At 59.4% G+C, this 56,770-nt stretch carries 54 protein-coding genes (1 of these 54 cut by a window edge); 27 read left to right on the forward strand and 27 right to left on the reverse strand.

Annotated elements, in window-relative coordinates; translation table 11 throughout:
• Positions 1 to 184: 184 nt before the first annotated feature.
• From ACR0MV_RS14595 to ACR0MV_RS14605, 3 genes are all read left to right on the forward strand, one after another.
• Positions 185 to 1,426 (forward strand): dipeptidase, encoded by a 1,242-nt coding sequence (locus ACR0MV_RS14595; RefSeq protein WP_480702567.1) that lies wholly within the window; start codon positions 185 to 187, stop codon positions 1,424 to 1,426.
• An 83-nt stretch (positions 1,427 to 1,509) separates the two neighbouring features.
• Positions 1,510 to 3,351, forward strand: coding sequence for an amidohydrolase (locus ACR0MV_RS14600; RefSeq protein ID WP_480702568.1), 1,842 nt, complete (start codon positions 1,510 to 1,512; stop codon positions 3,349 to 3,351).
• A 128-nt stretch (positions 3,352 to 3,479) separates the two neighbouring features.
• Positions 3,480 to 4,817 carry a tetratricopeptide repeat protein gene (locus ACR0MV_RS14605; RefSeq protein WP_480702569.1) on the forward strand — a complete coding sequence of 446 codons (1,338 nt, stop codon included), beginning with the start codon at positions 3,480 to 3,482 and terminating at the stop codon, positions 4,815 to 4,817.
• A gap of 25 nt (positions 4,818 to 4,842) precedes the next feature.
• Here ACR0MV_RS14605 and rpe read toward each other — a convergent pair whose 3' ends face one another.
• Positions 4,843 to 5,532: a ribulose-phosphate 3-epimerase gene (rpe, locus tag ACR0MV_RS14610; RefSeq protein ID WP_480702570.1), complete on the reverse strand. Its 690-nt coding sequence runs from the start codon at positions 5,530 to 5,532 to the stop codon at positions 4,843 to 4,845.
• Between the two features lie 165 nt (positions 5,533 to 5,697).
• On the opposite strand from rpe, the gene phnC reads away from it, so the two are divergent.
• From phnC to ACR0MV_RS14635, 5 genes are all read left to right on the forward strand, one after another.
• Positions 5,698 to 6,519 carry a phosphonate ABC transporter ATP-binding protein gene (gene phnC / locus ACR0MV_RS14615; protein WP_475201719.1) on the forward strand — a complete coding sequence of 274 codons (822 nt, stop codon included), beginning with the start codon at positions 5,698 to 5,700 and terminating at the stop codon, positions 6,517 to 6,519.
• A gap of 65 nt (positions 6,520 to 6,584) precedes the next feature.
• Positions 6,585 to 7,487, forward strand: a complete 903-nt coding sequence (gene phnD / locus ACR0MV_RS14620) for a phosphonate ABC transporter substrate-binding protein (protein ID WP_480702571.1) — start codon at positions 6,585 to 6,587, stop codon at positions 7,485 to 7,487.
• 67 nt (positions 7,488 to 7,554) lie between these two features.
• A complete protein-coding gene (gene phnE / locus ACR0MV_RS14625; protein WP_170426840.1) occupies positions 7,555 to 8,436 on the forward strand; it encodes a phosphonate ABC transporter, permease protein PhnE in 882 nt (293 codons plus the stop codon).
• A complete protein-coding gene (gene phnE / locus ACR0MV_RS14630) occupies positions 8,433 to 9,800 on the forward strand; it encodes a phosphonate ABC transporter, permease protein PhnE (protein ID WP_170426839.1) in 1,368 nt (455 codons plus the stop codon). Before phnE (ACR0MV_RS14625) ends, phnE (ACR0MV_RS14630) begins: the two co-directional genes overlap by 4 nt.
• 17 nt (positions 9,801 to 9,817) lie before the next feature.
• Positions 9,818 to 10,438 carry an LbetaH domain-containing protein gene (locus ACR0MV_RS14635; protein ID WP_480702572.1) on the forward strand — a complete coding sequence of 207 codons (621 nt, stop codon included), beginning with the start codon at positions 9,818 to 9,820 and terminating at the stop codon, positions 10,436 to 10,438.
• A gap of 113 nt (positions 10,439 to 10,551) precedes the next feature.
• Here the strand turns inward: ACR0MV_RS14635 and phnF are convergent, their stop codons facing one another.
• Positions 10,552 to 11,262, reverse strand: a complete 711-nt coding sequence (phnF, locus tag ACR0MV_RS14640; protein WP_170426837.1) for a phosphonate metabolism transcriptional regulator PhnF — start codon at positions 11,260 to 11,262, stop codon at positions 10,552 to 10,554.
• 103 nt (positions 11,263 to 11,365) lie between these two features.
• Here phnF and phnG point away from each other — a divergent pair, with 103 nt between their 5' ends.
• From phnG to phnN, 8 genes are all read left to right on the forward strand, one after another.
• Positions 11,366 to 11,824: a phosphonate C-P lyase system protein PhnG gene (gene phnG / locus ACR0MV_RS14645; protein WP_170426836.1), complete on the forward strand. Its 459-nt coding sequence runs from the start codon at positions 11,366 to 11,368 to the stop codon at positions 11,822 to 11,824.
• Entirely contained in the window at positions 11,824 to 12,399 is a 576-nt protein-coding gene (gene phnH / locus ACR0MV_RS14650) for a phosphonate C-P lyase system protein PhnH (protein ID WP_170426835.1), read from the forward strand. Before phnG ends, phnH begins: the two co-directional genes overlap by 1 nt.
• Positions 12,400 to 12,402: 3 nt before the next feature.
• Positions 12,403 to 13,494, forward strand: coding sequence for a carbon-phosphorus lyase complex subunit (locus tag ACR0MV_RS14655; protein ID WP_480702573.1), 1,092 nt, complete (start codon positions 12,403 to 12,405; stop codon positions 13,492 to 13,494).
• A complete protein-coding gene (locus tag ACR0MV_RS14660; protein WP_170426833.1) occupies positions 13,491 to 14,087 on the forward strand; it encodes an HAD family hydrolase in 597 nt (198 codons plus the stop codon). Before ACR0MV_RS14655 ends, ACR0MV_RS14660 begins: the two co-directional genes overlap by 4 nt.
• A 248-nt stretch (positions 14,088 to 14,335) precedes the next feature.
• Positions 14,336 to 15,196: an alpha-D-ribose 1-methylphosphonate 5-phosphate C-P-lyase PhnJ gene (locus tag ACR0MV_RS14665; RefSeq protein ID WP_170426832.1), complete on the forward strand. Its 861-nt coding sequence runs from the start codon at positions 14,336 to 14,338 to the stop codon at positions 15,194 to 15,196.
• Positions 15,193 to 15,963, forward strand: a complete 771-nt coding sequence (phnK, locus tag ACR0MV_RS14670; protein ID WP_170465824.1) for a phosphonate C-P lyase system protein PhnK — start codon at positions 15,193 to 15,195, stop codon at positions 15,961 to 15,963. The genes ACR0MV_RS14665 and phnK overlap by 4 nt, the downstream gene beginning before the upstream one ends.
• An 11-nt stretch (positions 15,964 to 15,974) precedes the next feature.
• A complete protein-coding gene (gene phnL, locus ACR0MV_RS14675) occupies positions 15,975 to 16,658 on the forward strand; it encodes a phosphonate C-P lyase system protein PhnL (protein ID WP_480702574.1) in 684 nt (227 codons plus the stop codon).
• Complete coding sequence (phnN, locus tag ACR0MV_RS14680) at positions 16,655 to 17,203, forward strand: phosphonate metabolism protein/1,5-bisphosphokinase (PRPP-forming) PhnN (protein ID WP_170426829.1); 549 nt, start codon at positions 16,655 to 16,657, stop codon at positions 17,201 to 17,203. Before phnL ends, phnN begins: the two co-directional genes overlap by 4 nt.
• Here phnN and ACR0MV_RS14685 read toward each other — a convergent pair.
• Positions 17,185 to 17,868 (reverse strand): DUF1045 domain-containing protein, encoded by a 684-nt coding sequence (locus ACR0MV_RS14685; RefSeq protein ID WP_170426828.1) that lies wholly within the window; start codon positions 17,866 to 17,868, stop codon positions 17,185 to 17,187. The two genes, phnN and ACR0MV_RS14685, sit on opposite strands and share 19 nt — an antisense overlap.
• Before the next feature lie 52 nt (positions 17,869 to 17,920).
• On the opposite strand from ACR0MV_RS14685, the gene ACR0MV_RS14690 reads away from it, so the two are divergent.
• On the forward strand, positions 17,921 to 19,060 hold the full coding sequence (locus ACR0MV_RS14690) for an alpha-D-ribose 1-methylphosphonate 5-triphosphate diphosphatase (protein WP_480702575.1): 1,140 nt from the start codon (positions 17,921 to 17,923) through the stop codon (positions 19,058 to 19,060).
• On the opposite strand, the gene ACR0MV_RS14695 is transcribed toward ACR0MV_RS14690, so the two are convergent.
• Genes ACR0MV_RS14695 through ACR0MV_RS14725 form a run of 7 tightly spaced genes read right to left on the reverse strand, consistent with a single transcriptional unit; the run spans position 19,061 to position 25,558 of the window.
• Positions 19,061 to 19,537: a class I SAM-dependent methyltransferase gene (locus ACR0MV_RS14695; RefSeq protein WP_480702576.1), complete on the reverse strand. Its 477-nt coding sequence runs from the start codon at positions 19,535 to 19,537 to the stop codon at positions 19,061 to 19,063.
• 14 nt (positions 19,538 to 19,551) lie between these two features.
• Positions 19,552 to 20,307 carry a polysaccharide deacetylase family protein gene (locus tag ACR0MV_RS14700; protein WP_480702577.1) on the reverse strand — a complete coding sequence of 252 codons (756 nt, stop codon included), beginning with the start codon at positions 20,305 to 20,307 and terminating at the stop codon, positions 19,552 to 19,554.
• The gene (locus tag ACR0MV_RS14705; protein ID WP_480702578.1) at positions 20,304 to 21,446 is read right to left on the reverse strand and encodes a glycosyltransferase family protein; all 1,143 of its coding nucleotides are present in this window, start codon (positions 21,444 to 21,446) and stop codon (positions 20,304 to 20,306) included. The genes ACR0MV_RS14700 and ACR0MV_RS14705 overlap by 4 nt, the downstream gene beginning before the upstream one ends.
• The gene (locus tag ACR0MV_RS14710; RefSeq protein ID WP_480702579.1) at positions 21,443 to 22,027 is read right to left on the reverse strand and encodes a histidine phosphatase family protein; all 585 of its coding nucleotides are present in this window, start codon (positions 22,025 to 22,027) and stop codon (positions 21,443 to 21,445) included. The genes ACR0MV_RS14705 and ACR0MV_RS14710 overlap by 4 nt, the downstream gene beginning before the upstream one ends.
• Complete coding sequence (locus ACR0MV_RS14715; protein WP_480702580.1) at positions 22,024 to 23,100, reverse strand: glycosyltransferase family 4 protein; 1,077 nt, start codon at positions 23,098 to 23,100, stop codon at positions 22,024 to 22,026. The genes ACR0MV_RS14710 and ACR0MV_RS14715 overlap by 4 nt, the downstream gene beginning before the upstream one ends.
• Positions 23,100 to 24,347, reverse strand: coding sequence for a glycosyltransferase family 4 protein (locus ACR0MV_RS14720; protein ID WP_480702581.1), 1,248 nt, complete (start codon positions 24,345 to 24,347; stop codon positions 23,100 to 23,102). Before ACR0MV_RS14720 ends, ACR0MV_RS14715 begins: the two co-directional genes overlap by 1 nt.
• Entirely contained in the window at positions 24,344 to 25,558 is a 1,215-nt protein-coding gene (locus tag ACR0MV_RS14725; protein ID WP_480702582.1) for a glycosyltransferase family protein, read from the reverse strand. Before ACR0MV_RS14725 ends, ACR0MV_RS14720 begins: the two co-directional genes overlap by 4 nt.
• Before the next feature lie 358 nt (positions 25,559 to 25,916).
• On the opposite strand from ACR0MV_RS14725, the gene ACR0MV_RS14730 reads away from it, so the two are divergent.
• Complete coding sequence (locus ACR0MV_RS14730) at positions 25,917 to 28,298, forward strand: mechanosensitive ion channel domain-containing protein (RefSeq protein WP_480702583.1); 2,382 nt, start codon at positions 25,917 to 25,919, stop codon at positions 28,296 to 28,298.
• 88 nt (positions 28,299 to 28,386) lie between these two features.
• Here the strand turns inward: ACR0MV_RS14730 and ACR0MV_RS14735 are convergent, their stop codons facing one another.
• The 5 genes from ACR0MV_RS14735 to ACR0MV_RS14755 are packed head-to-tail and all read right to left on the reverse strand — an operon-like array spanning position 28,387 to position 35,608.
• A complete protein-coding gene (locus ACR0MV_RS14735) occupies positions 28,387 to 29,742 on the reverse strand; it encodes a CoA transferase (RefSeq protein WP_480702584.1) in 1,356 nt (451 codons plus the stop codon).
• Complete coding sequence (locus ACR0MV_RS14740) at positions 29,739 to 30,893, reverse strand: ABC transporter permease (protein ID WP_480702585.1); 1,155 nt, start codon at positions 30,891 to 30,893, stop codon at positions 29,739 to 29,741. The genes ACR0MV_RS14735 and ACR0MV_RS14740 overlap by 4 nt, the downstream gene beginning before the upstream one ends.
• Positions 30,890 to 31,918, reverse strand: coding sequence for an ABC transporter permease (locus ACR0MV_RS14745; RefSeq protein WP_170426816.1), 1,029 nt, complete (start codon positions 31,916 to 31,918; stop codon positions 30,890 to 30,892). The genes ACR0MV_RS14740 and ACR0MV_RS14745 overlap by 4 nt, the downstream gene beginning before the upstream one ends.
• A gap of 14 nt (positions 31,919 to 31,932) precedes the next feature.
• Positions 31,933 to 33,843, reverse strand: coding sequence for an ABC transporter substrate-binding protein (locus ACR0MV_RS14750; RefSeq protein ID WP_480702586.1), 1,911 nt, complete (start codon positions 33,841 to 33,843; stop codon positions 31,933 to 31,935).
• A complete protein-coding gene (locus ACR0MV_RS14755; protein ID WP_480702587.1) occupies positions 33,836 to 35,608 on the reverse strand; it encodes an ABC transporter ATP-binding protein in 1,773 nt (590 codons plus the stop codon). Before ACR0MV_RS14755 ends, ACR0MV_RS14750 begins: the two co-directional genes overlap by 8 nt.
• A 233-nt stretch (positions 35,609 to 35,841) precedes the next feature.
• Here ACR0MV_RS14755 and ACR0MV_RS14760 point away from each other — a divergent pair, with 233 nt between their 5' ends.
• From ACR0MV_RS14760 to ACR0MV_RS14790, 7 genes are all read left to right on the forward strand, one after another.
• On the forward strand, positions 35,842 to 36,339 hold the full coding sequence (locus ACR0MV_RS14760; RefSeq protein ID WP_170426813.1) for a class I SAM-dependent methyltransferase: 498 nt from the start codon (positions 35,842 to 35,844) through the stop codon (positions 36,337 to 36,339).
• A gap of 17 nt (positions 36,340 to 36,356) precedes the next feature.
• A complete protein-coding gene (locus tag ACR0MV_RS14765; protein WP_170426812.1) occupies positions 36,357 to 36,986 on the forward strand; it encodes a glutathione S-transferase family protein in 630 nt (209 codons plus the stop codon).
• 113 nt (positions 36,987 to 37,099) lie between these two features.
• Positions 37,100 to 39,502, forward strand: a complete 2,403-nt coding sequence (locus ACR0MV_RS14770) for a GcvT family protein (RefSeq protein ID WP_480702588.1) — start codon at positions 37,100 to 37,102, stop codon at positions 39,500 to 39,502.
• A gap of 2 nt (positions 39,503 to 39,504) precedes the next feature.
• On the forward strand, positions 39,505 to 41,055 hold the full coding sequence (locus ACR0MV_RS14775; protein WP_480702589.1) for a trimethylamine methyltransferase family protein: 1,551 nt from the start codon (positions 39,505 to 39,507) through the stop codon (positions 41,053 to 41,055).
• On the forward strand, positions 41,056 to 41,730 hold the full coding sequence (locus tag ACR0MV_RS14780; protein WP_480702590.1) for a TetR/AcrR family transcriptional regulator: 675 nt from the start codon (positions 41,056 to 41,058) through the stop codon (positions 41,728 to 41,730).
• Entirely contained in the window at positions 41,727 to 43,031 is a 1,305-nt protein-coding gene (locus ACR0MV_RS14785) for an NAD(P)/FAD-dependent oxidoreductase (protein WP_480702591.1), read from the forward strand. The genes ACR0MV_RS14780 and ACR0MV_RS14785 overlap by 4 nt, the downstream gene beginning before the upstream one ends.
• Before the next feature lie 56 nt (positions 43,032 to 43,087).
• Complete coding sequence (locus ACR0MV_RS14790; protein WP_480702592.1) at positions 43,088 to 43,819, forward strand: hypothetical protein; 732 nt, start codon at positions 43,088 to 43,090, stop codon at positions 43,817 to 43,819.
• 1 nt (position 43,820) lies between these two features.
• Here ACR0MV_RS14790 and ACR0MV_RS14795 read toward each other — a convergent pair whose 3' ends face one another.
• Complete coding sequence (locus ACR0MV_RS14795; RefSeq protein WP_437440835.1) at positions 43,821 to 44,192, reverse strand: DUF3307 domain-containing protein; 372 nt, start codon at positions 44,190 to 44,192, stop codon at positions 43,821 to 43,823.
• A 244-nt stretch (positions 44,193 to 44,436) separates the two neighbouring features.
• Between ACR0MV_RS14795 and ACR0MV_RS14800 the strand changes: the two genes are divergently transcribed.
• Entirely contained in the window at positions 44,437 to 47,433 is a 2,997-nt protein-coding gene (locus ACR0MV_RS14800; protein WP_480702770.1) for a cyclic nucleotide-binding domain-containing protein, read from the forward strand.
• Here the strand turns inward: ACR0MV_RS14800 and ACR0MV_RS14805 are convergent.
• The 9 genes from ACR0MV_RS14805 to ACR0MV_RS14845 all read right to left on the reverse strand — a co-directional run bounded on the left by ACR0MV_RS14805 (position 47,430) and on the right by ACR0MV_RS14845 (position 55,608).
• Complete coding sequence (locus tag ACR0MV_RS14805; protein ID WP_480702771.1) at positions 47,430 to 47,726, reverse strand: ArsR/SmtB family transcription factor; 297 nt, start codon at positions 47,724 to 47,726, stop codon at positions 47,430 to 47,432. The genes ACR0MV_RS14800 and ACR0MV_RS14805 overlap by 4 nt on opposite strands.
• A gap of 109 nt (positions 47,727 to 47,835) precedes the next feature.
• Positions 47,836 to 49,068 carry a mandelate racemase/muconate lactonizing enzyme family protein gene (locus ACR0MV_RS14810; protein ID WP_480702593.1) on the reverse strand — a complete coding sequence of 411 codons (1,233 nt, stop codon included), beginning with the start codon at positions 49,066 to 49,068 and terminating at the stop codon, positions 47,836 to 47,838.
• A gap of 24 nt (positions 49,069 to 49,092) precedes the next feature.
• Positions 49,093 to 50,187, reverse strand: coding sequence for a Zn-dependent alcohol dehydrogenase (locus tag ACR0MV_RS14815; RefSeq protein ID WP_480702594.1), 1,095 nt, complete (start codon positions 50,185 to 50,187; stop codon positions 49,093 to 49,095).
• An 81-nt stretch (positions 50,188 to 50,268) separates the two neighbouring features.
• Positions 50,269 to 51,468 (reverse strand): TCR/Tet family MFS transporter, encoded by a 1,200-nt coding sequence (locus ACR0MV_RS14820; protein ID WP_480702595.1) that lies wholly within the window; start codon positions 51,466 to 51,468, stop codon positions 50,269 to 50,271.
• A gap of 67 nt (positions 51,469 to 51,535) precedes the next feature.
• The gene (locus ACR0MV_RS14825; protein WP_170426803.1) at positions 51,536 to 52,264 is read right to left on the reverse strand and encodes an alpha/beta fold hydrolase; all 729 of its coding nucleotides are present in this window, start codon (positions 52,262 to 52,264) and stop codon (positions 51,536 to 51,538) included.
• Positions 52,265 to 52,276: 12 nt separating this feature from the next.
• Positions 52,277 to 53,065, reverse strand: coding sequence for a 3-oxoadipate enol-lactonase (gene pcaD / locus ACR0MV_RS14830; RefSeq protein ID WP_480702596.1), 789 nt, complete (start codon positions 53,063 to 53,065; stop codon positions 52,277 to 52,279).
• Positions 53,066 to 53,123: 58 nt separating this feature from the next.
• Complete coding sequence (locus ACR0MV_RS14835) at positions 53,124 to 54,098, reverse strand: threonine ammonia-lyase (RefSeq protein ID WP_170426801.1); 975 nt, start codon at positions 54,096 to 54,098, stop codon at positions 53,124 to 53,126.
• Entirely contained in the window at positions 54,095 to 54,922 is an 828-nt protein-coding gene (locus ACR0MV_RS14840; protein WP_480702597.1) for an alpha/beta fold hydrolase, read from the reverse strand. Before ACR0MV_RS14840 ends, ACR0MV_RS14835 begins: the two co-directional genes overlap by 4 nt.
• Complete coding sequence (locus ACR0MV_RS14845) at positions 54,922 to 55,608, reverse strand: haloacid dehalogenase type II (RefSeq protein ID WP_480702598.1); 687 nt, start codon at positions 55,606 to 55,608, stop codon at positions 54,922 to 54,924. The genes ACR0MV_RS14840 and ACR0MV_RS14845 overlap by 1 nt, the downstream gene beginning before the upstream one ends.
• A gap of 129 nt (positions 55,609 to 55,737) precedes the next feature.
• Here ACR0MV_RS14845 and ACR0MV_RS14850 point away from each other — a divergent pair, with 129 nt between their 5' ends.
• On the forward strand, positions 55,738 to 56,166 hold the full coding sequence (locus tag ACR0MV_RS14850) for an FKBP-type peptidyl-prolyl cis-trans isomerase (RefSeq protein WP_480702600.1): 429 nt from the start codon (positions 55,738 to 55,740) through the stop codon (positions 56,164 to 56,166).
• Between the two features lie 30 nt (positions 56,167 to 56,196).
• Here the strand turns inward: ACR0MV_RS14850 and ACR0MV_RS14855 are convergent, their stop codons facing one another.
• Together ACR0MV_RS14855 and ACR0MV_RS14860 are read right to left on the reverse strand one after the other, a co-directional pair.
• Positions 56,197 to 56,370: a hypothetical protein gene (locus ACR0MV_RS14855; protein WP_170426797.1), complete on the reverse strand. Its 174-nt coding sequence runs from the start codon at positions 56,368 to 56,370 to the stop codon at positions 56,197 to 56,199.
• A 59-nt stretch (positions 56,371 to 56,429) separates the two neighbouring features.
• On the reverse strand, positions 56,430 to 56,770 hold the final stretch of the coding sequence (locus tag ACR0MV_RS14860; protein ID WP_480702601.1) for an enoyl-ACP reductase FabI. The gene runs 451 nt beyond the window's last position; 341 of the gene's 792 nt are visible here — the last part of the coding sequence; the start codon falls outside the window, past its right edge — the gene reads right to left on this strand; its stop codon occupies positions 56,430 to 56,432.

Below are 56,770 nucleotides of genomic sequence, written 5' to 3' on the forward strand. Positions count from 1 at the left end.
CGTCGGCGCCGGCGTTGTGTCGAAAATCATCGAGTAATTCGCACCCGCGAATACCGACAGAAAGGGCGCCCAAATGGGCGCCCTTTTTTGTCGCTCATTAATTCACGAATTCCATTTCGTACTATCCTCATGGCCGAGGCCCGGGCATTATCCTTGAAACAACATGTTGTTGAGGAATTACGCCATGAAGGTAGCCACGATCGCCCTGAGCCTGATTTTGGCCGGTACAGCACCAGCTTGGGCCAGCGAAGAAAGCAAGACATGGGATGCCTCTGACGAGGCCAAGCAGTTCGTTCAGGACACGATTGTTCTGGGGATGCTCGCCAGCCCTTATGGTACTGGGTGGACGGAATATGAGCAGTTACACACCTATTTTGACCGCGCCCGAGAAAACGGGATCACCGGTCACGAAATGACCCTCGCCGCTGCGGACATGTCTTTTGATAGGTTCCTGGAACAGCATTACCATTTTCGGGCCGCCATGGCCGAGCAGCCGGAAAATTTTCTGATCGTAAACGAGACACGAGATATCGAGGCCGCTCATGCTCAGGGGAAAACAGCCGTTATCTGGAACAGGCAGACGGCCACCATTCTGGACGGTGATCTCAGGAAGATGGCAGTGCTCAAGGATATGGGCATCAAAAGCATGATCCTTGCCTACAACGACATTTTTCGGACCGGGTCGGGCCAGTTGGCGGCCTATAATGGCAATGACATTGGCCTCACACCTTGGGGGAAATCGGTCATAGACGAAATGGTGCGGTTCGGAATTCTACTGGACCTCAGCCACACCGGCTCTCGGACGGCGAACGACGCGATGGAGTATATGGAAAGTAACTATCCGGGTGTTCCATTCGTCTACACCCATTCCGTGCCGGCGGGTTTGTACAAGAGCGAACCGAACGCGACACCTCGGGGCTGCTATAGGGCCATTCCCGACGATGAAGCGATCCGGGCGGCCAAGTCGGGCGGATATGTGTCACCGACGTTTACCGAATGGATGATGGACGGCGTTTGGCCAGAAGACATTTCGCCCAAACAAGCTGCCGACATGATTGACTACTATGTGCAGCTGGTCGGCATGGATCATGTTGGCATAGCAACGGATGACATGTTCTCGACCGAACTTGTCATCCAATTCGCGACGGCAAATGCCAGCATGTATGATGACGGTGGCTATATGATTGATGCGTTCAACAAAGGGGCCACAGGTAATGGCGAGTTGGCCAAGATATTGGCGGCCATTACGGACGACTTGTGGGCGCGTGGATATTCCAACGAGGACCTCGCCAAGATCTATGGTGGGAACAAAATGCGTGTTTACGCTCAGGTCTGGGAAGGGAAACCTCCGCAGCAGTTTCTCGAGGAGTATCCAGAACGTTTGCGCATGCGTGAGGAGTTCAGAGAGCTTTTCCCAACCCGCTGACTCGCGGGCCGCGCATTTTCCGCCAGCCAAGAAAACGGGGACTAAGTGAGTTCAACGCATTTTCAGTAGGAAAGAGGTCATAAATGAACATTTCATCATTCTCAGTCCTGATAACAACCTGGGCGGCCATTTCGGCCGGTTCCGCCCTCGCTCAACAAACTGCGGACACGATCTATTCCGGCGGGCCGATCCTGACAATCAACGATGGCCAGCCCACGGCTGAGGCCGTTGCCGTTAGGGATGGCCGCATTCTGGCCGTAGGTACTCTTGAAGAGATGGCAGACCTTCGCGGTGATGATACGCGTGCCTTTGATTTGGCCGGGCGTGCCATGCTTCCGGGTTTCGTGGACAGTCACGGTCATGTGGTGATGGGCGGTCTACAGGCCTTGTCCGCGAATCTGCTGGCACCGCCGGATGGCGAAGTCACCGACATTGCCAGCTTGCAAGCCACGCTGTCCTCGTGGGTGGAAGACAACGCTGAGACAGTCGATCAGGTGCAAATGATCATCGGGTTCGGCTATGACAATGCGCAACTGAAAGAGCTGCGCCATCCCACCCGCGATGAATTGGACGCGGTTTCCGCCGACTTGCCCATCGTGATCGTCCATCAGTCCGGTCACATCGGTGTGGCAAACTCGAAAGCGTTGGAAATCGCGGGAATCACGGAAAGCTCTGAGGCCCCTCCGGGTGGGGTCATTCAGCGCGATGAAAGCGGACTGCCCAATGGTGTGCTTGAAGAATATGCCTTTTTCGCCGTCCTAGTGCCGATGCTGAGCAATCTGGGCGAAGAAGGCATGATCGCCTTCGCGCGTGCAGGTAGCGACCTGTGGGCCAAATACGGGTACACAACCGGACAAGAGGGGCGCTCATCCGGTCAGATTGTCGAAGCCTTGAAGAAGGTGGGAGCCGAAGATGGCCTGCCCATTGATATCGTCGCCTTCCCTGATGTTCTGGAATCGCGTGAATACATTGGTGCCAATGTGTCGCGTGATTATCAGGACCGGGTAAGGGTCGGCGGCTGCAAGCTGACCATCGATGGATCCCCGCAGGGCTTCACGGCGCTGAGGGATCGCCCATATTATGATCCGGTCGGCGCTTATCCGGCAGGGTACGCTGGCTATTCCGCGATTACGATGGATCAGCTGCAGGAAGCTGTGAACTGGTGTTACGAGAACGGCATCCAGATTATTGTCCACTCGAACGGCGAGGGCGCGTCGGACATGCTAATCGCCGCGCTCGAGGTCGCTCAGATGAAATATGGCGACCCCGGAAATCGACCCGTGCTTGTCCATGGCCAGTTCCTGCGCGAGGATCAGGTGGCGAGTTTCAAACGTCTGGGCGTGTTCCCTTCGATTTTCCCAATGCACACGTTCTATTGGGGTGATTGGCACCGCGACCATACGGTCGGTCCGGTAAACGCCGAAAACATTTCACCTTCGGGCTGGATTCGCGAAAGAGACATGATGTTTGGCACCCACCATGACGCGCCAGTCGCGCTGCCGGACAGTATGCGTGTGCTTGCCGCGACTGTAACGCGCAGAACCAGGTCCGGAGATATTCTGGGACCGCATCAGCGCGTCGATGTAATGACAGCGCTCAAGGCGATGACGCTCTGGCCTGCTTGGCAGCATTTTGAGGAAGATGACAAAGGGTCGATCGAGGTTGGCAAGGTTGCCGATTTTGTCATCCTGTCCGATGATCCGACGGCGATAAACCCTGAGGCTCTTGCGCAGTTGAAGGTCCTGTCGACGATCAAGGATGATGCTGTCGTGTATCAGGCAGAAGAAGGTGTCCGCGAGGGCAGGCTCAACCACGCGCCATTTTCGAATGATCCGGTTTTGGCGCATGTGTTTCTTCACGCGATCTATCAGGGAATGCAGGTGGAACAGCCTTGGTTAGCGATTGATCAAGGCAACGTGCAATGACGCCCGACCAAATCGCCGCTTTCTGAGTGCCGAGCTTGACTAGTGTTTTAGGCCGCTTCGCGCCAAGCGGCCTTTTTCTGATCACATTTCTCGGTATGTTCTTTGTGGGAACAAAGAAGCGCAGCAGCATGATCAGATCGTTACCTATATTCGCCCTTTCAGCAGCGTTTGGCATGGTCGCCGTCGCGGGGACCGCGAAGCCGCTGCTGACGGATTCTCAGGACACTTATGTATCGGCCTGTCTGGAACAAAGCGACACGCCAGAGCGCATGATAGAGATTTGCCAGCACGGTCTTGGTGGCATCGGTGCCTCGGATCGGCAGCGCATTGAAATGTTGGATAAGTTAGGTTGGGCTTACTACGATCTTGATGCTCTGGATGAAGCTGATGAAGCATTCACTGAAATCCTGACCTTGGATCCGAATGCCGAGGTCGGGCTGCAAGGCCGGGCCTGGGTAATGTACAACCGGGATGCCTTCCCCGAGGCGGCCGAGTTGTTCCGGCAGGCAGTGTCGCGCAAGCCAAGTGCCGGCAATATGGCCGGGCTTGCAGCCAGTGCGCGGCGGGCCGGGCAAGTGGATTACGCGGAATTCGAACAGATGATGCAGACCGCGCTGGCGATGAATCCCGAATACACTTGGGCGATGCGTGAACTGGCCTGGAGGCTTGTGGATCAACATCGGTTGGACGAGGCGTTTGGGCTATTCCAAAAGGCCAGCGCGCTTGATCCGTATGATCCATACTCTGCCTATGGCATGGCCTTTGTGCTGACCGAACTGGATGAGTGGGAAGCCGCGTTTGATCCGATCAGCCGGGCGTTGGACCTGAAGCCGGATTTCGTTTCTGCGCTGTCACGCCGATCCCTCATTCTGCTGATGCTGGATCGGCCCAAACAGGCACTCAAGGACGCCGAGGCAGTGGTCGCGGCCAAACCCAACGACGCGGATGGTTATGTGCGCAAAGCGCGGGCGCTGTCCGATTTGGGGCAACGTGCGCAGGCGCACTTGGTTCTGGAAGAGGCTGAGAGCCGTGCGGGGCCGGGGTCTTATCTGCTGTACTGGCGGGCCAGGTTGTTTGCGGATGACCTCGATTATGAGGCCGCACTGTATCACATCCGGCGCAGCGTGGCGCTTGAAGGCGCTGACCGCTTTGACCACCGCCTGCACGCAGACATTGCCTTGTGGCTGGAGCACACCGATGAGGCGCGCGAGGCCATCGACCGTGCTCTAGAACTGTACCCCGGTGGGGAGTTTGAACAATACACCAACGCTTTGGTGCTGGTTGCCGAAGACAGGTTCGATGAGGCGGAGGCCACTTTCGACGCGGCGAGCCAGGCTGGCTTGCCCGAGGATTACCTCGGCGACTTCCTGTCGGCGCTGGTGGCCGAGGGGCGGTTCCTGCAGGCCATCAAGATGCGCGCCCGGTATGGCAATGAGGGCGCGCACGACGTGCCGCGCTCGAACTAGCGCGCCACGTCACTTTGCGAGTGAATCAATCCAGTGCTGATTCTGCAGCGTTACGCACTGCAGTGATATTCTGGCCGTAGACATCGGGGTTCTGGACCGAGCCGCCCTTGAATACGGCCGAACCGGCGACCAACACGTCCGCACCTGCCGCCGCGACCAGTGGAGCGGTCTTGGGATCAACGCCGCCATCAATTTCAATGTGAATGGGACGATCACCGATCATCTCGCGCAGTTTGCGGACCTTATCAGTCATGTCGATGAACTTCTGACCGCCAAAGCCGGGGTTCACGGTCATTACGCAGACCAGATCGGTCAAATCCAACAGATGTTCGACTGCTTCAGCCGGAGTGCCAGGGTTCAGCGCAACGCCTGCCTTCATCCCGGCGGCCCGGATGGCTTGCAGAGTGCGGTGCGTGTGCGGCCCGGCCTCGACATGGGCGGTCAGGATGTCCGCTCCGGCGTCGGCATAGGCCTGGATGTAGGGATCAACCGGCGTTATCATCAGATGCACATCCATGACCGTTTTGATATGCGGGCGGAACGCCTTCACAGCCGGAGGACCAAAGGTCAGGTTCGGCACGAAATGGCCGTCCATCACGTCGACATGGACCCAATCGGCCCCTTGCGCTTCGATGGCCTGAATCTCGGCCCCGAAATTGGCGAAATCGGCGGACAGGATCGACGGGGCGATCTTGATGCTGCGGTCAAAGCTCATGGTTGGCCTCATATGGATAGCGTGTTGGCACCGCATATAGCGGCGATAGGTGCCGAAGGGTAGGCCCCTTGGGCCATAGCGGCGTTTACAAAACTTTCACCCAATCGACACATAGCCGTTGAATCTCATCTGTAGCTGACCGCCAACACGAATTGGGGGTGGCAAGTGCTGCGCATTGAGAAACTGACCAAACGCTTCGGCGATAATGTAGCCGTTGATGCAGCGACGCTGGATGTAGACAAGCCTTGCATGATCGGCATCATCGGGCGGTCGGGCGCGGGCAAATCTACCCTGCTGCGGATGATCAATCGTCTGACGGATGCAAGCGACGGCGAGATTCTGTTCGAAGGCCGCGATGTCACCAAGCTGAAGGGCCGTGACAAGCGTGCATGGCAGGCCGATTGCGCGATGATCTTTCAGCAGTTCAATCTTGTGCCCCGCATGGATGTGGTCTCGAACGTGCTGCACGGCACACTGAATCGCCACTCGACGCTGGCGACCATGTTCAACCTTTTCCCGATGGAAGACATCCACCGCGCGATCGATATTCTTGATCGCCTTGGCATCGCCGAGCATGCACCCAAACGGGCCGAAGCCTTGTCCGGTGGTCAGCAACAGCGTGTCGCCATCGCGCGCGCCCTCATGCAGGACCCCAGCATCATTCTGGCAGACGAACCCATTGCTTCGCTCGACCCGATGAACGCGCAGGTCGTGATGCAGGCCCTGCGTCGCATCCACGAAGAGGACGGTCGCACCGTCATCGCCAACCTGCACACTTTGGACACCGCGCGCCGCTATTGCGACCGCGTGGTCGGTATGCGCGATGGGCGTATCGTATTCGACGGGCTGCCCGAGCAACTGACAACGGGCGTCGCCCGCGAAATCTATGGGGCCGATGCCAGCTTCTCGGAAGAGGCGACCTCGACCGAGATCGAAACGCTGGACGCGACCCAGAAGGCGCTGATGGAAGCCGAGGCCACCATCTAAGCCCGTTTCACCCCTTTCATCGACCGGCCGATGAAAGGCCGGCATATCAACCCGGAGAGAGACAGATGAAAAAACTGATTGCTGCCCTGGTGACCACAACTGCGTTGGCTGCACCGGCCATGGCCCAGGAAATCAACGAATTCCGCATTGGTATTCTGGGCGGCGAGAACGCTCAGGACCGCCTGAACAACAACGAATGCCTGCGCGAATACACCCAAGAAGCACTGGGCGTCGAAACCAAGCTGTTTGCCCCTGCCGACTATGACGGTGTGATCCAGGGCCTGCTGGGCGGCACCATCGATATGGCGTGGCTGGGCGCATCGAGCTATGCCAAAACCTATCTGAGCGACGCCGAGGCGGTTGAGCCGGTACTGGTCAAGGTCAACACCGATGGCGGCTACGGTTACTACTCGATCGGTTTTGCCCGCAAGGACAGCGGCATCACCTCGCTGGAAGACATGAAGGGCAAGACCTTTGGCTTCGGCGATCCAAACTCGACCTCGGGCTACCTGATCCCGTCGATCGAAATCCCGCAGGCCACCGGTGCAACCATGGACTCGGGTGACTATTTCGGCGAAGTGAAATTCACCGGCGGTCACGAGCAGACCATCGTTGCGGTTAACAACGGCGACGTGGACGGCGGTGTGACCTGGGCCGACGGTCTGGGTGATTGGGAAGACGGCTATCAGTCGGGCGCGCTGCGCCGTGCCGTGGATGCCGGTCTGGTCGACATGAACGACATGGTCGAGATTTGGAAATCCAAACCGATCCCCGAAGGCCCCATCGTTCTGCGAAAAGCTCTGCCTGCGGACGTCAAAGAAAAGATGACGGCCCTGATGGCTGGTCTGGCTGACAAGGACCGCGATTGCTTCTACGGCGTTGCAGCAGGTGAGGCCCGCGCGTTCGAGCCGATCACGCATGACGCCTACGAAATCATCATCGAAGCGCGCAAGCTGAAGTCCAACTAAGCCTGCATATCCAATGATCGGGGTCCGGTGGAAAACCGGGCCCCGTTTGTCCACTCAGGAGCATTCCATGACAGACCTGACTGCAGGGTCCCCCAGCGTCGACCAGATCCGGTCCGACTATACCGAGATGACACGGCGCAAGCGGGTCTATGGTGGTATCCTTCTGATTGTATTCGTGGCCCTTATGGCCGCGGGGTTCCGCACAGCCGACAGCCGCAACGCGGGCAGCTTTTCCGATGGGTGGCACAGGATATTTGACTACCCGGCCGAGGTGTTGTCCGAAGCGTGGGAAAAGATCGACCTGTTGCCCGCCAATCTGGTCAAGTTCTTCCCGGCGCTGGTTGAGACCATCAACATCGCTGCGGCCTCGACCCTGATCGGGACGATTGCGGGCACGTTCCTTGCGCTGATGTCGACCCGCGGCATGGCGCTGTGGCCGTCGCTGATCCCGCTGTTCCGCCGCATCGCGGATATCTGCCGCGCGGTGCCTGAAATCGTGATCGCGCTGGTTCTGATCTTTGTTCTGGGCGGTGGTCCGGTTCCCGCGATGATCGCCATTGCCATTCATACGGCAGGCGCGCTGGGCAAGTTGTTTTCCGAGGTAAATGAGAACGCCTCGCTGAAGCCGGTCGAGGGGCTGCACTCGGTGGGCGCAAACTGGTCGCAGCGGATGTATTTGGGTGTCATTCCTCAGGTCGGTCCGAACTATGTCAGCTATGCGCTGTTGCGGTTCGAAATTAACATCCGCGCCTCGGCCATTCTGGGTTTCGTCGGTGCGGGCGGTTTGGGCTACGAGCTGCGGAATTCGATGTCCTGGGGGCAGGGACGGTATGACGAGGCCGCCGCGATCTTCCTTCTGTTGTTCGTGACAATAGTTGTCGTCGATCAAATCTCGGGTCTTCTGCGTGAGCGTCTGACCCACGGTTCCGAAAAAGGAGCGCGGGCATGAGCACCTTCGCCACCGACCTGTCTATTGATGAGCTTAAGGCTGAAGCCGACCGTCTGTTCAGCCGAAAGCGCCTGACGAATTTTGGGCTGCCCGCGCTGGTTCTGGCCTATCTGGTCTATGTGTTTTTTGCCTTCGATGTGCCCGGACTGGCCGAGCGCGCAAACTGGCAAAACGGCAAGACGCTGGTTGCGGACAGCTACAGCTACAAAACCCATATCGAACGTGACAACCGCACCGGGGAAGTTTCGGCCGCTATCGAGGGCGAACGCAAAGGTCGCTATCCCGAAGGTCAGGCCCCGGAATGGGTGAGCCTCGGAGAAACCACGGTCATTGATCTGGAAGACGGTCACATTGTGCGCTTTGGCCCCGAGACCGTGGAATACGATATCCCGGGTTACGGCACAGTCCGTGCGACACCTACCCGTTCAGCAGGCGTTCAGGCTGAACTACCGGCCGGAGATGTGCCAGAGTGGATCAATGTTTCAAAAAACCGAATGGCGATCACGACGGATGCGGGACGTCTGACGGTTACGCGTAACCGTTCCGAGGTGTTCCGCTATTTCAACGGGTGGGAACTGTTCTGGTTCACACTCGATAGCCCCTACTATGGCAAGTCCTTCACTGAGTTGGCCGGGTTGGCCGCCCAAGGTGAGGCCGGAGAGATCTTCAACGATTTCTGGACCAACAAGATGTGGCGGCACCAGGACGTGGCTTGGGCGATTTTTGAGACCATTTTGATGGCGTTCCTTGGAACATTTGGCGCCGCGATGGTGGCCCTGCCGTTGGCATTCCTCGCCGCTCGCAATTTCAACCCTCTAAGGTCGCTCAGATTTGCCACACGTCGCATCTTTGACTTTGTGCGTGGCGTGGATGCACTGATCTGGACAGTTATTCTGGCACGCGCATTCGGACCTGGGCCACTGACGGGCGCGTTGGCTATGCTGGTTACCGATACAGGCACTTTCGGTAAGATTTTCTCGGAAGCGCTGGAGAACGTGGACCAGAAGCAGATCGAAGGGGTGCAGTCCACAGGCGCGAACGCACCGCAACGCTATCGCTTTGGTGTGATCCCACAGGTGACGCCGGTGTTGCTGAGTCAGCTGCTTTATTTCCTTGAGTCCAACACCCGTAGCGCCACAGTGATCGGCGCGATCACGGGCGGCGGTATCGGCCTGCTTCTGACGCAGGCGATTATCACTCAGAAGGATTGGGAAGAGGTCGCATATTACATCGTCCTGATCATCCTGATGGTGATGCTGATGGATTGGTTCTCGGGCTGGCTGCGTCGGCGATTGATCCAAGGGGAAACCGGCAAAAAGCGGAAGGCCAAGGATCCTAAAGCGAAACCTTTCCCGCTGCCGTGATCAAGGACATCAGCACCATGCCAAGACTGCGATCCGATCAGCCGTTTATTCATCCTGACTGCAGCATAACCAACAGCAACTTTGGCGCATTCGTTGAAATCGGCGCGGGAACCCGTGTGGCGAATTCAAGCTTGGGGGACTATTCCTACTGTGACCGGACCTGCGACATCGCGAATGCCCAGATCGGGAAATTCGCCAATATTGCCAGCTTCTCGCGGATTGGTGCAACGGATCATCCAATGGAGAAGGCTTCGCTGCACCATTTTCTGTACCGCTCGGCGGATTACTTGGATGACGCCGAGGACGATGCCGAATGGTTCGAACATCGCGCAAGCCGCGTGACGGTGATCGGCCACGACACATGGATCGGACATGCGGCGATCATCAAGCCCGAAGTCACCATTGGCCACGGCGCGGTGATCGCTTCGGGAGCGATCGTCACCAAAGATGTTGCGCCCTACACCATTGTCGGTGGCGTGACCGCTGAACCCATCCGCGAGCGATATTCACCCGGGGCAGCCGAGCGCATGATAGAATTGGCTTGGTGGGATTGGGACAATGCCCGATTGCGAGCCGCCTTGCCGGATTTCCGTGCAATGAGTGCCGAAGCGTTTCTGGAGAAATACGAAACGGCCTGAGCGGCAAGCCATTGAAGGCTCCCACGCCCGCGTCCGCATCGGCTTTGCCGCTACGCCCAACGGGATGAGACCTCCGTCAGGAGGTCGAAGACAGGCGGGAGGGGTCCTGTCACTTAGTCTTCGTTCAGGGTCAACGTCACACGGTCGCCGGCAAAGACGGTCCGTCCAAACTCGACGGGCAGCCCATTCGGGTCAGCGTTTATGCCTACGGAAAACAACACCGGTGCGCCTTCGGTTATTCGTAGGTGTAGCGCTTGGGTCGCGGTTGCCGCGCGCGCGGTCAGGCGTGTTGAAACACGTGTGTAATCCTCTACCCCGCATCGCTGCAGGGCTTTGGTTACAGATTGGGTGTCCGACAAAGCGTCAAGGATTTCTGGCAGGCGAGCCGCTGGAAAAACACTTTGAAACAGGCCAATGGGCTGCCCGTCCGCCAAAGACAACCCGTCATAGACATGCACCTGATCGCCTGTATTGATCTGCAGCGCCTCAGCTTCGGCCTGATCTGCCGCGCGGGTCGTCAGGGTCAGAATCTTCTTTCCGGGAATCTTGCCGCTGGCTGAGATGCTTTTGTGATACCGGACGCGTTTGCCGATTGCGTAATCAGTCGGTTGAGCAGCCACGAAAACTCCGGCCCCTCGTCTGGCATGGACCAAACCCTGTTCGGCCAGATCAGACAGGGCGCGCCGAACTGTGTGTCGGTTAACCCCGTGTTTGGCCGCCAACTGTGCCTCGGTTGGCAGGCGATCACCGGTCGCGTAGCGGCCTTCGGCGATGTCCGAAGTCAGGCTCAAGGCGATACCTTTCCAGACGGATGTTTTTTTCATGTCATCAAAACTTCACAGGTATGCGGATTGCGAGTCACCGCGTTGGGGTGTACTATTTGTCTAGTTGTATAGTTAAAGTAGACAACCCGGCCAAGAGGCTTTGATGGCAGAACACACAAATATTTCTACCGAGGCGCGGCAGAATTGGATGGGGCTTTTGGCGCGCGCGCCAGAGGGTGATTTGATGGCGCTTTGGGCCCGGTATGGAGCGAAGCCTGGCTTTGAATGGCTGCGCCGTCCTGAAGTCGGCGGCGTGATGGTGCGCGGGCGGACCGGTGGTACCGGCGCTCCGTTCAATCTGGGCGAAATGACAGTCACCCGCTGTTCTCTGGTGCTTGAGGACGGAACGGTTGGGCACAGCTATGTGCAGGGCCGGTCCAAATCCAAGGCAGGGGCTGCTGCGATGATAGATGCGCTGATGCAGACGTCGGCAGCAGAAGCGGTGCGTGAACAAGTGATCGTACCGCTCAAGGAACAGATGCAGACCGAAAAAACGGACCGCGCCGCCAAAGCGGCGGCCACTAAGGTCGAGTTCTTCACCATGGTTCGGGGAGAGGATTGATGACCTCACAATCCCAGTTTTCGGGCGGGTTCCAAAACGCTCCGGTTCAGGCGGCCCACGCATTCCGCGCCGCAATGACCGTAATGGCCCGGCCCGGTGAAATTCGCACATTGGCCGGGGGCGAAGCGCCGCAACCCTTGTCAGTTGCAGCAGGAACGCTGCTGCTGACGTTGTGCGACCCGGATACCAAAGTTCACCTGACTGGTGCTGCCGACACCAAGGCAGCGCGCGAGTGGCTTAGCTTTCATACCGGTGCGCAGCTTTCGGCAGCGTCCGAAGCTGATTTTGCAGTTGGCACCTGGCCCGAGCTTGGGCCGCTCGGCTCATACCGTATTGGCACCTCGGAATATCCCGACCGGTCGGCGACGCTGATCGTTGAATGCGATGTTTTGCAACAGGCCGGGGCGCAATTGCGGGGGCCGGGGATCAAGGACACTGCGCACTTGTCCTTGCCAGATATCCCGGCGCTACAGGCCAACGCGGCGTTGTACCCGTTGGGGTGTGACTTCTTTTTCACCTGCGGCGACCAAGTGGCAGCCCTGCCGCGCAGCACGCAGATCAGTGCGGAGACCTAGGCGATGTACGTAGCAGTCAAAGGTGGCGAAAAGGCAATCGAGAACGCGCATGCCTGGTTGGCAGAAGAACGGCGCGGCTCCACGGATATTGCCGAGCTGAGTATCCCACAAATCCAGGAACAGTTGAGCCTAGCGGTCAACCGCGTGATGGCCGAGGGGTCTCTGTATGACCCCAATCTTGCAGCGCTTGCTATCAAACAGGCGCGCGGCGATCTGATCGAGGCAATCTTTTTGATCCGGGCTTATCGTACGACCCTGCCGCGATTTGGCTATTCGAACCCGGTTGAAACCGGTGAGATGGCTTGTGATCGTCGGATCTCGGCCACGTTCAAGGATGCGCCTGGCGGACAGGTTCTGGGGCCGACATTCGACTACACGCACCGTCTGTTGGACTTCAAATTGGCTGCAGAGGGTGAGGTTCCAACCGCACCCGCAGGGCAGCCTCGCACTGAGGCCACGCCCCATGTCACCGAATTCCTCAAGGGTGAGGACATCATTCAGGATGAGCCAGCCAGTGACGATACCCCGGGTGATCTGACGCGCGAACCGATGGAGTTTCCCTCGACGCGGCCTTTGCGCCTGCAATCCCTGACCAGAGGGGATGAGGGGTTTGTGCTGGGCATGGCCTATTCGACGCAGCGCGGCTATGCCCGCAACCACGCCTTTGTGGGCGAGTTGCGGATCGGCAAGGTCGCAGTTGAGATGGACATCCCCGAACTGGGCTTTGCCATCGACATCGGCGAGGTTGAGCTGACCGAATGCGAAACGGTCAACCAGTTCAAAGGCTCAAAAACCGAACCGCCGCAATTCACGCGTGGGTACGGTTTGGTCTTTGGTCAGTCTGAACGGAAATCCATCGCGATGGCGCTGGTCGACCGCGCGTTGCGTTGGGAGGAATTGGGCGAGGACAATCTGGGTGCCCCGGCGCAGGACGAAGAGTTCGTTCTCAGCCATGCAGACAACATTCAGGCCACCGGGTTCCTAGAGCATATCAAACTGCCGCATTATGTGGATTTCCAGTCCGAGCTGGAACTGGTCCGCAAACTGCGCCGTGAAGCGGAAGAGCGGATCACTCTGAAGGAGGCGGCAGAATGAAGGCTGTCGTCTTTGATATCGGCGGCGTGCTGATCGACTGGCAGCCTCATTTGGCCTGGGTCGAGGCGCTTGGGTCTGAGGATGCCGCACACGCGTTTATCGAACGCACCGGGTTTCGCGAACGCAATGCCCGCGGCGACAATGGCGAGCGCTTTGCCGATATGGCGAAAGAGCTGGACGATCCGCAGGATCAATCCCTGTTCGCAGCCTATGTCGAGCTTTACACCCGTACCGTTGAAACCCCGATCCACGGGACTTGGGACGTGCTGGACCGGCTCAAGGCGCAGGGTATTCCGGTCCATGCGATCACAAACTGGTCGGCGGAAACCTGGCCCGAAGGGCTAAAGGTCCATCCCCGGTTGGGGGAGGTCTTTGGAACGCTAGTCGTGTCCGGGCAAGAAGGCGTGATGAAACCAGACGCGCGCATTTTCGAAATGCTCTGCGAACGGGCAGCGATCGCACCGCAGGACTGTGTTTTCATCGACGACGGTTTGCACAACGTCCAAGGCGCACAGGCGGTGGGCATGGATGGTATCCATTTCACCTCGCCACAAGCGTTGGAAGCCGCACTGTCTGAGCGGGGTTTCCTATGATCCGGAACACATGCCCGAGCGCACAATCCCGGCCGATCAACCCACGGGGTGTTGCCGATTTTACTCGCCTGGCGGGTCTATGCAGGATCCGATCGAACTCCATTCACCGCTGGGATCCCGCTTTAGCGCGCGATGCCGTCGCTTCGCATGACGAGAGTGCAAGAAAAGATAAAACAAAAGCGCCAATAACAGCGCACCTAACCAAAATACGTCCACAAATACACCAAAAAACAAAGTGATACATCAAAATGAATGAGTATAACTTCGCATATTTGGACGAACAAACCAAGCGAATGATCCGCCGCGCCATTCTGAAAGGGCTGGCGGTGCCCGGATATCAGGTCCCATTTGCCAGCCGCGAAATGCCGATGCCTTATGGTTGGGGCACTGGCGGAGTGCAGGTTTCGGCCGCGACGTTGACGCCTGACGACACGTTCAAAGTGATCGATCAGGGCGCAGACGACACCACCAATGCGGTGTCGATCCGCAAGTTCTTTGAGAACACCGCAGGCGTTGAGACAACCGAGGAAACAGAGAAGGCGACGGTCATCCAGACCCGCCACCGTATCCCCGAGGCAAAGCTGCGCGAGGATCAGATCATCGTCTATCAGGTGCCGATCCCGGAACCCCTGCGCTTTTTGGAGCCGCGTGAGACAGAGACCCGCAAGATGCACAGCCTTGAAGAGTACGGGTTGATGCATGTGAAGCTGTATGAGGACATCAGCCAGCACGGGGCGATCTCGACCGCGTACGCCTATCCGGTGATGGTATCCGACCGTTACGTGATGGACCCGTCTCCGATTCCGAAATTCGACAACCCAAAGCTTGAGATGGACGCAATCCAGCTGTTTGGCGCGGGGCGGGAACAACGCATTTACGCAGTGCCACCGCACACCAAGGTCGTCAGCCTGGATTTCGAAGACTATCCCTTCGAGGCTACGAAGGCAGACCATCCCTGTGACCTGTGCGGGGCCGAAGACAGCTATCTGGACGAAGTCATCATGGATGATGCAGGCAACCGGATGTTTGTCTGCTCGGACACCGATTATTGCCGGTCGCGCCGCGAGGCAGGCCACAAGGGCCGACTGGCCGAGGAGAACGCAGCATGACCCCTCTGTTGCAGGTCAAAGGCATCGAAAAGCGTTATGGCGCGCGGATCGGGTGCATAGATGTGAGTTTCGATCTCTACCCCGGTGAGGTGATGGGGATCGTGGGCGAAAGTGGCTCGGGCAAATCGACCCTGTTGAACTGCATGGCCGGTCATCTGGAACCGGATGCTGGGCAGGTTATCTTTGATACCCGCGCCGAAGGGCCGGTCGACACGGTGACCATGTCCGAACCTGAACGCCGGATGCTCAGCCGAACGGACTGGGCGTTTGTGCACCAGCACGCGCGCGACGGTCTGCGCATGTCGGTCAGCGCCGGTGGGAATATTGGCGAACGCCTGATGGCCGTGGGTGATCGCCACTACGGGGATATACGGGATCGCGCCATTGACTGGCTGGGCCGAGTCGAGATTGAGGAGTCGCGTGTCGATGATCGCCCCTCGGCGTTTTCCGGCGGGATGCAGCAGCGCTTGCAGATCGCCCGTAATCTGGTCACAGGACCACGGCTGGTGTTCATGGATGAGCCAACGGGCGGTCTGGACGTCTCGGTTCAGGCACGTTTGCTGGATCTGCTGCGCGGTCTGGTCCGCGAGATGGGGCTAAGCGCGATTATCGTCACGCATGATCTGGCCGTTGTCCGACTGCTGGCGGATCGGCTGATGGTGATGAAGGACGGCCATGTGGTCGAGGCCGGGCTGACCGATCAGGTTCTCGACGACCCACAACACGCCTACACGCAATTGCTGGTTTCCAGCGTTCTGCAAGTCTGAAGGTGACGACGATGATTGAACTCAAAGATGTCAGCAAGAGCTTCACTCTGCACAATCAGGGCAGCGCGGTTATACCGGTGATGGAGGGCGCCTCGCTGAATGTCGCGTCCGGTGAGTGTGTCGCCCTGACTGGGGCTTCGGGCGCAGGGAAATCGACGCTGATGCGTGTGATCTACGGCAACTATCTGGCGGCGTCCGGGCAGGTCTTGGTGGGCGATCTGGACGTTGCCAAAGCTGAACCGCGCGAGATCCTGGCGCTGCGGCGTGAGACACTGGGTTATGTCAGTCAGTTCCTGCGCGTGGTGCCCAGGGTGCCCACGCTGGAAGTGGTGGCCGAACCGTTGCTGGCCGTCGGGTGTGAGAAACAAGCAGCGCTGGACAAGGCGGCAGGCTTACTGGCGCGCCTGAACATTCCCGAGCGGTTATGGACGCTTAGCCCGACGACCTTCTCGGGCGGTGAGCAGCAGCGCGTCAACATCGCGCGCGGATTTGCGCATGAATACCCCGCGATGCTGTTGGATGAACCGACCGCTTCGTTGGACGCCCAGAACCGGGAAACGGTGTTGTCTCTGATCGAAGAGGCGAAAGCGCGCGGTGCGGCCATCGTCGGCATTTTCCACGACATCGAAGCGCGCGCTCGTGTCTGTGATCGTGAGATCGACGTATCCGCATTCACTCCGGGACTGGCCGCATGAGCCTTGCGCCGGTCATAGCGGTCGTCGGCCCGTCCGGTGTTGGCAAGGACAGCGTCATGGAGGCGCTTGTCGCACGGGTGCCCGGTATACACCGGGTACGCCGTGTGATCACCCGTCCCGAGGGCGAAGAGGGCGAAGATTTCGACCGGGTATCGGTTGAGACCTTCGAGAATATGGTGCTGGACGGCGCCTTTGCGCTGCATTGGACGGCACATGGGTTGCAGTACGGCGTGCCGGTAGACATCGAAGAACTGCGACGCACGGCGGATGCTGTTCTGGTTAACCTGTCCCGCTCGGTCCTGCGTCGGGCGCAGGACGTCTTCGGCGATCTGATCGTGATCTCTCTGACCGCAGACCCAAAGGTTCTGGCGCACCGGCTGTCAGCGCGCGGGCGCGAAAGCGCCAACGAACAGGCACGGCGTCTTGGGCGGGCCAGCCTGCCGCTGTCGGATGGGCTGAACCGGGTGATCGAGGTTGATAACTCCGGGTCTTTGGACGCCACGATTGACGCGATCCTCGCCGCGCTTCAACCGGAAAGGGCGTAACGTTGGATCAGGTGAAACCGTCCATCCCCGGCCTCGCCCATCAGCGCCAGATCATTGATGGCAAACGGGCTGGGCAGCAGCGGTACCAGCCGCGCGTCCAAGGCGGCCTCAACAGTCGCCAGTGTGGGCTTGTCCAGCTTGCCACTAAGGGTGATGTGAAAGCGGAATGTGTCCAACACGTAGGGATAGCCCCAGCGGGTCAGGTTGGCGTCCTGTTCCGGCGTCAGGCCCGCGGCGCGGCGACGTTCCAGTTCGGCCGCAGGGGCAGGGGCGCGAAAGCTGTCCAACTCGCGCACGCAGGCCGCTGCAAGCGCGTTCAGGCCTGCCGTGTCGCCCCGAGGACGCAGCGCCAGAAACCGGCCAAGCCGCGCGATATCCAAACCGTCGAGCGTAACGGTGGGTTGCGTTGCAGCCAAACGTTCACAAGCCAACCGCAGATCAGCCAGCGACTGACCGTCATTCAGGCGAAACGGCGGCTTCATCGTTGCGTGAAGCCCATATTTGCGCGGCACCTGCGTTACGGCGGCGACGTGGACGCCCTCAATATCGGGGTGAGCGACCTCCGCCCCCGCTTCCATGTCCCAACCCAGCCACTGGGTCGCAAATTTCGTCCATTCGGCCTTGGCCGGTGGCGCAAAATAGATCGCGTATCGCGTGAATGTCACATTGGCCTCCTATGCGTGGCCTTCCCAATAGCTCAAAATTTGTGAAGTTCAGATGACAGAAGAAATGATACTTGCCAATGCCACTCTTGTTCTTCCGGATGAGACGGTTACCGGCAGCGTTCACATCGTCGGAGAAACCATTATCGATGTCGCAACCGGCCCGGCCATTCCGGCAGGCGCGATAGACTGCGAAGGGGATTACGTTTGCCCCGGCCTGGTCGAGCTTCACACAGATAATCTTGAGCGTCACATCCAGCCGCGGCCCAAGGTCGACTGGCCCCATTCTGCAGCCATTCTTGCACACGATGCGGAACTGGCCAGCACCGGGATCACCACCGTTTTCGATGCGATGCGCATCGGCTCGATCCCTTCGGGCAGCCGGTACAAGAAATATGCGCGCGGCCTGTCGAAAGAGCTGTGGGATCTGTGCGAACAGGACGCCCTGAAGATCAGCCACTTTCTGCACCTGCGGGCCGAGGTGTGCTCGGAAACGTTGGTGGACGAATTGGATGAGTTCGGACCCGAAGACCGGGTTGGCCTTGTATCACTGATGGATCATACGCCGGGACAGCGCCAGTTTCGCGATATGACGCAGCTGGAAGCCTACATGAAGGGCAAGCACGGGATGAACGATGATGAGTTCCTGCAGCATGTAGCGACGCTCAAGGCGCTGCGGAACCGGTTCGGCGACAAGCACGAGGTTGAAACCGTCAAAGCCGCCAGCCGCTTTGGTGCGATGCTGGCAAGCCATGACGATACGACCGAAGGGCAGGTACGCGTCTCTGCAGGCCACGGCATAACACTGGCCGAGTTTCCAACGACCGTTGAGGCCGCGCGGGCCTGCCATGATCATGGGATCAAGGTGATGATGGGTGCGCCAAACGTTATTCGCGGCGGGTCGCATTCCGGCAATGTCGCCGCGCATGAGCTAGCTGAGTTGGGCCATCTTGATATTCTGTCTTCGGATTACGTTCCGTCGGCGCTGCTGTTGTCCGCCGCGCGACTGGGAGAGATGTGGGGCGATTTTGCCCGAGGCCTGAAAACCGTGACAAAGACCCCGGCCGAGGTTGTCGGGCTGGATGATCGAGGTGAGCTCCGCACAGGCGCGCGCGCAGATGTCATCCGGTTCCGTATGCGAGAGGGCGCGCCTGCGCTGAACGGTGTCTGGTCGCGCGGGCGCCGTGTCGCCTGATCAGGCTCTGTAGAACAAGTAACGGTCCGGTGCGATGGTTTCCGGGCCGTTGATTTGGTCAAACCCAACCAGGGGCTGGCCCGAGATCAGCAGCCCACCGGGCAGCATCACTTCCGCGATCACGGGGCTAAGCCGGGCGGCCTCGGCCACATCCTCTTCCTTGACGCCGCGCCCGAAATCATAATGCGCCAACGCGATCTTCGGTCCACCCTCGGCCAGCCTCCGCAGCATCGGTTCAGCCTCGCCCTGCAGAAAATCCTCTGCCGGAGGCGTGCTGGACGGATGGCATTGCAACACACGATCCATGACCCAAATTCTGCGATCCGGCAGGATTTCCCGCAGGTGGTCATAGGTGCGCCCGTTTCCAAGGCCCATGTCCAACACATCGCCGGGCATATCGGCGATCTGTTCGACCGACCAGTTCAGACCGTCGCGTTGGGCGGTCAGGCGGCGCAGCATGGAATCCAATCGGCTCATTCAGATCTCCGTTTTCATTTGGCTGTTGGGGCTGACCAGACAACGCTCGGCCCGTCCAGAAGTCTTATCAACAGGTCATGGATAAAGGTCCAGATGTCCTCATCATGGACCAGGTGATGGGTCAGGACGCCGAAGGGCTCGGCGTTATCCGCGCGATCTTCCCGGCGGTCTTTCAAAAGTTGCGCAGTCTTGGCAATCAGCATATCCGGGTCAGCCGACCCGCGTGACCCGCGCCAATCGATCGGGTCCAGGTGGGTGTTGACCTGTTCCAGCCCGGGGGCCGCCCGCGCGCTGGATCGCGGAGTGGCGGTCGACAAGATGCGATAGCCTGCGCCGGGAAGCTCTTTCACTACTTCGGGCGCAATTCGGTTCCAGGGCGGCACGAACATTGGGCACAATCGGTTCCCAAACAGCGCCTGAAGGCGTGACATGCCGGATTGGGCGTCGTGCAGGACGTCAGCGATGGGTCGGTGCAGTCGGAACTCGGATTTCTTCTCACCTTGCGGAGCGTGGTTCTGATGCGCCCAGCCGTGTACGACCGGGATCAGGTGTGATCGCGCGCTGACATAGTCAGCCAGGCTGGCTTCGGCCTCTCGCGGAATGATGGCCAGATGAACCGGCACGCCGAGGTCCTCGGACATAGCCGACAGTCGCTCTAGCTGCGGTGTTGGTGAAACCGCATCATCATCGCGCCACCACAGCGGCAGGATCAAACCTTGCTGACGCCAAAGCGCCAATTCATCGGTCAAGATGTTCCAATCGGCCATCATCCTCGCCGCTCCAAAAGGTCCTTGGCGATCCGAACGGATTGCACCGCGCCGTCGAAGCCTTGATCCGAAACCTCGCGCGGTCCGGCTGAGATGACGCGATCAACGGCCCGGGCCAGCATATCGCCGTTCAGGTCCTTGCTTGGGATCACATCGATGGCAGGCATTTCTGCAAGAGTACGTGCGCGCAGGCTCTGTTCAACTTCGTTGCCGTCATCGAAGGGAATGAAAACCGCCGGTGTACCGCTTTGCAGAAGGTCCAGCGCGGTGTTGTAGCCGCACATGCTGATCGAGGCCGCCGCATGTGGCAACATCTGCCGAAAATCGGGACGTACCGGTTCCAGCGTGACCGGAGCATCCGCCGCAAGCTGTCGAAGTTTATCAATGCGCGCTTTGGCATCCTGTCCGCCCACCAACAGGCGCCAGCGCCTGTTAGGCATCTTTCGGGCGGCCTCAATGGCGGCCCGAAAGATCGGCTGCCCGACTGAACCGCCACCGGCGCTGACCAGGACCTCGTCCTTACCGGTTGCTTCCGTGTGCGGTACCGGGGCGGGAGGAGCTACAAAGCCGGTATAGAAAAGCCGCTGCGCCAATTGGTCGGAAACCGGCCAACTTATGTCCAGCGGCACGACGTCTTGATCCGCGTGGACAAGAATACCGTCATAATAACCCATCACGATCTCTTCGGCGCGCTTTGCCTTTGAGGGTTTGGAGGGTGGTGCCAGAATGTCCCGGATAGACCCCAAAACCACCGGGCGTGGACTTAGGGCTCGGGCGGAGTCCAGCGCGGCCAAAAACTCTGCCGCTAGCGATCGACGGCCAAACGGAAACAGTTCGGTGATCAGAATGTCGGGTGCAAAACTGCGCTCAGCCTCGACCAGCGCGATCTTGCGAGCCGTCAGATAGGCCTCATCCGCAACCGATCCGTCTTGAGTCAGCAGACGCGTGAAATCCGTTCCATCCGAACGCAGCGGCGGCAGGCCCAACAGAGTCATTCCGGTGCTGTCCAACTGCGGTGCCGGCATCCCGCCCGAGACGACAAACGTCTCGTGACCCTCCGACACAAAGGCCCGACCCAGCGTCAAAGCACGGCTCAGGTGGCCGGTGCCCAGCAAATGGGTGACAACGATCATGACCTTCATTCCGGGGTCTCCTGCCGGAGCAAACGGATCGGTTCTGGTTGCGCACCGAAGCTTTCCAGGTCGATGACATACAGCCGGTTGCGTTTGATTTTGAACGGTGCTTCGCCCTCGAAACCCCAACCCCAGGCCCTTGCCAGTATGACGCGCATGATGCCGATGTGGCAGACGGCGACCGTGTCGCCTTGCAGCGCATCCAGCCAGGGTTGCAACCGGGCGCGGACTTCGGCCGGGCTCTCCCCGTTCGGGGGGCGATAATCCCAGCCCCAATCCTCGATATGACGGTAACCGCTGCCTGTGTCCGCGACCAGATCAACGCCGCGCTGACCTTCCCAATCGCCCCAGTTCATTTCGATCAGGGCTTCGGCGACCATGGGCTTGTGCCCTGCGACCAGCCGTGCTGTTTCGCTGGCGCGTTGCAAGGGGCTGGACCAGAGCGCCGCCTTGTCCCATGGCTCGGGCAGTTCATAGCCGGCCAATTCGACGCGGGCGTCGTCGTCCAAGGGAATATCGCTGCGCCCCTGAATGCGGCCCGCGCGGTTCCAATGGGTGTGACCATGGCGCAAAAGGGCGAGTCGGCTCATGCGGTGCCTCCGATTAGCGGTCGTGCCGCCCGCCAGAACCCTTCGGTCGCGGTGGGCATAAGGTGGCGGTCAGTTACATAGGCGCGCGCCTTTGCCCCAATCGACCCGCGCAGGCCGGGATCATCCAACAGATTTTGTAACCGCGTAGCAAACCCTTTGGCCCCGCTGTCAACGGACGGATAGTCGGTCGGGGCCAGCACATCGCGAACGCCAGGTCTGTCCTGCGCCATGACGGGGACCCCGCTTGCCTGCGCTTCCAGATAGACCATGCCATACGCCTCGTTCACGCCAGGCCACACCATGATAGACGCGTTCGCGTATGCGTCCTGCAAGGCGTCGCGGTCCAACTGGCCAAGAAATTGAACCTTTGCGCCGAATGGCGCCATCAAGGCTTCGACATCGGCTCTCACCGGTCCGTCACCCGCGATGTTCAGGGTCCAGTCGCCGGTCAAATACGACAGGGCCTGGGCCAGCACATGGTACGAAGCCAGCTTGTCGCCTTGCCGCATCATCCCCACCGTCAGCATCGGCCCGTTGCCCGAAGAGGCGGGTGGCAGCGTTGTGATCGGCAGAAAAGGCGGTAACTCGACCAGGTCCTGATTGCCATATCGCTCACGCTTCAGCGTGATCAGATCGTTGGCGGTGTGGTAATAAATAACGGCCGCCGCATCGCAGGCGTCATGCGCGGATTGAGCAAACCCGGACCATGGACCATTCAACCGGCTGGTCGCCCGAGTGCTTTCCAGTTGGACATACGGTATGCCACGTGCGGCACAGACTTTGGGGCCCAAAAGGTCCGGTGCCTTGTAGTAATTGTGGTACGTCACCCACAGATCGGTGTCGGCAGGCATTTCTGCGATCAACCGCTGCGCTTCGGCCTCGGCTGTAGCGCGCAGGTTCTGCTGCACCTCAGCATCCCCGGCTTTGTCGTAGATGCGCAGTTGCGAGATCAGATCGACCTGATCGCCTTGCGCCCCAATGGCTCGGATCAGGTTGCGCGCCATTTCCCTGTCGCCCGACGGCACCGGGCTGTCCGGTGATTTCATCGGCGAGAAAAAGGCGACGCGGGCCATCAGTCTTTGCTCGCGCCTAACGCGCTAAGCCGTTTGGACAGCAGGGCAATGCCCGGATCCATGCGGAAATCAGCCAGCAGGCGGGTGCGGGCCGCGTTTGCCATGGCTGTCGTGCGATCCGGGTTGGTGGCCATCTCGGTAATCGCCTCGGCCAGCGCGGCCGGGTTATCATCAGACAACAGCCCATGCGTGCCGGTGTCGATAAACTCGGGGATGGCCGAAACAGGTGTCGACAGGATCGGCAACAGCTGAGACGCGGCCTCCATCAACACATTCGGCAGCCCGTCGCGGTCCCCGTCCGCCGCGATGCGGCTAGGCAGGACAAACAGATCCGATGCGCGCATAGCGGCGATCACCTCGGGTTGGTCGCAAGCTCCGCGCCAGGTGATCCGATCCGCGATACCAGCGCCCTCGGCTCTGTCGCTCAGCGCCTCGGCCAGCGTACCGCCACCGATATGGGTCCAGTGCCAGTCCAAGCTTGTAGGCAACATGGCAAAGGCATCGATCAGGCGGTCAAAGCCCTTTTTCTCGACCAGACGACCAACTGAGAGCATATGAAACGGCCCATCCGCAGTGCGGGCCGCACGGTTTGGCGGCTCAGGAAAACGGTTCAGGTCCAGTCCGTGATAGATCAGATCGATCCGCGCGGGATCGTCAGCCAGACTGCGCAGGTGCTCGGCACCGATCGCGGTACAGGTCGCTCCGAAGGCTGCCCCGTGAGTGCTGGCCTGCAGCTTCTCGGCCTTTTCCCAATCGGGTGAGGTCCAAATGTCCTTGGCATGGGCCGAAAAGCTCCACGGCAGGCCGCGTATGATGGCGGCATAGCGTGCAACCGAGGACGGGGTGTGCATGAAATGCGCGTACATCACCTGTGTTTCCGAGGGCAATTCAGCCGCCAGAACGCATGCCTGCCCAAACCGACGGATGCGATTATGTGTCGGGTCGCGACGCAGATCCGCGCGCCACACTTTGTAGGCTTCGGAATAGCCGGGCAGGGATTGCGCGACGCTGCGCGCCGCCCAGACACGCTGAGGCTCTTGGTACAGATATTCAGGCAGGTAATGCACCTGTCCCTTGAACCGGTCGTGCAGCGGGTGGCGCTTGACGTCCGTCGGGTGTCGCAGCGACCAGATGTCGAACCGGTGACCTGCATCCTGCAAGGCGACCAATTCCTGCGCAATAAACGTCTCGGACAGGCGCGGCCAACCTTTGACCAGCACCGCCAGCTTGGGGTGTTTGGAAGTCATCCGGTGGCCCGTTCCCGTTCTCCACCAAGCAGCGCGTCGACGCGGCTTGTAACATAGTCCAGCCCGTCCAGCAGACCTTCGCTGATCGCTTGCGAGGGCAGAGCTTGATGCGGCAGGTTGCGGATGGCGCTGATCATGGCTTCGGCTGTCAGCCCGTCGCGGTTTTCGTCCAGCATCCGCACCAGTCCCAGATCTTCGGCCCGCGAGGCGCGGATCCATTGCTCCAGCCTTGGCGTCGTGCGCGGCACGATGACGGCGCGTTTGTCGAAGGACAGCACCTCGCAAAAGGTGTTGTAACCGCCCATGCAGACGACGCCCGCAGCCCCTGCGAACAGGGTTTCGATCTGCGATTCAAATCCAACCGCCGTGACCCGGCCGTTCAGCGCCGCAACGCGGGCTTCGAATTCGTCGCGCTGTTCACCCGCAAGGAATGGGCCGTACACCAGAACGGCCCGGGGTGACAAAGTGGGGTCTTGTTCGTAGGCGGACAGTACCAGGTTCACCATGGCCTTGCCGTCGCCACCGCCACCAGGCGTGATCAGGATGTAAGGTTGCTCCGGCGGTTCCCCGACGGGTCCCAGATCGCGGCGCAGATACCCTGTCCAGTGAATCCGTGACTGCGCAGCGGCGCTGAGGGGCAGGCCCCTGGTCGGATCATAGATCGAGCGCAGCCCGTAGACCCAGATTTCATCATAGAATTTCTCGGTCGCTTCGATGGCTTCTTTGCGCGCCCACTCGGCGGCCAGAACGTCGGGCTCGTCCAGAACGTCGCGCAGACCCAAAACGATCTTGGTGCGGCGGGTGCGCACCATGCTTTCCAGTGTCGGGATAAGCTCTCCGCGAAAACCTGTGGGTTCCTTGTCGACGATCAGAACGTCGGGGTCGAATTGCTGAACGGATGTCTGGATCAGGCCCGCGCGCAACTCGGTGACCTCTTCGATCCCCATGCCAATCGTTTGCGATGCATAAGATCCGTCGGCTCGTTTGGTCACACCGGGCAGGCGCACGTGATCCACACGGCGCGGAAATGTGAAACGACCGGCAACGGGCGAGCCCGTTAGGATCAGTGCCGACGCGGAAGGGTCAGCCTGTGTAATTGCACTTGCCAAGGCTCTGGACCGACGCAAATGGCCCAAGCCGAACGTATCGTGGCTGTAGAACAGAATGCGCGGCGCACGGCCGGTTGTTTCTTCTTGTCTTTTCAGGCTCATGCTTTCGCCTATTTCACTGTCTTGGTGCAACTCCGCGCGCTTGCACCTGTATCGTATATATTTTTTCCGGCTGCGAGCAAAATCACGGATGTAAACCAGGCTGTCTCGACCTTCGACGCATTTAAACGTGGGTTCCCCGGTCGCGCCCTGTTCTACATCAAATTGTCAGTTTACCCGCTTTGTTGACCGTGTTTGCCCGGTCATATTCCGTTTTTTCCAGGTTGCAAACACTTCGTTTCCAAGCATGGTGCCAGGAACACGCCGTGACACGATATTGCGACGTCAGGGGTTGAGTGTTTGAACCGGCCAGAAGGCTTCGATACTCTGCCTTGCGAAGAATGAATTGGAAGAAAACCGGATGAAACGCACATTTCTGGTCGGATTAACGCTGATACTATGGTCCCTTACCCTGGCGCTGGTGGGTGGGGCCGCAGCACAGACCTCGCTTATTCCGGGCTATCCCACGGGTTCAAGCAGCAGCTCGGAACCAACCAATGACAGCGACCTTGCTGCGGCGATCCGGTCCGCAACGGAGTCTGGTGCCAGCGTCATCGTCATCGACAGTACCGGGCAGATCGTATCCACCGGAGGACAAGGCGCGACACCGGGACCCGAAGGCCCGTCGGACCCGATGGGCGACGGTTCGCAGTTGATGAAGGCGCAGGAGCGGTTTTCCAAGTTTCGCGAGTCCATGAATTCGCGGCTTGAGGCGCTGCCCTATTCGATCTTCGAAGTTCAGTACATTCTGCGCCAGACCAGCCCGGATGGGCGCATTCAAACTTATGTCGAAGTTCTGTTCTGGAACATCCTGTTTCTGTTGATCGGACGATGGTTGTCGATCGAGATTTACGGCAAGCGCATCGCCAAGGGCTTTGTCGTCGCCCGGTCCAAAGAGAACCCGCAGGGCTATCGCGAAAAGATGCCTTTCCTGGTGTTCCGCTTCTTCATGGGGATCGGAGCCACGGTCTTTGCGATGCTGATGGCGCTAATTGTCGGGTTTTTGTTTTTTGGCGAAGCCGAAGACATCTCTATCCAATTCACAGTCACCGCCATTTTTACGGCGTTTTTCTTGTCGCGCACTGTGTCCGACCTGTGGCGGATGGTGCTGTCTCCGTACCTTAGCCAATATCGACTGCCGCCCTTTTCGGATCGCGACGCAAAACGGCTGTACATCTGGGCATCCGCTTTGGCCACATATGACATTACCGTTGTGCTGTTTGCCACCTGGGTCGCGGATTTCGGGCTCAACTATAACGTCTACGCCATGGTCTATGGCAGTCTGACGATGCTGGGTGCGTTGGGCAATGTCCTGATGATCCTGTTCAACGCACGCGCCATTTCCAACGCCATTCGTGGCGGTCGGACGCCGGATCAGGTGTCGTGGATTCTGCGCTTTATCTCGTTTGCCTGGGCGCCGGTGTTGATCCTGTACATGGTGTTCAGTTGGTTCAAGCTCGCGGTTGACCTCGTGCTGGAAAACGAGAACTCGATCCCGATTGTGGCCAGCAGTTATGCCATCTTCATGTCGGTCGTGGTTGCCTACGGTGCGATGAACTACCTGCTTGAGCGGTATTTCGATCGCAACCGGCAGATGGTCGAGTTGAATTCAACCTCGGACGACGTCGAAGTCGACGCCGAGGATGAGGTGATTGAGACCCCACAGGCTGAAATGCGCAAGCATTCCATCGTGACATACGAAGATCTGGCGCGTCGGGTCGCGGGTATTCTGGCTTTTGTCGTCGGCCTCTATGCGCTGGTGGTTATCTGGAACCCAGACGCAAGCTGGAGCGAGGACCTGCCGATTGAACGTGCGCTGGACGTTATGGTGATCCTGTTCATCGGCTACGTCCTGTTCAATTTCTTCCGCATCTGGATCGACTCCAAAATCGCGCAGGAAATCGACGATGGCGGCGGTGAGGCCGAGTTGGGCGACGAAGGCGGGGAAGGCGGACAGAGCCGGCTTGCGACCCTGCTGCCGCTGTTCCGCGGGGCCATTCTGGCGGTGGTCGTTGTCACCATTGCCCTGATCGCCCTGATGGAGCTGGGCATCAATGTCAGCCCGCTGTTTGCAGGTGCTGGTGTTGTCGGTCTGGCGGTTGGTTTCGGATCGCAAACGCTGGTGCGGGACATCTTTTCGGGCGCGTTCTTCCTGATGGATGACGCGTTCCGCAAGGGTGAGTACATCGACATAGGGGATGTAAAGGGAACGGTCGAAAAGATCTCGGTCCGGTCATTCCAGCTGCGCCATCATCTGGGCGCGCTGAACACGATCCCCTTTGGTGAGATCAAGGTGCTGACCAACTACTCGCGTGATTGGGTGATCATGAAACTGCCCTTGCGGGTGACCTACGACACGGATGTCGAAAAGGTGCGCAAGCTGATCAAGAAGCTGGGGCAGGAGTTGCTGAGCGATCCGGTGATCGGAGACAACTTTATCCAACCGCTGAAATCGCAGGGCGTGATCGAGATGCAGGACTCTGCGATGATCATACGGGTCAAGTTCATGACCAAGCCGGGCGATCAATGGCTGGTGCGTAAGAAAGTGTACCAGGAAATTCGCGAGTTGTTCGCGCGGGAAGGTATCAAGTTCGCCCACCGCGAGGTCACGGTGCGCCTTGCGGATGGCAAAGAAGCCGAGGATCTGACGCCAAAGCAGCGTGAGGTCGTGACTGGTGCAGTTCAGGCGGCAATTGACGAGGATTATCTGGACGACATCGGACCGGGCGGCGACGATCGCTAGGGCGCGCTCCCGCCCCTTTGGGTGACGTCTCTGACGAGACGTCACCCAAAGCGTTGGGCCGGGCCGCGCGTGCCGCGCGGCGGTTGGTTCAGGCGTGCAGCGATGGCCAAGCAGGGGGCGAAGTGCCAAGCTTTGACGCGGGCCGGTCCCAAACCATCTTGGCCGCACCCACGGACAAAGCCGGTTTCAGGCGATGACCAGGACCCCAGCCCGAGGCCTCGGGGTTGGTATCGTAATCGGCTGGCATCGCGCCGGAAATGCTCTCTTGCGTTTCAGACTTGCTGAGAACGGCTAGAAGTTCGGCTGTGCGCGCCAGGGAAAGTTGGCCCAACATGATGGGATTTCCCAGTGCAGCCTCGGCCATGGCAGAGAGGGCGGCCGCGGCCATCAGGTAGCCGGTCGCGTGATCCAGTGCTTGCACCGGCAGGGGAGTGGGTTTGTCCGCCTTCGCCCAATCCCGGCCTGCATCGGCGATCCCGGCGCTCATCTGTACAAGGCTGTCGAACCCGCGACGGTTGGCCCATGGGCCCTGCCAGCCATAAGCATCCAGCGTGACCTCGACCCGGTTCGGTGCAAGTTCATCGCGCTTGGCTTTGGTCAGCCCCAGCCCGTCCAGTGCGCCGGGGCGATAGCCATGGATGAAGACGTCGGCTTGTGAGAGCAGGTCTTGCAGCTTTTCGAGCCCAGCCGACGATTTCAGATCAAGATAGGCGCAGGATTTACCAAGTGAGATATCCGGGATAACGCCGGGCTCGTCCCAGCCGGGGGGATCGATACGCAGGACCTCGGCGCCGAACCCGGCCAGTGTGCGGGTTGAGACTGGACCCGCCAGCACGCGCGTCAAGTCCAGGACGCGCAACCCTGCCAGCGGGCGCGCTGCCGAGGCCTCGGGCCTGTCGCGCAGTTTGATCTGGCGCGGGCTATGCCATCCGATGAGCGGATCGCGGGATATGGCACGGCCCTGAGGATGGTCCAGCCAATCTGACCGGCTGCGCATGGCCGCAGCAACGCCCCCTTGAGCGACGACGGCAGATTCCAGTTCGCTTGCGGGCCATGTGCGTACTGCTTGCGCCACGTGGGTCCGATCCGCCTTGACCTCGAGCACTTTCAACGCCGCGGCCCGGTGGCGCGGCAGGTTGGTGTGCAGCCTGATCCAGCCGTCGGCGGTTTGGTAGTCCCCTGCGACCGCGTCCCAAAGGCTTGGCATTTCCCATCCGTCAGGTTTGAAGGAAAACCCGTACCAAAGTGAGGCCAGTTTGTGATCTACCGTGGCCGAAGGCATGTCAGACGACAGGTTGAGGGCCGCTGTCAGCCGTGCCAATTCCTGTCCGACCGCGCCGAAGGTGGCCGTTGCCAGTTCGGATACGGCAAACGCGCTGGATAGGGCGCCTTTGCCAGTTGTCCGGTAACTGTCGGTAGCGGGCAGGGCGGATAGCAGGCTCATTGCTGATACGGGTCGAGGCTGTCGCGTAACCCATCCCCCAGGAAGTTGAAGGCCAGCACCACGACGATGATGGGCAGCATCGGGATGGCTGTCCACGGGTAGATCTCGATCGAGGCGAGGTTCTGCGCGTCATTCAGCATCACACCCCAACTGACCGCCGGAGCCCGCAGGCCGAGGCCCAGGAAGCTGAGCGCAGTTTCCCCAAGGATCATCGCCGGGATCGACAAGGTGGCCGAGGCGATCAAGTGAGACATAAAGTTCGGCAAGAGGTGCTTGCGGATGACACGGCCCGAGCTTGCGCCCATCATCTCGGCGGCGCGGACGTATTCCTCTTCCCTGAGGGACAGGAATTTGGCGCGTACGGAACGTGCCAAACCGGGCCAATCAAGTATCCCGAGAATGATCGAGATGATGAAGAACACCGCGACTGGGCTCCAATTCGATGGAACAGCGGCAGAAAGGGCCAGCCATAATGGCAGTTCCGGCAGGGATCGCAGAATCTCGATCACGCGGTTGATGACCCAGTCGATCCTGCCTCCAAAGTAACCAGCCATAGACCCGAACAGGATACCCAGGAAGAACGACACCGAAATGCCGATCAGGCCGACGGTCAGAGACAGCTGCGCGCCGTAAAGAATTCGGCTGAACACGTCGCGCCCAAGGCGATCCGATCCCCACAGGAACAGGGTTGCCCCTTCGGGCGCGCAGAACAGGTGGGTGTCAGACTTGATCAACCCGGCCAGCCGGTACTCGGACCCCTCACAGAAAAAACGAATAGGGCGGGGATCTTCGGTATCGGGCACGAACTTCCACTGGAACGTTTCAAGATCGGCCTCGGCAACGATCGGATAGACATAGGGGCCTATGAACTTGCCTTCGTGGAACCAGTTGACGCTCTGGGGTGGGGCATAAAGGTGTTCGCCGTTCCGTTCATTCGGACCGTAGGGTGCGATGAACCCTGCAAAGGGCAACATCAGGTAGCACAGCAGCAAGAATATCCCCGAGATCAGACCCAGCTTGTGGGTTCTGAACTTGCGCCAGACCAACAGCCAGTTAGGGGCGTCGAGATCGGCGCGTTCAACCTGTTGGAGCGAGGCATCGGGATCGAATGGAGCGTCGTCGACAAAGCGACCGTCTGGATGTTTGGTCATGCTTCACGCCCCTCGTAGCGAATGCGCGGGTCTAGCATGACCAGCAGAATATCAGAGATCATGGTGCCAATCAGGGTCAGCAAGGCCACGAACATCAGGATGAACGCCGAAAGGAATTGATCCTGCGTCTTCAGCGCGGTCAGCAGGGTAGGACCAATGGTCTGAAGGCCCAGAACCACCGAAACCAGAACCGAACCAGACACCATCGAGGGCAGCAGGTTTCCGATATCGGCCACAAACGGGTTGAAGGCGACGCGCAGCGGGTATTTCGTCAGCATCCGTGACGGGGCCATACCCTTGGCGATGGCGGTTTCGACGTAGGGTTTGCCCAGCTCATCCAACATGTTGGCACGCAGACGCTGCATCATGGCCGACGCACCCGAAGTGCCGATGACAAATGTCGGAACGATCAGGTGTACGAGAATGGATTTCAGCTTTTCCCAACTCATCGGCTGGCCCTCAAAAGAGGGGTCCATCAGACCGCCAATGGGCAGATCGAAATAGCGGTGACCGTAATAAAACAGGATCAGCGCCAGCAGGAAGTTCGGTGTTGCCAGACCCAGATAACCCACAAAAGCCGAGGTATAGTCGATCCACGTCCGCGACCGGGCCGCCGCAATCACACCCAAGGGAAGAGCGACCGCGTAGACGAACAGAATGGCTGCAAGGTTGACCACGACAGTCAGCCACAGCGTATCACCCACGATTTCGGCCACGGGGCGGTCGAATTCAAAGGACCAGCCATAGTTGCCCTGCAGCAGGCCCTCGAACCCGTGCGGACCGGGCCAGAAACCCATCCAGATCAGGTATTGCTCCCAGATCGGGCGGTCCAAGGCGTACTCCGTGCGCAGAAACTCGGCTTTGGCCACGCCGGCAGATTGGCCCGAGGCCTGAAGCTCTGCGATCTGGTTGCTGAGATAGTCGCCGGGCGGCAGGTTTATGATCACAAAGATCAGTACCGACACCACCAGCAAAGTCAGCAGCATCGTGAAAAAGCGATACACCGCATAGCGCAGCATGACCATTTAGCTGCTCCTGATCAGTCGGCGAAGAAGAATTCGTCGGGGCGGTGGATGCCGAAATGGGCTCCGGGCTCCCACGCCCACATACCTTGCTCGGGTACGTTGCGCAGGCGGTTGGACACGACGATGGGCTGCGGCGCGCCGTTCAGAATACCGATGGCATAAAGCTGGTCGGCGTGGATGTTCAGCATCTCGGTCCAGACGGCAGAGCGTTCTTCGTCGGTTGTAGCGACCTCCCAATCGTGGGCAAGTTCCATAAGGCGCTTGGCCTCGGGCATGTCGGGCGCTTCGCCGACATCGCCGCCGGTTTGGTAATACTGCCCCCATTTGGGCCACGCCAGAAACACCTGATCGGTCGGGGCAAGATAGGCGGGCGAGGTGTGGGCCTGCGGAATGCCGTCATCCCAGCCGAACCAGACCGATGCCATCGTATTTCCAGCAAAGACGCGGTTGCGCAGGATGTCCCGGTCCAGAGGACGCATGACAAGGTCGACACCGATCTCACGCCATGTGTCGGTGACGATCTGCAGGGCGTTTTCAACCTCCTGCCGCTCACCGGCGGTTTCGATGATGAGTTCCATCGGACGACCATCGGGCAGCAGTCGGATGCCGTTCTTGTCGCGCTCGGTCAGGCCGGCCTCATCCAGGAGGGCGTTGGCCATATCAACGTCATACTGCGCCCAGGCCTGCGCGTTTTCTTCGTTGAAGAACGGAGAGGCAGGCAGCACCGACATCGCGCCGGGATGAGCCAGCTTGAAATAAAGCGCCTGGTTGATCGTTTTTCGGTCGATGGCCAGCGAAAGGGCGCGGCGCACCCGGACGTCGCGCAGCACCTCGCGCCAGGCCTCGTCGGCATAGTTCAGGTTCGGATAGATCGCGATCTGAGACGCGACGCCGGTCTTCCACAACAGGGTTTTGTAGTCGCCGCCAGCTTCACCCTTTTTCAGGATTGACGCGTCGCGGAACGCCAGCCCACGTCCCTGCAAATCAGTCTCGCCCGCGTTGGCCTTGGCCGCGACCAAACCGGGGGCAACGATCTCCATCTCGACCACGTCGATATAGGGCAGTTGCACACCATTCGAGTCGATGCGGTGGTAATACGGGTTACGCACGAAATTATGGCGGATCTTCTTACCTGAGCTGGCGTTCAGCCACGGTTGCAGAGTCGGAAGTTCGTGGTTGTCGAACTTGTACAGGTTGTCCAGCTTGTTGTGCAGGGCGGCCCAGCTTTTGACACGGGCGTCCTCGACCAGAAAGGCGAGTTCTTCGGCGTCTGCAAACTTGTCATGATACTGTTTGAGGAATGCGGCGGGGCGATAGATGAACGGTGGCCGCGCTTGCGCGAGGGACTGCAGAAAATCGGGATTGGGATCATCCCACTCGAACACAACAGTGGTTTCGTCCGGGAAAGTAACGGTTGGTGTCTTTCCTTCGACGATCAGGAAATCCGGCGGACCCGAAGGGCTGAGAAGTTCGTTATTGGCCACGTCCTCCCACCAGTAGCGGAAATCTTCCGAGGTAAACGGCGATCCGTCCGACCATTTGTGACCATCGCGCAGATGCAGGGTGAACTTGCGATTGCCTTCGTTTTCGTAGGATTCCAGCAGGTCCGGCACGATCTCGTAGTTTTCGTTAAAGCCGACCAGTCGGGCATAGCCATAGACCACCATCTGGCGGATATCTTTGGACCGGGTGACCATGGTGCGCAGCGTTCCGCCCGGTGTTCCAAACTCTCTGCCCTTGGTGGCCAGGTCCACCACCAGCGGCTCGGCTGGCAACCGTTCGGCGACAGGAGGAAGGTTGCCCGCGTCTACTTCTGTGGCCCAGAATGCGCTTTCCTGCGGAGTGGGCGTGTCTGCCGTGGCGGGCAGCATCCAGGTGGCGGCCAGTGCGGCGGCCAGAATGAGAGGGCGAGTGGTCTTAAACATGGCATCGTACCTTATGTCCGGGCTCCATCTCTACCAATGAAGGTATCACGGAGTCGGTAAATCGGAAGGTGTCATCCCAACTGTCTGGTGAACCTGCACCCAAAGCAACCAGTTTCAGGTCGATGGGTCGGTTGATGTCGGGTTCCGGTTGAGCGGCGATCAGCGCTTTGGTGTAAGGATGGCGCGGGTTATAAAACAGTGTTTCAGGTGGTGCCTGTTCGACGACAAGCCCCCGGCGCATCACCGCAACTTCGTCGGCGATACGCGCCACGACCGCCAGGTCGTGCGAGATAAACAGGTAAGACAGGTTCAGTCGGTCCTGCAGATTTTCCAGCAAGGTGAGGATCTGTTCCTGAACTGATACGTCCAACGCCGAGGTGGGCTCGTCACAGACAATCAGCTGCGGGTCCAGCATCATCGCCCGCGCAATCGACAGGCGCTGTCGCTGGCCGCCAGAAAACGCGTGCGGATAGCGCTTCAGCATATCACCGTTCAAGCCAACGCGTTGCAGCATCTCGACCGCCTTGTCGCGTTGTTCGGCAGCGGACCCGATGGCGTGGATCTCAAGCGGTTCAGTTAGTGCGTCCTGAATGCGCATCCGTGGGCTGAGCGAGCTATAGGGGTCCTGAAATACCATCTGCGCCTTGCGCTGGAACGCGGTGCGCTGGGCGCGCGTCATCTGATGCACGGGTATCGAGTCTTCGTCCGGCGCGGTGCGGAACAGTACCTCGCCCCCTGGATCGGGAAGCTCGGCGCCAAGGGCAATCCGCGCAGCCGTGGTCTTGCCGGATCCGCTTTCGCCCACGATCGCCAACGTCTTGCCGCGGGCAAGGTTCAGGTCGACGCCGTGGCAGGCATGGATCAGCTTGTCCTCTTGCCACCCCTTGCTTGAGCGCATGGTGTAGGTTTTGGACACGCCCTTCATCTGAAGGATCAGGTCTTCATCCGGCATTGGCAAGCCGACCGACTCTTCATCGGGGATGGCGGGCGCGGCGTTGAACAGTTGTTGCGTATAAGGGTGCGCTGGGGCGCTGAGGATCGGCGCGGCGGCACCCGCCTCCATCACGCGGCCTTTGTGCATGACGACGACCTGCTCGGCCATGTTGGCCACAACGCCCAGGTCATGGGTCACCAGGATCAGGGCCATGCCCGTTTCGCGTTGCAATTCCTTGATCAGCCCCAGCACTTGCGCTTGTGTCGTAACGTCAAGCGCGGTTGTCGGCTCATCCGCGATCAGCAATTCCGGCTTTGACACCATCGCCATCGCAATCATAGCGCGTTGGCGCATCCCGCCGGACAACTCGAACGGATAAGAATCATAGGCGCGTTGAGGGTCCGGGAAGCCCACGCGCTCGAACTGGGTCAGCACTTCTTTGCGGGCCTGCGCCTCGGAGGCATTGCGATGCAGCCACAGAACTTCGCTGACCTGATTGCCGATCTTGTGCAGCGGGGACAGCGATCGCATCGGTTCTTGAAAAATCATCGAGACCCGGTTGCCGCGAATGTCGCGCATCTGCCGTTCGCTGATCTGGGTCAGATCTTCGAAGCCCTTCGAATCATTCAAGGTAATTGTGCCGCTGCGAATCTGCGCTGCGCGCGGCAGGATCCGCAAAGCCGCACGACATGAGATGGTTTTGCCCGACCCGGATTCACCGACCAATGCCAGCGTTTGCCCGGCCTCAACCTCAAAGCTGACACCTTTGACAACAGGCTCACCCGCACCGAATCCGATGCTCAGGTCCTTGACGGACAACAACGCAGTCATTCGGGTTTTCTACCCGTTTGTCCGAAGGTCGGCATCGGCGTTTTCAACTCCCTGTGTTTTTTGATGCAGTTTCGCGCGGTTGGACCTGTGTAGTCAAACCCGTTCTTAGGCTGAATTGTCGCGAAAATGTGAAACTTTTGCCAATCCGGCTACACAAAACCTTGAGGATTTGTCATCACATGCACTGTCAGCCGCAGATTATAAGCTGATTGATATCAAGGAGAGATTTCCCCGTGCCCGACAACCAAAGCCGCCTGGATCTGTTCATCGACCGCATGGTGTCCCAGCGGGCCTGTCTGGATTTCGCCATTGCCCAGACCAAAGGTATGCCGGGGCCAGTGTTCGAACTTGGGTTGGGCAATGGGCGGACATATCACCACATGGTGCAGTACATTGACGACCGTACGGTCTATGTGTTCGAGCGCGCGGTGGCTTCGCATCCGGATTCCACGCCGCCCGAGGATCGCGTGATCTTGGGAGACGTTCGCGAAACGCTGCCCGCGTCGCTGGATCGCTTTGGCGCGACTGCCAGCCTGATCCATGCGGACTTGGGCGGCCATAACCGCAAAAAGAACGACGATTTCGCCCGCTTTGTCTCTCCGCTGATTGAACCGCTATTGGCCGAGGGCGGTTTGATGGTGTCCAGCGATCGGATGTACTTCGATGCGTTGACCGAACTTCCACTGCCCGCGGGCGCCGTGGAAGGCCGCTGCTTTATCTATCGCCGCTGACTTGTCCCGAGGTCTCGATGCTGTTTTATGATTGCTCCACCGCTCCAAACCCGCGCCGCGCGCGTATGTTCATTGCCGAAAAGGGTCTGGAGATTGAGACCCGAGAAATCTCGATCGCCAAGGGCGAACAGCTTGCCGACGATTTCCGCGCTGTGAACCCGAACGCAACTGTTCCTGTGTTGGTTACGGATGATGGTACCGCGTTGACCGAAAACCTCGGGATCGCTGCTTATCTAGAGGCCCGGTTCCCTGAACCGCCCCTGATGGGGCGCACGCCCGATGAAAAAGGGCAGGTCCTGATGTGGAACAGCATCGTCGAACAGCAGGGCGGCATGCCCATTGCCGAGACTTTGCGAAACACCCATCCGGCCTTTGCGGACCGGGCGATTCCCGGACCGGTGAATCACGCCCAAATCCCCGAATTGGCACAACGCGGATCCGCGCGGGTCGGTCGTTTCTTTTCGATGCTCGAAGATAGGCTCGCGGAAAGTCCGTTTGTCGCGGGTGCGGAATTCACCCTCGCAGACATCTCAACCTTCGTCTTCGTCGACTTCGCCCGTGTGATCAAGATGCGGATTCCAAAGGAAAATGCTGCCACTCTGGCGTGGTTCGATAAGGTCGCATCCCGCCCAAGCGCGCAACTCTGATCGTTGCCTAGCCTAGGTCGGTTATGCAGCGCGATCAGAACTGTACAGAAATGTCTAGACAGATGTGAACAGTGCCTCTAGCGTCCTCTGCGAGTCATGCAGGGGAGGGCAGGATGAAATCTCAGTATCGCGTAGTGGTCATCGGAGGCGGCGTCGTTGGCGCTTCGGTTCTTTATCACCTGGCCAAGTTCGGTTGGTCGGATGTTGTGATGCTGGAACGCCGGCGCTTGGCGTCCGGGTCCTCGTGGCACGCGGCAGGTGGCATCCACGCGTTGAACGCGGACCCGAACATGGCGTCACTGCAGGCCTATACTATCGACCTTCTCAGCGAGATCGAAAAGGAATCCGGCCAGAATATCGGCCTGCACATGACCGGAGGCCTGACGCTTGCAGGCACGCCTGAGCGGTGGGAGTGGCTGCAAGCCAACTACCGCATTTTCCAGTCCATTGGCATTGACGATTGCGAGTTGCTGACCCCGGAAGAGGCGCAGAAACGCTGCCCAATCATGTCCACAGACGGCGTGCTGGGTGCGATGTGGGCGGATCGCGAAGGCTATATCGACACGACCGGCACCGTGCAGGCCTATGCGACGGCAGCCAAGAAACGCGGCGCTGAATACTACGAGGAAACAAAGGTCGAAGAGCTGATCCAGACCGATGATGGCTGGCAGGTTGTGACCGACAAGGGCACGATTACCTGTGAGCATGTGATCAATGCTGCGGGCCTTTGGGCGAAACAGGTTGGCCGCATGGCTGGGGTCGAACTCCCGGTTTCTCCGCTCAAGCATCATTATCTGATCACCGACGCGGTGCCCGAAGTTGCGGCGGCGGATTTCGAGATGCCGATGACCGTGGACCTCGAAGGCTTCACCTATATGCGGCAAGACCAAAAGGGCGTTCTGGTCGGTATCTACGAGGTCGATCACGAACACTGGGCCATGGACGGCGCACCGTGGAACTACGGCGAAGAGCTGTTTCAGGAACAGCTGGACCGCATCGAGAATGAGTTGACGCTGGGCTTCGAACGCTATCCGTCGATCCAGAATGTCGGCATCAAGACCTGGGTGAACGGCGCGTTCACCTTCTCGCCCGACGGCAACCCTCTGGTCGGTCCGGTGCCAGGCAAGCGCGGTTATTGGTCGGCCTGCGCGGTGATGGCGGGCTTCCTGCAGGGCGGTGGCGTCGGCAAGACGCTGGCCGAATGGATGATCCATGGCGAGCCCGAAGCCGACGCATGGCCGATGGATGTGGCGCGCTATGGCGACTTCGCGCAGAACAAACGCTATATCCGCGAAACCACCGGCCAGTTTTACTCGCGCCGTTTTGTGATGACTTATCCGAACGAACAACTGCCGGCGGGACGTCCGCTGAAAATGGCCCCTGCGCATGATGCGATGACCGAGGCGGGTTGCAAATGGGGCGTCAGCTGGGATCTGGAAGTCCCTCTCTACTTCGCACCGAAAGGGTTTGAAGAGACGCCGACGCTCAAACGCTCAAACGCGCATGATATCGTGGCCGAGGAATGCAAGGTGATCCGCAAAGGCGCGGGTCTGCTGGACATCTCGGGCTTTTCGAGGTTCGAGGTTTCGGGCCCTAACGCCGAAGTGTGGCTCGACAAGGTCATGGCATCGAAACTGCCCGCGCCGGGGCGGGCGAAGCTGGCTCCGATGTTGGGCGAGAACGGGCGTCTCAAAGGTGATCTGACCGTTCTGAACTGGGGCGATGGCACCTGGTGGATCATGGGCAGCTACTACCTGCGCGCCTGGCATATGCGGTGGTTCGACGATCACATGATCGACGGCGTCAACGTCCACGATCTGGGCGAAGAATACTGCGGCTTCGCTGTTGTCGGACCGAAATCGCAGGCTGTGGTCGAGAAACTGGCCGAGCAGGATATCTCGGGCCTCAAATTCATGGGCTGTGGCGATTTCGACATCGGCTTGGTCCGCGCGCGTGTCGCCCGCATGTCTGTCACGGGTGAGAAGGGATACGAGATCAACTGCCGCTATGGCGACCACATCAAACTGCGCCGGATGCTGCTGCAGGCGGGTGCTGATGAGGGCATTCGTGAGTGCGGTTTCAACGCAATGCTCTCAACCCGACTTGAGAAGAGCTTTGGCATCTGGTCGGCGGAATTCACGCAGCTTTACACACCCGGAATGACCGGGATGGATCGCTGGATCGATTGGGACAAGGACTTTGTCGGCAAAGAGGCTGCTGTCGCCGAGCGCGACGGAAATGGCCCCGCACAGGTTCAAGTGACGCTTGAGGTGGATGCCGTCGATGCAGACGCCAGCGGATACGAGCCCGTCTGGTCGGGTGAAGAACGTGTGGGTTTTGTCACATCAGGCGGGTATGGCCACTACACGGGCAAATCTCTGGCAATGGCGCTTGTCAATCGCGACAAGGCCGAGCCGGGAACCGAGCTTTCGGTCCATGTGGTCGGCGTTGAACGTCCCGCGCGGATCATCGCCCCGTCGCCATACGACCCGCAGGGCAAAGCGATGAGGGGCTGAGCATGATCGGTCAAACATCCGAACGTGGACGACGACGGCGCGGGCGAGGTGCGGAAGCCGCCCCTGCGCCCAGCCGGGACGTGAACTATCGCCAGTTGCGCAATCCCTTTCCCCAGATGGAAGTTTTCCCGGCGGATCAGATCGCCGAGATGCACGAAACGGCCCTGCGCACCTTGCAGGAGCTTGGGGTCAAATGCCTGCTACCCGAGGCGCGCCGCATCTTCAGGAATGCGGGCGCGCGGGTGCATGAAGACACCGAGATGGTCTTTGTCGGGCGCGATATCGTTGAGGCCGCTGTCGCATCAGCGCCAAAGTCGATTGCATGCCACGCCGGCGCGCGACACCGGGACTTCACGCTGGAGCTGGGCAGTCTGGTGTTTCAACCGGGGGCAGGGGCACCCAATGCCACCGATCTGGAACGTGGGCGGCGTCCGGCCACGGGGCAGGACTATCTGGAATTCCTGAAGCTGACCCATCATTTCGATGTGTTCCAGATGATCTCGCCCCAGGTCGAGCCGCAGGACGTTCCGACCCACCTGCGCCACTACTTCACAACTCAGGCGCAGATGGAATTGACGGACAAATTCCCGTTCTTCTTTTCCCGTGGCACCCCGCAGGTGATGGATTGCTTTGAAATGCTGTCCATCGCGCGCGGTCTGTCGGACGACGAGTTCCGCTCGGGCGCGCATTGCTACACGATCATCAACACCAACAGCCCGCGCACGCTGGATATCCCGATGGCGCAGGGCCTGATTGATTTTGCGCGGAATGGCCAGATGTCGATCATCACGCCGTTCACACTGATGGGGGCTATGGCTCCGATCACAGTGGCCGGCGCCATTACGTTGTCGCATGCCGAGGCATTGGCGGCCCTGACCCTGACGCAGCTGACCAATCCCGGTGCGCCTGTGTGCTACGGGACATTCACCAGCAACGTGGACATGAAATCAGGTGCGCCTGCGTTCGGTACGCCATCGCATTTTCAGGCCTCGCTGGCGGCGGGGCAACTGGCGCGGCACTTGGGCCTGCCTTGGCGGTCTGCTGCTGGCTCGGCCTCGAACATCAACGACGTTCAGGCCGCGAATGAAAATCAGTTCGGTCTTTGGGGCTGTCTGATGGCCGGGGCGACGGTGATCATTCACTCGGCAGGCTGGCTCGAGGGTGGCCTGACCGTGTCCTTCGAGAAGATGATCTGCGATGCCGAGGTTCTGAACATGGTGGCCGAGCTTTGTGCCGGGGCGCAGGCAGGCACTGCCGAAATCGGGTTCGACACGGCGCTAAGCGAGGTTGAACCCAGCGGGCATTTCTTTGCCTCCAGCCAGACGATGGAGCGGTACAACACCGAGTTCTACCAGCCCCATGTGCATGACTACGCAAATTTCGGAACGTGGACCGAACGCGGGTCGGTGGATGCCAATCATCGGGCGACGGGTGTTTGGAAAGGCATTCTGAGCGAGTTCAAAGCGCCGCCAAGTGACAGTGACCGTATCGGAGCCTTGCAGGACTTTGTCGCGCGTCGTACCGCTGAAGGCGGCGCACCGCCGGAGAGTTGAATGAACGCGAAACCTATCCTGCACCGGGATGACCCTGAAGCCGAGCCGTTGGTCGGCAACATCAAGGTTACCCGCGATGATTGGCTGAACGTGGCGATGGACGTTCTGATCTCGGATGGCGTGGATCAGATCAAAGTGCTGAATCTGGCGGAACGGATGGCCGTGTCGCGGTCGTCTTTCTATTGGTACTTCAAGTCCCGGCAGGAACTTCTGGATGCGCTGCTCGCACGCTGGCAGGCGACGAATACCGCGGCATTGGTTGCGCAGGCCGAAGCCCCGGCAGAGACGATCACAGCAGCGGTCTGCAATGTTCATCGCTGCGTGGTGAACACCTCATTGTTCGATACGGCGCTTGATTTTGCCGTCCGCGACTGGGCACGCAAATCAGGCAAGGTGCGGCGGGCGCTGGATCAATCCGATGCGCGCAGGCTCAAGGCTCTGCACGCGATGTTTGCGCGATACGGTTATTCCGAATACGAGGCCGAAACCCGCGCGCGGGTGCTGTACTATATGCAGATCGGCTACGATCTGGCGCAGTTGAACGAACCGATGGAGACGCGGATCGCCATGGTTCCGCATTACCTTTACGTTTTCACCGGGGTTGAACCGAAACCCGAAGAAGTCGAAGAATTCAGCGCCTATTCAATGCGCTATTGGAAAGGAGATCCCTCATGAGCCAACCTGACGCAATCATCATCGGAACCGGTGTGATCGGCGCGGCCATCGCCTTTGAAATGGCCAAGGCAGGCTGGAAAACCCTGTCGCTGGACCGAAACAGCCAGGTTGGCCACGGCTCGACCGCGGGGTCCTGCGCGATCATTCGGATGCATTATTCGACCTTCGATGGGACGGCATTTGCGTGGGAGGGTTACCACTACTGGCGCGATTGGGCTGAATACCTTGGTCTGCCGGAAAGCGCCAACTTGGCGCAGTTCCGTGAAACCGGCTGTCTGGTGATGAAAACCGACGCGAACGGTATGCTGGAAAAGCATATGAAAAACAGTGCCGATCTGGATTGCCCGTTCGAAGAATGGTCGGTGGACAAAGTCAGTGAACGTCTGCCCATCTATTCCAAAGACAGTTTCGCACCTGCACGTCGTATGGACGACCCGGACTTTGGTCAACCGAACGGTCGCAAGATGCGCGGCGGTGTGTTCTGGCCGCAGGCGGGCTATGTCACCGATCCGGCGCTGTCCGCGCAAAACCTGATGGATGCAGCCAAGCAGCACGGCGCGGAAGTGCGCACGGGGGCTGAGGTGGTTCAGATACTGACCAACGGGGGCCGGGTTTCGGGCGTCAAACTGGCGTCGGGTGAGGAGATCCATGCGAAAGTTGTCGTGAACGTCGCCGGTCCTGGCTCGGCAATCATCAACAAAATGGCCGACGTTTTGGGCGATATGACCATCAAGACACGTCCACTGCGGCAGGAAGTCGTCCACGTTCCCGCGCCCGAAGGGTTCGATTTTGAAAACGATGGCACGATTGTCTCGGACAGCGATATCGCCTGTTACTGCCGTCCTGAACATGGCAACCACATTCTGGTCGGCTCAGAAGACCCGGAATGCGACCCGCATCAGTGGTGCGAGGATGACGTGCACTACAACCACGACTTCACCGACCAGTGGACCACTCAGGCAATGCGGTATGCCCAGCGTGTACCCAGCCTCGGTATTCCCTCCAAAACGCGCGGGGTAGTGGACCTGTATGACGCATCGACTGACTGGATTCCGATCTATGACAAATCCAGCCTGCCGGGCTTCTACATGGCTTGCGGCACCAGCGGGAACCAGTACAAGAATGCTCCGATTGCTGGCAAGATGATGACGGCCTTGATCGAATACTGCGAGGGCGGCGCGGATCACGATGCGCAACCGCTCCAATACGAACTGCCTTACATCGGGCGGTCGATTGATGTTGGGTTCTATTCCCGTAAGCGCCCGATCAACGAAGAAAGCAGTTTTTCTGTTCTGGGGTAGTTAACTGAACAAAACGCTCTATCCTTCCTGGGAACTGAAAATAGGCAGGACCCAGGATGGCCGAGCCGAAAAATCGTGTTTTGATACTTGGGAGCGCTCCGGCTGCGATGGCTGCGCGCGAGTGGTCCCGAACCCCGTTCACCCATATCGTGGCGATCAACAATGCCTGGCGCATTCGCCCTGATTGGGATTTTTTGATCCACCCTGAGGATTTTCCTGAAGACAACCGACCGGATACCCTGTTGGAGGGTCAACGCATTGTCGAGGCGCGTGACTACGTCCCGTTGCAAAACAGGTTTGGCGGTTTTGTGTATGCCGGTGGCACAATGGCGTTCACCGCCGGATATTGGGCCCTTGCGGCGCTGAAACCGGCCGTTTTGGCCTATTTCGGTTGCGATATGATTTATCCGAATTCCGGCCAGACCCATTTTTACGGCACTGGTGCCGCCGATCCGTTGCGCGCCGATGTCACGCTGCGCTCGCTCGAGGCGAAGTCCGCGCGGTTGGGTCTGTTCGGTGCGGCACAGGGTTGTCGGGTTGTGCGCCTGTCGCAAGGGGACAGCAGACTGGTCTATCCGTCCGTCACGCCCGATACGCTCATGTCATCCGGCTTGCCATCTACCCAGGGTATGCGGCCCGCCTTGCAGACCGAGGCGTCACTGAACTATTTCGTGCCATCCGGTCGGTATTGGGAACATGAGGACCATTTTGATGCAGCTCGGATTGACCAGCTGGACCGGCAATGGCTTCAGGCATATCGTCTGAGTGCTTTAGAGAACGTGGCGTGATTCAGGTCACGGGTACGGCGACGAACTCAACCCAGGCCCATACCATCGCAATATAGGTCAGATTGTGCATGAACTGATCCAGACCGGCGGCGCGCCAGAAAGCGGCCTGTGTTGGGACCAGTTGTTTTTTGTCGGAATAACTGGCCTTGGCAAAATCGATATTGAAATGAACAACCCATTCCAGCGCGGCAATGATCAAAATAAAGGACCAGGGGGCGCCGAAAACCAAAAAGACAAGTACAGACCCGACCACATGCACACCCGCATGCTGCGCACGTCCCAGGTGAAAATACTCACCGCGTCCTGCCAACATTTTCGGGGTCTGTAGGAAGAAGTCCGCAAACATATGTTTGATCTGCAATAAGCAGAGCATCAACAGCACTGCGCCTATACTGGCAGTCAAATTCGTCCTCCCGATATCGTCCCAGTCCAAACTCTAGGCACTTATGGCAGCATGCGCAAATGAACTTGTTCACATTCGGCAATTATCTGATCAAATTGGAAACCGTTTGCGTCTTTTGACTGGATTGCGGTAAATTCGGGGTGTTGGATTTGCGACACTTTCGTCAAGATCGGATCGGTGATCCGCAGCAGGGGCAGGTTCCATAGAACGTTCAATTTTCCAGTTCATTTGGAAGTACTCGAAGCGCGACCAGCTGATCCTGCTGGCCGTGACCTCGACGCTGTTTCCGCTGTTGTACCTGACGCTGGAGCTGCCCAAGCGCATCATCAATGATGCGATCGGCGCAACCAGCCCGACTGTCGAGTTCTGGGGCTACAGCCTGCCGCAGACGACCTTTTTGATCATTCTGTGCGTCGCGTTCCTTATGGCGGTCTTGGCGCATGGCTTGATGAAAATGCGCATCAATACGATGAAAGGTGTATTGAGCGAGCGGATGCTGCGCCGGTTTCGCTATGTCCTGATCAGCCGCGCTTTGCGTTTCCCGCAGCCCTATTTCGAACGGGTCAGCCAGGGTGAATTGGTATCCATGGTCACCGCTGAAAGTGAACCGATGGGTGGGTTGATGGGCGACGCGATCAGCCAGCCTGTCCTGCAAGCCGGGCAGATGATCACCATCCTGTCCTTTCTTTTCCTGCAAAGCTTCTGGTTCGGACTGGCCGCAGTTGCGCTGATCCCGCTGCAGGCCTGGCTGATCCCGAAACTGCAGCGCCAGATCAACCTTCTGAACAAAAAACGCATTCAGGAGGTCCGGGTTCTGGCCGCACAAATTGGCGAGAACGCGGCGGGCGCGTCCACCCTGCGCACCAATGGCGGGTGGCGGTATCGCCGCGCGATGATTTCGGACCAGTTGGGCCGTCTGTTCGGCATCCGCTTCGAAATCTATCAGAAGAAGTTCTTTATGAAGTTCATAAACAACTTCATCTCGCAGCTGACGCCGTTCATGTTCTATCTGGTTGGTGGTCTTCTTGTGTTGCAGGGCTCGGTTTCGCTGGGGGCGCTGGTCGCCGCTCTGGCGGCGTATAAAGACCTGAGCTCGCCGTGGAAGGAACTGCTGACCTACTACAACCAGACACAGGATATGGGCTTGCGCTGGGAAGTGGTCACAGAACGGTTTGCGCCGGCAGGCATGCAGGACGAAAAGCTGTTCGAGGGCGAGCCTGAGACACGCCCCCGCCTGAGCGGCGATATTGTGCTGGATCATGTCTCGGTCCGTGACATGGACGGCAATCAGGTGCTGGACGATCTGAACCTGACTTTTGCCAGCGGACAAACAATCGGGATCGCGGCCCCCAGCGAAGAGGACCGTCGCGCTGTGGCCGAGCTGTTGACGCGGGAAATCCTGCCAAGCGCGGGCCGGGTCCGGATTGGGGACCTCAACCTGTCGGACCTGCACCAAGGCGTTGTGGCCGCGCGGATCGGCTATGCCTCGTCCCGGCCGGTGATGTTCCAGGGCACGCTGGGCGACAACGTTATGATGCCGATGCGGTTCAAACCGCAGTCGAGCGAAACGGATGATCCCGGATTTGCCGAGACGCTGCGTGCCGGAAACAGCCCGGATCCGTTCAAGGCAGATTGGTTGGACCCCACGACCGCCGGGTTGCAAAGCGCGGACGAGGTGCGCGACTGGTGGCTGAAACTGATCGACGGGATGGGTTCGGGGGCGGCTCTGTTCTTGCGCGGTGCAGAACAGGTCTTTGATGCGGGAGAACACCCTGAACTGGCGCGAAAACTAGTGGAATTGCGCCCGCTTGTGCAGCAGGCGGTAAAGGACGCAGGGCTGGGTCAGCAAGCTCTGATCTTTGATCGCAACTGCTATAACGCTGCGTTGCCGGTTGCGGAAAACCTGCTGTTTGCCACACCGAAAGTGCCCGTCACCCAAGAGCTTTTGGCACAGCAAACAGTGTTCCTGCAGCAGTTGCGCGCGTTTGGTCTGGACGAAATCCTGGTCAGCCTGACGCGGGATGTGATCGAGATGCTGCGCCAGATCTTTGGTCTGGACGGCACGGACCACCCGCTGTTTCGCAAATTGGGACTTGACGCGCAGACCTATGAGGCCGCTGTCGAGTTGGTCGAAAAGACCCGGAACGAAGGTGTCTCGGGGCTGGACGATGAACAGTTGGCCAACCTTCTGGCCGTACCTTTCGTGATTTCTGCGGAACAGATCGGCCCGGCCTTCACGGATGACCTGAAGGACCGGATTCTTGAATTGCGTCACAGCCATTCCGAAAAGCTGCTGGAACGGCTGCTGGACGTTTTCGTGCCGCTGGACAACACGGCGTTTGCACCGGGTTTGACGGTTCTGGAAAACGCGCTGTTCGGCAAGGTTAGCCAGATCGGCGGCGCGCGTTCGGATGAGGCCCGCAAGCTGATCGTCGATGTGCTGAACGAAAACGGCGCGCGCCCTCTGGTAGTCGAACTGATCTATGACGTTCCGGTCGCGTTGGGGGGGCAGAACCTGCCTGCGGTCTTTGCTGAACCCTTGTCCTTTACGCGCGCGACGATCAAGAAACCCGACATTCTGATCCTAGAGGACGCACTGGCCAGCTACGATATGGCCTCGAAGGTGGCGGTCTACAAAAACCTGCGGGCGTTGCTGCCGGATACGACTGTGATCTATCTGAATGACCAGTTCGAAAATCCCGGCGTATTCGACATGTATGTAGAAATACGTCAAGGTCGGGTGGTCTCGGATGAAGGACCTGCGGACGTGGAGGAAGACAGCGCCGCCTCAGCTGACCTTGCGCGGAAGCTTCGCGCGCTTGAGCAGACACCACTGTTTTCCGGGCTGGACCGGAGACAACTGCGCCTGCTCGCCTTTGGTGCGCGCTGGTTTGATGCCCAACCCGGAGAGATCGTGTTCCTCAAGGATGATCAGCCGACCGACGGTGCCTATGTGGTTCTAGGCGGAGAAGCGGGGTTGTACCTACCGCAGCCCGACGGAGCGGATCAGTTGATTGCAAAAGTTGGCCCCGGTGCTCTGGTCGGAGAGTTGGGGCTGATCCGTAAGGAACCTCGGGCGTTGAGCATGATTGCCGAAACCGAGCTGTCCTGCCTGCGGATCGGTGAGGAAGAATTCTTGGCCGTGGTTGAAAACGATGCCGCAACAGCCTTCAAGCTGCTGCAGGTCATCGCCGGTTACGTATCCAACTAGGCCTGTTCGCTATCCGGGCCGCAGAACATTTCGTAGAGAACGCCGATCACCTGTGCTGCGCCGTCATCGTTCAGAGAGTAATAGATCAACTTGCCCTCTCTGCGCGTTGCAACAAGGTTCTCGGCGCGCAGGCGGGCCAGCATCTGGCTAACCGCTGCCTGTCGGATACGCAGAAGGTCCTCAAGCTCACCCACAGATTTCTCACCGTCGGCCAGATGACACAAAATCATCAACCGGCCCTCATGCGCGAGGGTTTTGAGAAAGGCAGACGCCCTTGCCGCGCTTTCCTTCATGTCGGATAGCGCAGTGTCTGATTGCTTGTTGTGGTCGTCTTTAAGTGTCACGCGCGGCCTGTCTAACACCTTTTGGTTGGGCCAATGTGCCCCAAGATGCATAGGGTTGTCACCCCTCGGTTGCCGGCGCGCCACCCTGGAAGGCATTTCCATTGGCGTAATCGCAGGGATCTTCCTGCATTTGCAAATGTAGACCGTCGCCTGTGTAGGGGTGCGCGCGGGCCAGCTCTTCGTTGACCTCAATCCCAAGACCGGGCGCGGTTGGGGCCGGGACAAACCCGTTTTCCACCTGCAGTGTCCCGTTGATCAGTTGATCGTGAAACGGCGTTTCGATGGTCTCAAGCAGCAACAGGTTCGGGATTGAGGCAGCCAGATGGATGTTGGCGGCCCATTCCACCGGACCGGCATAAAGGTGCGGGGCCATCTGGGCATTGAAAACCTCGGCGATGGCGGCGACCTTCTTCATCTCCCAAATGCCACCGGCGCGGCCTAGTGCGGGTTGAAGGATTTCCGCCGCTCCGGCACGTAAGACCGCAGCAAACTCGGCCTTGGTTGTCATGCGTTCGCCAGTCGCGACCGGAATGCGGACATTTCGCGCGACGCGGGCCATGTCATCGATCATATCCGGCGGCGTCGGTTCCTCGAACCAGAGGGGCGAATAGGGCTCTAGCGCTTGTCCCAATCGGATTGCGCCAGCTGTGTTGAACTGCCCATGTGTGCCGAACAGCAGGTCTGCCTTGTCGCCCACCGCCTCGCGGATCGCTTTGCAGAAAGCCACAGACATCGAAATGTCCGTCATCGCGGGCATATGCCCACCGCGGATGGTGTAAGGTCCGGCCGGGTCGAATTTGACAGCCGTAAAGCCACGTCGAACCATTTCAGCGGCGCATTCCCCGGCTTGTTCCGGTGACGTCCAGAAATCGGTCAGATTGTGTTGGGGCAGGGGGTACAGGTAGGTATAGGCCCGGATACGATCGTTCATCAGCCCGCCCAAAAGGGCATAAACCGGACGGTCGCGATCCTTGCCCAGAATGTCCCAGCAAGCAATTTCCAGCCCCGAGAATGCGCCCATGACCGTCAGGTCAGGGCGTTGCGTAAAGCCGCTGGAATAGGCGCGGCGGAACATCAACTCGATGTTTTCCGGGTTTTCGCCCTGCATATGCCGTTCGAACACATCCTGGATCACAGAGCGCATCGCCTCGGGGCCAACCGACGACGCATAGCACTCGCCCCAGCCGGTGATCCCGGTATCGGTCGTGACTTTGACCAAAATCCAATACCGACCGCCCCATCCCGGCGCGGGCGGCGCGGTGATGATGATATCGAGGTCCTGCAGTTTCATCTGATACCCTCCGGTCGTGTTGGCTTAGTCCCGATCGAAAACGACGACGTTGCGTTTGGCGGAACCGGTTTTGGTGTCCTCAATCGCGTCATTGATCTGCGACAGGCTCCACCGGCCCGAGATCAGTTCGTCTAATTTCAGACGACCTTGTTCATAAAGGTCGATCATCCAGGGGATATCGCGCTGAATGACAACGTCGCCCATTTTCGACCCCACCAGACCCTGGCCCAACGCGGCCAGAACGACGGGTTCATAGCTGGCCATATCACCGGAATGAGGCATCCCGATCATGATCGCCTTGCCTCCCTGACCCAGGTAACGGGGCGCTTGATCATAAGCCGGAATCGCGCCAACGGTGATCAGCACCGCGTCTGCTCCACGACCGCCCAGCGCCTTGTAGGCGGCCTTCCACGGAGCTTTTTGGTCGGCGAGTACACCATGGGTCGCGCCGAACTCTTTGGCAATGGCCAGCTTCTCTTCGGTCATGTCCACGGCCACAATACGGCGCGCACCCGCAATACGAGCCCCTTGGATCGCGTTCAGCCCGACGCCGCCTGCGCCGATCACGACCACGTCCTGACCGGGGCGTAGCCCGGCGGCGTTCACTGCAGCGCCGACCCCGGTGATTACGCCGCAGGACAACAGGCTGGCGACATCTTTGGGCATGGATGGGGGGATTTTCACGATTTGCCGGTGACTGACGACGACCTTCTCTGCGAAGGCCCCGCAGGCCATGGCCTGTTCGAGCGGCCCGCCATCTGCCGTACGCAAGGGGCCATTCACCGTGTCATAGGGCGTTTCGCAAATCGTTGGCTTGCCGCCCGCGCATGAGGGGCAAGACCCGCAGGCACGTATAAGGGTGACCACAACCGGATCACCCACCTTGAATTCTCCGACCGCATCACCGGTGGCGGTGATGATACCCGCGGCCTCATGTCCGTAGACGGCCGGAAGGTGACCACCCCACGCGCCGCTGGCGAATGAAATGTCCGAATGGCAAATCGCCACGGCATCCAGTGTCACTTCGACCTCGCCTGTTTTGGGTGGCGCGATCTGAACGTCTTCAATGACCAGAGGTTCACCGAACGCCCGGCACACGGCGGCTTTGATGGTTTGCATGCTGTCCCTCTCTCCCTTTGCGCCACGGTGGCGCGCTAACGGAGGCGCTGCAAGGCGGAATCCGCCAAAGCGATGTCGTTGTTACGCCATGACCCTACGTGAGCGGACAAATACAAACAGTCCGATGACCATCAAGACCAACGCCAAGAGGAACGGCGCGCCGGGCAGATAGATCGGCGCGCCGGGTTTGATGAACTGCGCGAAAACACTGGTCATGACCAGCGGGGCAATGACCATCGACAGCGCATGCAAGGACGTCAGAACGCCCTGCAGCTCACCCTGTTGCGAATCCGGGGTCGCACGCGACATCAGGGCTTGCAGGGCGGGGGTCACGACCGCTCCGATTGCGGTCACGGGGATCAGCATCAGGGCAATCACGCCATTGGTCAAAAAAGCCAGAAGGAGGAAGCTGAACAGTTCGAACAACATCCCATAGACGATTGTGACCCGTTCCCCCAGATACTTGGTTGCGGGGCGGATCAGGCCGCCCTGAACTGCGGCCATACCGATCCCATAGACCCCTAGAGAAAGGCCGATCATCTGCGGCGACCAGCCAAACCGTTCGGTGGTGAAATATGCCCAGATGGCGGGATAGACGTAGATTGAAACGGAATACAGGAAATAGACCCACAGCATGGGCCTGATGCCGGGCAACGAAGCGATGGCCCGCAGTGAGTTCACCGGATTTGCACGGCGCAGATTGAACACACGGCGGGTTTTGTCCGTGACGGTTTCGGGCATGACAAACACGCCGATAGCGAAGGTCAGAAAGGACAGGCCTGCCGCTGCCCAGAACGGCGCTCGCGTTCCGTATTCACTCAGCAGCCCACCCAATACCGGTCCAAATACAAACCCAACGCCAAAGGCTGCGCCGAGCAAACCGAAGTTGGCCGCCTTTTCGTGTGGTTTGGACACATCGGCCATGAACGCTGCGGCAGTTGCATGTGTGGCCGCTGTTATGCCTCCGATGATGCGCCCGGCCAAAAGCAGCCAGATGCTGCCGGCAAGTGCCATAACCACGTAGTCCAAGGACATGACGAATAACGAGACCAACAGAACAGTCCGCCGTCCGTAGGCGTCTGACAAGTTGCCCAAGATGGGCCCGAAAACGAACTGCATCGCGGCGAACGCGGTGCTGAGGATACCGCCCCAGATCGCCGCCGTCGCTAACGAACCGCCCTGAACCTCGACGATCAGTTCGGGCATGATCGGCAGCACCAGACCGATACCCATGGCGTCGATCATGACCGTGAGAAGGACAAAGAAGAAGGGCAGGCGCATTGGAACCGTTAGGATGACAATTTGGGCGGACCTTACCTGCAGCAGGTGCAGGTGGAAAGGGACGCGTTCAGACTTGTGATCCGGCGAGATCCTTTTCGATTTTGTCCAATAAATCAGCCAGTTTCTGAGGCTGTGCAAAGAAAGGTGAATGCGAGCTGTCGATGGTGTGACGCATCGCTTCGGGGGCATTCAGGCTCATCTGCGCCTGATACTCGGTCGGGATCGTGTGATCGTCCGTGGCGCGGATATAGGCCTTTGGAACACCGGCAAACCTGTCGCTGGTGGGCAGAGGGGTGTTTTGTGGCGCAATAGCCTGCGGGCATAGTCGCGCAAAGGCATAGGGAAGCACGTCGGGCGGGCAATCGTGGTAGAAAAGGTCCCGCACCATATCCGGTTTGACCGTATAGGACAGCCCGTCGGTGGATTTCTCGACCGCGTCGTGAATTGTCTGGCGTGGCGACAGCTTGCGCATCTCGACCATCGACAGGCCATCCTGCGGAACGTAGGCAGCCACATAGATCAAGGCGCGCATGGCGTCCGGCGCGGCTTCGGCCGCGGCGCTGATCGGGTAACCGCCCCAGGAATGCCCGACGATGATCGTTTGCGGTTTACTCGCCGCCAGTACCGCGTCGCGGCAACTGTCCAACGTAACATCTGCAATCGGTGTCGGGTCGGCGCCATGGCTGGGCAGGTCTATCGCACGGGCGCTGTGTCCCAAAGCCTCAATAGCAGGGATCAGATCGCGCCAGCACCACGCGCCATGACAGGATCCGTGGACGAATAGAAAATCAGCCACACCGGCGCTCCTTCAGATATGCCCGATTTCGGTCATGAAACTCTGCAGCAGTGCCGCGTATTCTGCCGGTTGCTCGACACATGGCAAGTGCCCGGCACGGCGCACCAACTCGAACCGTGCGCCGGGGATCAATTCGACCGTTTCCCGCACAAGATCGGGTGGGGTCGATCCGTCTTCGCTGCCTGCAATGCCCAGAGTAGGCAGGCGAAGGCCGCTGGTCGGAGTGTAGAAATCGGTGCCCGAAATGGCGGCGCAGCAGCCCAGATACCCGTCGACCGGTTGGCGCACCATCATGTTGCGCCACAGCAGGTGCTCAGGCGTCGCGCGATAAGCTTTTGAGAACCAGCGTTCCATAGTGGCATCTGCCAGCGCCTCAATCCCGCCTGTTCGCACCGCATCCATGCGCTCTTGCCAGATCGACGGGATGCCGATCTTGGCCGCCGTATTCGACAATACAAGTGCGCGGACCTGATCCAGACGTTTGACCGCCAGCCCTTGTCCGATCAGCCCGCCGATCGACAGGCCGACAAACAGACAATCGCGCACCTCAAGCAGGTCAAGTAGGCCTTCCACGTCGCGCACCAGCGCACCCATCGAATAGGGTGCAGGCGGTTGCGAGGACAATCCGTGGCCACGTTTGTCAAAGCGGATAATGCGCAGCCCTTCGGGAAGGTGCGGCAGCATATCGTCCCAAAGCCGCAAGTCGGTGCCCAGCGAATTGGCGAATACTATCGGTGCACCATCCGGATCACCATCTATTCGATAGTGAATTTGCACGTCTCCAAGGTCTGCGATCTGCAAGACTCTATCCCCGTCGTCCTATGTCCAATTGCCAACTTGCCCCAGCCCGAGCGGCTTGTCAGGTCAGGTATTCCAGTGCTTTACCAAAGACTTCCGGGTCCGCGTTCCCCCCCGAGGCCACAACGATCACCGTGTCGCCCTGGACCTCTTCCGCGCGATACAGCGCCGCAGCCAGCGACACTGCCCCGCCCGGTTCCAGAACGATCTTGAGGCGCAGGAACGCTTGCGCCATAGCGCTGAGCGCTTCCTGCTCTGAAACCGAAAGGCCGGGACCGCACAATCGGTTCAGGATCGGGAATGTGATCTGCCCGGGCTGCGGTGTCAGGATCGCGTCGCAGATATTACCCGAGGTGGCCGCGTTGCTTTGGACCTTGCCAGTAGCCAGAGATCGTTTGACGTCATCGAACCCCTCAGGCTCGCAGGGCCGGGCGCGTAGGCCGGGCGCGTGACCTTCCAGCGCCAGCGCGATGCCCGAGGTCAACCCGCCCCCGCCGCAGCACACCAGAACATCGGCCTTGTCGACGCCCAGATCAGCAGCCTGGCGCGCCAGTTCCAGCCCGACAGTGCCTTGGCCAGCGATGACCTGCGGTTCGTCATAGGGACGGATCAGGGTCAGGCCGCGGTCCGAAGCCAATGCTTCGCCAATCTCTTCCCGGCTTTCGTTCGCGCGGTCATACAAAACGACCTCGCCACCCAAGGCGCGGGTGTTGTCGATCTTTAGCTGCGGCGCATCGGACGGCATGACAATCACGGAGGATACGCCGTGCAGGGCCGCCGCATGGGCCACGCCTTGCGCGTGGTTGCCCGAGGAATAGGCGATGACGCCGCGCTGCCGATCTGCGTCGCTGAGCGCCGAGATCGCCGACCAGGCACCACGAAACTTGAAGCTGCCGGTGTGTTGCAGACACTCGGGCTTCACCAGCACACGGCGGCCAGCGATTTCGTCCAGAAAAGGCGATGACAGTATCGGCGTTTCCCGAACATGCCCCTTGAGCCGCCGCGCGGCGGCTTCGATCATTTCCAAACTACTCATGCGTCCACCAGAATTTTGCGAATAAGGTCAAGCGCCTGCGGCTCGTCCAGAAAGGGGACGTGACCCCGACCCGGTATCTCGGCCGACAAAAGGACCGGGTGGCGATTGCTCATCTCGGTCAATGTACCCTTGCTCAGAACGTCCGAGTTCTCGCCCCGGATAACCCCAGTAGGAATATCCTTGAGTGCTTCAAAGAACATCCACAGATCCGGAGCCGCGCCGACGGCCGCCTGTTCCAGAATGGCGGTGCGTAGAGCGGGGTCATAAGTCAAGCCAAGCCCATCCGCAGTCTTTTCAAACTGAATCTCCGCAACCTCTTGCCAGCGTTCCAGCGGTACGTCCGGAAACTGCGGGGCCATTGCGATATGCAGCGCTTTTGCAGCCAAATCATAGGTCTTCGAAACGGGCGGTTTGCCAAGGTAGTCCATGATCTTGGCAATGCCCGCAGGTTCCAAAACCGGGCCAACATCGTTGAGGACCACGCTTAGCAACCGTTCGGGGTGGCTGGCCGCAAGGGCCATTGCGATCAGGCCCCCGCGTGAGGTTCCGATGACATTCACACGGTCGAGACCAAGATGGTCCAAAAGCTCGAGCGCATCCTGCGATTCGCGAAAGATGTTGTAGTTCATGTAGTCGGGATCACGATCTGACCGTCCCCGTCCGCGATAGTCCATGGCGATCATGCGCATATCGCTCAGATGCGGGGCGAGGAACGAAAAGTCCCTGCAATTCCGCGTCAGACCTGCAAGGCAGAGTACGGGTGTCCCTGACCCATGATCCTCAAAGTAAATCTGCCTGTCATCAGAGGTTGTGAAAAACGCCATTAAAGCCCAGCCAGTTGAGGAATCGCGGTCAGGTCGGACAGTACATGCGCAGGGCGCCATGGCAAGCGGTCTACTGGCTCGCCAGCGCGGTTGACCCACGCGGTGACAAAGCCATAACCACTGGCACCGGCGGCGTCCCAACCATTTGAGCTGACAAACAGAACTTCGTCGCGTTCGCACCCGAACCGGTTCTGCACCAGATCATAGACCCGCGAATCCGGCTTGAAGACACCAACGCTTTCTACCGACAAAACGTCGTCCAGAACGTCGCCGATTCCGGCGGATTCAACTGCTCCGTCCAGCATCGGCGGCGACCCGTTCGACACGATTGCCGTTTGCAGCCCGTCTTCTTTCAGCGCCCGCAACATCTCGGGGACTTCGGGATAGGCCTGCAGCTCCCAATAGAGATCAAGCAAACGCTGGCGCATCGTGGCGTCGCCGTCCAGTCCCGTGGCTTCAAGGGCCCAGTCCAGACCATCCTGGGTTACATCCCAGAAGTCCGTATGGGCATCCGTGATCGCACGTAACCAAGTGTATTGCAGTTGTTTCAGGCGCCAGTGATTGGCCAGTTCGGGCCATTTCTTCTGTAGCGCTTCAAATTCGGGTTCCCCGGCCGCTTGCCGGGCCGCAGCCGCCACGTCGAACAGCGTTCCATAGGCATCGAATATGCAGGTCTTAATAGGCATCTGGCCCCCCTCCGGTGCGTCAGCGGCAGGTTTGCATAACAACGAGGGCTAAGAAAAGAGGGCGGGGTTTACAATGTCGTGTCAGCCCCTAGGCTTGGCCGCTCAACCCTATATAGGCCGGAGGCCAACATGACCGAAATCAAACAAGGCGACACGGTTCGCATCCACTACACAGGAACGCTGTTGGACGGGAACGTCTTCGACAGTTCCGAAGGACGCGAACCGCTGGAATTCGTCGTCGGGTCGGGGCAGATCATTCCGGGGTTGGATTCGGCCATGCCGGGGCTGGCCGTTGGGGATAAGAAACGGGTCGAGATTGCCTGTGTTGATGCCTATGGTCCGATCAATCCGGCTGCGCGTCAGCAAATCCCGCGCGAAGGTATCCCCGATGATATTCCGCTGGACCCGGGCACCCAGTTGCAGATGCAAACCCCGGACGGTCAGGCTTTGCCCGTCACCGTTGTCGAGGCCGATGAGGCGACCGTGACGCTGGATGCAAACCACCCTTTGGCGGGGCAGGATCTGATTTTTGATATCGAGGTTGTTTCGGTCAACTAGACCAGCCTGCAAAAACTCGGGTCAGCCTGACTAAAGGCTGATCCAACCGTCAATGGCGGCGCGCACCTGCGGCTGCGTGAAAAATACGAACAGCATTAACAGGGTTGTAAGCGCCAGCAGCGCAATGCGTCCGCGTTTGCCCAGAAACCCGGACCGGCTGCGTGAACGGGCATTGCTTGAGAGGATGTGATCGGTCTTGCTCATGCCGCTATCCCTGCCTGTGAAAGATGGTCAAATCTTGGCACCGGCAGGGAAAGATCGGGTCACATGTGATCGGGTTGCGGCATACCCAAAATGTGGAAGCCACCGTCGACGCGGATGATCTCGCCCGACGTACAGGCACCAGCGTCAGAAGTCAGGTAAACTGCAGTGCCGCCCACGGCCTCAAGCGTCGCGTTCGAACGCATCGGCGCGTTCTGATCGCAGAACTTGTATGTCTTGCGCGCGCCACCGATTGCCGCACCCGCCAGCGTTTTCATCGGACCGGGCGAGATCGCGTTCACGCGGATGCCTTCGGGGCCCAGATCGTTGGCCAGATAGCGGGTCGCGGATTCCAGCGCGGCCTTGGCCACGCCCATGACATTGTAGTTCGGTACAACCTTGT

The sequence above is a fragment of the Ruegeria sp. BC3 genome, from assembly GCF_056539265.1.

Coding starts and splice junctions, on each gene's coding strand:
- ACR0MV_RS14595 (WP_480702567.1), top strand. CDS start 185: ATGAAGGTAGCCACGATCGCCCTGAGCCTGATTTTGGCCGGTACAGCA.
- ACR0MV_RS14600 (WP_480702568.1), top strand. CDS start 1,510: ATGAACATTTCATCATTCTCAGTCCTGATAACAACCTGGGCGGCCATT.
- ACR0MV_RS14605 (WP_480702569.1), top strand. CDS start 3,480: ATGATCAGATCGTTACCTATATTCGCCCTTTCAGCAGCGTTTGGCATG.
- rpe (WP_480702570.1), bottom strand. CDS start 5,532: ATGAGCTTTGACCGCAGCATCAAGATCGCCCCGTCGATCCTGTCCGCC.
- phnD (WP_480702571.1), top strand. CDS start 6,585: ATGAAAAAACTGATTGCTGCCCTGGTGACCACAACTGCGTTGGCTGCA.
- phnE (WP_170426840.1), top strand. CDS start 7,555: ATGACAGACCTGACTGCAGGGTCCCCCAGCGTCGACCAGATCCGGTCC.
- phnE (WP_170426839.1), top strand. CDS start 8,433: ATGAGCACCTTCGCCACCGACCTGTCTATTGATGAGCTTAAGGCTGAA.
- ACR0MV_RS14635 (WP_480702572.1), top strand. CDS start 9,818: ATGCCAAGACTGCGATCCGATCAGCCGTTTATTCATCCTGACTGCAGC.
- phnF (WP_170426837.1), bottom strand. CDS start 11,262: ATGAAAAAAACATCCGTCTGGAAAGGTATCGCCTTGAGCCTGACTTCG.
- phnG (WP_170426836.1), top strand. CDS start 11,366: ATGGCAGAACACACAAATATTTCTACCGAGGCGCGGCAGAATTGGATG.
- phnH (WP_170426835.1), top strand. CDS start 11,824: ATGACCTCACAATCCCAGTTTTCGGGCGGGTTCCAAAACGCTCCGGTT.
- ACR0MV_RS14655 (WP_480702573.1), top strand. CDS start 12,403: ATGTACGTAGCAGTCAAAGGTGGCGAAAAGGCAATCGAGAACGCGCAT.
- ACR0MV_RS14660 (WP_170426833.1), top strand. CDS start 13,491: ATGAAGGCTGTCGTCTTTGATATCGGCGGCGTGCTGATCGACTGGCAG.
- ACR0MV_RS14665 (WP_170426832.1), top strand. CDS start 14,336: ATGAATGAGTATAACTTCGCATATTTGGACGAACAAACCAAGCGAATG.
- phnK (WP_170465824.1), top strand. CDS start 15,193: ATGACCCCTCTGTTGCAGGTCAAAGGCATCGAAAAGCGTTATGGCGCG.
- phnL (WP_480702574.1), top strand. CDS start 15,975: ATGATTGAACTCAAAGATGTCAGCAAGAGCTTCACTCTGCACAATCAG.
- phnN (WP_170426829.1), top strand. CDS start 16,655: ATGAGCCTTGCGCCGGTCATAGCGGTCGTCGGCCCGTCCGGTGTTGGC.
- ACR0MV_RS14690 (WP_480702575.1), top strand. CDS start 17,921: ATGACAGAAGAAATGATACTTGCCAATGCCACTCTTGTTCTTCCGGAT.
- ACR0MV_RS14695 (WP_480702576.1), bottom strand. CDS start 19,537: ATGAGCCGATTGGATTCCATGCTGCGCCGCCTGACCGCCCAACGCGAC.
- ACR0MV_RS14700 (WP_480702577.1), bottom strand. CDS start 20,307: ATGATGGCCGATTGGAACATCTTGACCGATGAATTGGCGCTTTGGCGT.
- ACR0MV_RS14705 (WP_480702578.1), bottom strand. CDS start 21,446: ATGAAGGTCATGATCGTTGTCACCCATTTGCTGGGCACCGGCCACCTG.
- ACR0MV_RS14710 (WP_480702579.1), bottom strand. CDS start 22,027: ATGAGCCGACTCGCCCTTTTGCGCCATGGTCACACCCATTGGAACCGC.
- ACR0MV_RS14715 (WP_480702580.1), bottom strand. CDS start 23,100: ATGGCCCGCGTCGCCTTTTTCTCGCCGATGAAATCACCGGACAGCCCG.
- ACR0MV_RS14720 (WP_480702581.1), bottom strand. CDS start 24,347: ATGACTTCCAAACACCCCAAGCTGGCGGTGCTGGTCAAAGGTTGGCCG.
- ACR0MV_RS14725 (WP_480702582.1), bottom strand. CDS start 25,558: ATGAGCCTGAAAAGACAAGAAGAAACAACCGGCCGTGCGCCGCGCATT.
- ACR0MV_RS14730 (WP_480702583.1), top strand. CDS start 25,917: ATGAAACGCACATTTCTGGTCGGATTAACGCTGATACTATGGTCCCTT.
- ACR0MV_RS14735 (WP_480702584.1), bottom strand. CDS start 29,742: ATGAGCCTGCTATCCGCCCTGCCCGCTACCGACAGTTACCGGACAACT.
- ACR0MV_RS14740 (WP_480702585.1), bottom strand. CDS start 30,893: ATGACCAAACATCCAGACGGTCGCTTTGTCGACGACGCTCCATTCGAT.
- ACR0MV_RS14745 (WP_170426816.1), bottom strand. CDS start 31,918: ATGGTCATGCTGCGCTATGCGGTGTATCGCTTTTTCACGATGCTGCTG.
- ACR0MV_RS14750 (WP_480702586.1), bottom strand. CDS start 33,843: ATGTTTAAGACCACTCGCCCTCTCATTCTGGCCGCCGCACTGGCCGCC.
- ACR0MV_RS14755 (WP_480702587.1), bottom strand. CDS start 35,608: ATGACTGCGTTGTTGTCCGTCAAGGACCTGAGCATCGGATTCGGTGCG.
- ACR0MV_RS14765 (WP_170426812.1), top strand. CDS start 36,357: ATGCTGTTTTATGATTGCTCCACCGCTCCAAACCCGCGCCGCGCGCGT.
- ACR0MV_RS14770 (WP_480702588.1), top strand. CDS start 37,100: ATGAAATCTCAGTATCGCGTAGTGGTCATCGGAGGCGGCGTCGTTGGC.
- ACR0MV_RS14775 (WP_480702589.1), top strand. CDS start 39,505: ATGATCGGTCAAACATCCGAACGTGGACGACGACGGCGCGGGCGAGGT.
- ACR0MV_RS14780 (WP_480702590.1), top strand. CDS start 41,056: ATGAACGCGAAACCTATCCTGCACCGGGATGACCCTGAAGCCGAGCCG.
- ACR0MV_RS14785 (WP_480702591.1), top strand. CDS start 41,727: ATGAGCCAACCTGACGCAATCATCATCGGAACCGGTGTGATCGGCGCG.
- ACR0MV_RS14790 (WP_480702592.1), top strand. CDS start 43,088: ATGGCCGAGCCGAAAAATCGTGTTTTGATACTTGGGAGCGCTCCGGCT.
- ACR0MV_RS14795 (WP_437440835.1), bottom strand. CDS start 44,192: ATGCTCTGCTTATTGCAGATCAAACATATGTTTGCGGACTTCTTCCTA.
- ACR0MV_RS14805 (WP_480702771.1), bottom strand. CDS start 47,726: ATGAAGGAAAGCGCGGCAAGGGCGTCTGCCTTTCTCAAAACCCTCGCG.
- ACR0MV_RS14810 (WP_480702593.1), bottom strand. CDS start 49,068: ATGAAACTGCAGGACCTCGATATCATCATCACCGCGCCGCCCGCGCCG.
- ACR0MV_RS14815 (WP_480702594.1), bottom strand. CDS start 50,187: ATGCAAACCATCAAAGCCGCCGTGTGCCGGGCGTTCGGTGAACCTCTG.
- ACR0MV_RS14820 (WP_480702595.1), bottom strand. CDS start 51,468: ATGCGCCTGCCCTTCTTCTTTGTCCTTCTCACGGTCATGATCGACGCC.
- ACR0MV_RS14835 (WP_170426801.1), bottom strand. CDS start 54,098: ATGAGTAGTTTGGAAATGATCGAAGCCGCCGCGCGGCGGCTCAAGGGG.
- ACR0MV_RS14840 (WP_480702597.1), bottom strand. CDS start 54,922: ATGGCGTTTTTCACAACCTCTGATGACAGGCAGATTTACTTTGAGGAT.
- ACR0MV_RS14845 (WP_480702598.1), bottom strand. CDS start 55,608: ATGCCTATTAAGACCTGCATATTCGATGCCTATGGAACGCTGTTCGAC.
- ACR0MV_RS14850 (WP_480702600.1), top strand. CDS start 55,738: ATGACCGAAATCAAACAAGGCGACACGGTTCGCATCCACTACACAGGA.
- ACR0MV_RS14855 (WP_170426797.1), bottom strand. CDS start 56,370: ATGAGCAAGACCGATCACATCCTCTCAAGCAATGCCCGTTCACGCAGC.